58 protein-coding genes and 3 pseudogenes (1 of these 61 running past the window's edge) are annotated in these 57,671 nt (G+C 35.7%); 22 read left to right on the plus strand and 39 right to left on the minus strand.

Annotation, left to right across the window (positions count from 1 at the left end):
• Nucleotides 1-44 precede the first annotated feature (44 nt).
• The 14 genes from BBG48_RS11260 to BBG48_RS05520 all read right to left on the minus strand — a co-directional run bounded on the left by BBG48_RS11260 (nt 45) and on the right by BBG48_RS05520 (nt 12,498).
• Nucleotides 45-644, minus strand: a complete 600-nt coding sequence (locus BBG48_RS11260) for a DUF4268 domain-containing protein (RefSeq protein ID WP_243446745.1) — start codon at nt 642-644, stop codon at nt 45-47.
• Nucleotides 645-668: 24 nt separating this feature from the next.
• Nucleotides 669-998: a hypothetical protein gene (locus tag BBG48_RS11265; RefSeq protein ID WP_243446746.1), complete on the minus strand. Its 330-nt coding sequence runs from the start codon at nt 996-998 to the stop codon at nt 669-671.
• Nucleotides 999-1,386: 388 nt separating this feature from the next.
• Nucleotides 1,387-2,034, minus strand: coding sequence for a hypothetical protein (locus tag BBG48_RS05465; protein WP_199560384.1), 648 nt, complete (start codon nt 2,032-2,034; stop codon nt 1,387-1,389).
• A 24-nt stretch (nt 2,035-2,058) separates the two neighbouring features.
• Nucleotides 2,059-2,985: a recombinase family protein gene (locus BBG48_RS05470; RefSeq protein ID WP_068912701.1), complete on the minus strand. Its 927-nt coding sequence runs from the start codon at nt 2,983-2,985 to the stop codon at nt 2,059-2,061.
• Between the two features lie 328 nt (nt 2,986-3,313).
• Entirely contained in the window at nt 3,314-6,139 is a 2,826-nt protein-coding gene (locus BBG48_RS11270; protein WP_243446747.1) for an ATP-dependent DNA helicase, read from the minus strand.
• A gap of 39 nt (nt 6,140-6,178) precedes the next feature.
• Nucleotides 6,179-6,424 carry a 23S rRNA methyltransferase gene (locus tag BBG48_RS05480; RefSeq protein ID WP_094754398.1) on the minus strand — a complete coding sequence of 82 codons (246 nt, stop codon included), beginning with the start codon at nt 6,422-6,424 and terminating at the stop codon, nt 6,179-6,181.
• Nucleotides 6,425-6,660: 236 nt separating this feature from the next.
• Entirely contained in the window at nt 6,661-7,350 is a 690-nt protein-coding gene (locus BBG48_RS05485; RefSeq protein WP_068912706.1) for a hypothetical protein, read from the minus strand.
• Nucleotides 7,351-7,359: 9 nt separating this feature from the next.
• Nucleotides 7,360-7,836, minus strand: a complete 477-nt coding sequence (locus tag BBG48_RS05490; protein WP_068912707.1) for a hypothetical protein — start codon at nt 7,834-7,836, stop codon at nt 7,360-7,362.
• A 44-nt stretch (nt 7,837-7,880) separates the two neighbouring features.
• On the minus strand, nt 7,881-8,441 hold the full coding sequence (locus tag BBG48_RS05495) for a hypothetical protein (RefSeq protein ID WP_068912709.1): 561 nt from the start codon (nt 8,439-8,441) through the stop codon (nt 7,881-7,883).
• 16 nt (nt 8,442-8,457) lie between these two features.
• Nucleotides 8,458-8,871 (minus strand): hypothetical protein, encoded by a 414-nt coding sequence (locus BBG48_RS05500; RefSeq protein ID WP_068912710.1) that lies wholly within the window; start codon nt 8,869-8,871, stop codon nt 8,458-8,460.
• Between the two features lie 82 nt (nt 8,872-8,953).
• A complete protein-coding gene (locus BBG48_RS05505; protein WP_068912711.1) occupies nt 8,954-9,706 on the minus strand; it encodes a hypothetical protein in 753 nt (250 codons plus the stop codon).
• Between the two features lie 202 nt (nt 9,707-9,908).
• Nucleotides 9,909-10,751 carry a sensor histidine kinase gene (locus tag BBG48_RS05510; RefSeq protein ID WP_243446748.1) on the minus strand — a complete coding sequence of 281 codons (843 nt, stop codon included), beginning with the start codon at nt 10,749-10,751 and terminating at the stop codon, nt 9,909-9,911.
• Between the two features lie 452 nt (nt 10,752-11,203).
• On the minus strand, nt 11,204-11,920 hold the full coding sequence (locus BBG48_RS05515; RefSeq protein WP_068912716.1) for a LytR/AlgR family response regulator transcription factor: 717 nt from the start codon (nt 11,918-11,920) through the stop codon (nt 11,204-11,206).
• Between the two features lie 170 nt (nt 11,921-12,090).
• Entirely contained in the window at nt 12,091-12,498 is a 408-nt protein-coding gene (locus BBG48_RS05520) for a hypothetical protein (protein ID WP_147292832.1), read from the minus strand.
• A gap of 80 nt (nt 12,499-12,578) precedes the next feature.
• On the opposite strand from BBG48_RS05520, the gene BBG48_RS11275 reads away from it, so the two are divergent.
• Nucleotides 12,579-12,764 (plus strand): IS3 family transposase, encoded by a 186-nt coding sequence (locus BBG48_RS11275; RefSeq protein ID WP_068912719.1) that lies wholly within the window; start codon nt 12,579-12,581, stop codon nt 12,762-12,764.
• A 50-nt stretch (nt 12,765-12,814) separates the two neighbouring features.
• Nucleotides 12,815-13,720, plus strand: a complete 906-nt coding sequence (locus BBG48_RS05525; RefSeq protein ID WP_330410304.1) for an IS3 family transposase — start codon at nt 12,815-12,817, stop codon at nt 13,718-13,720.
• A gap of 512 nt (nt 13,721-14,232) precedes the next feature.
• Here the strand turns inward: BBG48_RS05525 and BBG48_RS05530 are convergent.
• The 16 genes and pseudogenes from BBG48_RS05530 to BBG48_RS05605 all read right to left on the minus strand — a co-directional run bounded on the left by BBG48_RS05530 (nt 14,233) and on the right by BBG48_RS05605 (nt 34,224).
• Nucleotides 14,233-14,424, minus strand: coding sequence for a hypothetical protein (locus tag BBG48_RS05530; RefSeq protein WP_068912721.1), 192 nt, complete (start codon nt 14,422-14,424; stop codon nt 14,233-14,235).
• Between the two features lie 67 nt (nt 14,425-14,491).
• Complete coding sequence (locus BBG48_RS05535; RefSeq protein WP_068912722.1) at nt 14,492-15,502, minus strand: DUF6076 domain-containing protein; 1,011 nt, start codon at nt 15,500-15,502, stop codon at nt 14,492-14,494.
• 240 nt (nt 15,503-15,742) lie between these two features.
• Nucleotides 15,743-16,156: pseudogene (locus BBG48_RS05540) on the minus strand (sigma factor-like helix-turn-helix DNA-binding protein).
• A 320-nt stretch (nt 16,157-16,476) separates the two neighbouring features.
• Complete coding sequence (locus tag BBG48_RS05545) at nt 16,477-17,823, minus strand: MATE family efflux transporter (protein WP_068912724.1); 1,347 nt, start codon at nt 17,821-17,823, stop codon at nt 16,477-16,479.
• A gap of 26 nt (nt 17,824-17,849) precedes the next feature.
• Nucleotides 17,850-19,325: an ABC transporter ATP-binding protein gene (locus BBG48_RS05550; protein WP_068912725.1), complete on the minus strand. Its 1,476-nt coding sequence runs from the start codon at nt 19,323-19,325 to the stop codon at nt 17,850-17,852.
• Nucleotides 19,326-19,327: 2 nt separating this feature from the next.
• On the minus strand, nt 19,328-20,062 hold the full coding sequence (locus BBG48_RS05555) for an energy-coupling factor transporter transmembrane component T (RefSeq protein WP_065359337.1): 735 nt from the start codon (nt 20,060-20,062) through the stop codon (nt 19,328-19,330).
• Nucleotides 20,062-20,643: an MptD family putative ECF transporter S component gene (locus BBG48_RS05560; protein WP_068912727.1), complete on the minus strand. Its 582-nt coding sequence runs from the start codon at nt 20,641-20,643 to the stop codon at nt 20,062-20,064. Before BBG48_RS05560 ends, BBG48_RS05555 begins: the two co-directional genes overlap by 1 nt.
• An 84-nt stretch (nt 20,644-20,727) precedes the next feature.
• On the minus strand, nt 20,728-22,461 hold the full coding sequence (locus tag BBG48_RS05565) for an ABC transporter ATP-binding protein (protein ID WP_068912728.1): 1,734 nt from the start codon (nt 22,459-22,461) through the stop codon (nt 20,728-20,730).
• Nucleotides 22,455-24,200, minus strand: coding sequence for an ABC transporter ATP-binding protein (locus BBG48_RS05570; protein ID WP_060383944.1), 1,746 nt, complete (start codon nt 24,198-24,200; stop codon nt 22,455-22,457). The genes BBG48_RS05565 and BBG48_RS05570 overlap by 7 nt, the downstream gene beginning before the upstream one ends.
• Before the next feature lie 94 nt (nt 24,201-24,294).
• Entirely contained in the window at nt 24,295-24,918 is a 624-nt protein-coding gene (locus BBG48_RS05575) for a TetR/AcrR family transcriptional regulator (RefSeq protein ID WP_068912730.1), read from the minus strand.
• Between the two features lie 679 nt (nt 24,919-25,597).
• Nucleotides 25,598-26,353, minus strand: a complete 756-nt coding sequence (locus tag BBG48_RS05580) for a hypothetical protein (RefSeq protein ID WP_068912731.1) — start codon at nt 26,351-26,353, stop codon at nt 25,598-25,600.
• Between the two features lie 504 nt (nt 26,354-26,857).
• On the minus strand, nt 26,858-27,070 hold the full coding sequence (locus BBG48_RS05585) for a hypothetical protein (RefSeq protein WP_068912732.1): 213 nt from the start codon (nt 27,068-27,070) through the stop codon (nt 26,858-26,860).
• Nucleotides 27,057-28,190, minus strand: coding sequence for a zinc ribbon domain-containing protein (locus BBG48_RS05590; RefSeq protein ID WP_068912734.1), 1,134 nt, complete (start codon nt 28,188-28,190; stop codon nt 27,057-27,059). Before BBG48_RS05590 ends, BBG48_RS05585 begins: the two co-directional genes overlap by 14 nt.
• A gap of 364 nt (nt 28,191-28,554) precedes the next feature.
• Nucleotides 28,555-28,965, minus strand: coding sequence for a hypothetical protein (locus BBG48_RS05595; RefSeq protein WP_068912735.1), 411 nt, complete (start codon nt 28,963-28,965; stop codon nt 28,555-28,557).
• 14 nt (nt 28,966-28,979) lie between these two features.
• On the minus strand, nt 28,980-31,049 hold the full coding sequence (locus BBG48_RS05600) for a DUF262 and DUF1524 domain-containing protein (RefSeq protein WP_068912737.1): 2,070 nt from the start codon (nt 31,047-31,049) through the stop codon (nt 28,980-28,982).
• Between the two features lie 4 nt (nt 31,050-31,053).
• Nucleotides 31,054-34,224: a type I restriction endonuclease subunit R gene (locus BBG48_RS05605; RefSeq protein ID WP_068912738.1), complete on the minus strand. Its 3,171-nt coding sequence runs from the start codon at nt 34,222-34,224 to the stop codon at nt 31,054-31,056.
• Between the two features lie 552 nt (nt 34,225-34,776).
• Between BBG48_RS05605 and BBG48_RS10895 the strand changes: the two genes are divergently transcribed.
• Entirely contained in the window at nt 34,777-34,977 is a 201-nt protein-coding gene (locus BBG48_RS10895; RefSeq protein ID WP_147292833.1) for a restriction endonuclease subunit S domain-containing protein, read from the plus strand.
• Here BBG48_RS10895 and BBG48_RS05615 read toward each other — a convergent pair.
• From BBG48_RS05615 to BBG48_RS05655, 9 genes are all read right to left on the minus strand, one after another.
• Complete coding sequence (locus tag BBG48_RS05615) at nt 34,974-35,471, minus strand: restriction endonuclease subunit S (protein WP_068912741.1); 498 nt, start codon at nt 35,469-35,471, stop codon at nt 34,974-34,976. The two genes, BBG48_RS10895 and BBG48_RS05615, sit on opposite strands and share 4 nt — an antisense overlap.
• A 17-nt stretch (nt 35,472-35,488) precedes the next feature.
• Nucleotides 35,489-36,475 carry a site-specific tyrosine recombinase/integron integrase gene (gene xerA / locus BBG48_RS05620; RefSeq protein WP_068912743.1) on the minus strand — a complete coding sequence of 329 codons (987 nt, stop codon included), beginning with the start codon at nt 36,473-36,475 and terminating at the stop codon, nt 35,489-35,491.
• 110 nt (nt 36,476-36,585) lie between these two features.
• On the minus strand, nt 36,586-37,851 hold the full coding sequence (locus BBG48_RS05625) for a restriction endonuclease subunit S (RefSeq protein ID WP_199560385.1): 1,266 nt from the start codon (nt 37,849-37,851) through the stop codon (nt 36,586-36,588).
• A complete protein-coding gene (locus BBG48_RS05630) occupies nt 37,841-39,346 on the minus strand; it encodes a type I restriction-modification system subunit M (RefSeq protein ID WP_068912745.1) in 1,506 nt (501 codons plus the stop codon). Before BBG48_RS05630 ends, BBG48_RS05625 begins: the two co-directional genes overlap by 11 nt.
• 34 nt (nt 39,347-39,380) lie before the next feature.
• Nucleotides 39,381-39,590, minus strand: coding sequence for a helix-turn-helix domain-containing protein (locus tag BBG48_RS05635; protein ID WP_068912746.1), 210 nt, complete (start codon nt 39,588-39,590; stop codon nt 39,381-39,383).
• A 27-nt stretch (nt 39,591-39,617) separates the two neighbouring features.
• Entirely contained in the window at nt 39,618-41,270 is a 1,653-nt protein-coding gene (locus BBG48_RS05640; protein ID WP_068912748.1) for a DUF2326 domain-containing protein, read from the minus strand.
• A complete protein-coding gene (locus BBG48_RS11420) occupies nt 41,260-41,499 on the minus strand; it encodes an ABC-three component system middle component 7 (RefSeq protein WP_319946252.1) in 240 nt (79 codons plus the stop codon). The genes BBG48_RS05640 and BBG48_RS11420 overlap by 11 nt, the downstream gene beginning before the upstream one ends.
• On the minus strand, nt 41,471-41,857 hold the full coding sequence (locus BBG48_RS05650; protein ID WP_319946253.1) for an ABC-three component system protein: 387 nt from the start codon (nt 41,855-41,857) through the stop codon (nt 41,471-41,473). Before BBG48_RS05650 ends, BBG48_RS11420 begins: the two co-directional genes overlap by 29 nt.
• On the minus strand, nt 41,751-42,683 hold the full coding sequence (locus BBG48_RS05655; RefSeq protein WP_068912752.1) for a hypothetical protein: 933 nt from the start codon (nt 42,681-42,683) through the stop codon (nt 41,751-41,753). Before BBG48_RS05655 ends, BBG48_RS05650 begins: the two co-directional genes overlap by 107 nt.
• A 364-nt stretch (nt 42,684-43,047) precedes the next feature.
• Between BBG48_RS05655 and BBG48_RS05660 the strand changes: the two genes are divergently transcribed.
• From BBG48_RS05660 to BBG48_RS05750, 19 genes and pseudogenes are all read left to right on the plus strand, one after another.
• Nucleotides 43,048-43,560 carry a sigma-70 family RNA polymerase sigma factor gene (locus BBG48_RS05660; protein WP_068912753.1) on the plus strand — a complete coding sequence of 171 codons (513 nt, stop codon included), beginning with the start codon at nt 43,048-43,050 and terminating at the stop codon, nt 43,558-43,560.
• A 287-nt stretch (nt 43,561-43,847) separates the two neighbouring features.
• Nucleotides 43,848-44,174, plus strand: a complete 327-nt coding sequence (locus tag BBG48_RS05665) for a DNA ligase (RefSeq protein WP_068912755.1) — start codon at nt 43,848-43,850, stop codon at nt 44,172-44,174.
• Nucleotides 44,164-45,276: pseudogene (locus BBG48_RS05670) on the plus strand (DUF2800 domain-containing protein). Before BBG48_RS05665 ends, BBG48_RS05670 begins: the two are co-directional and overlap by 11 nt.
• On the plus strand, nt 45,269-45,595 hold the full coding sequence (locus BBG48_RS05675; RefSeq protein WP_456297789.1) for an ssDNA-binding protein: 327 nt from the start codon (nt 45,269-45,271) through the stop codon (nt 45,593-45,595). Before BBG48_RS05670 ends, BBG48_RS05675 begins: the two are co-directional and overlap by 8 nt.
• 99 nt (nt 45,596-45,694) lie before the next feature.
• On the plus strand, nt 45,695-45,901 hold the full coding sequence (locus BBG48_RS05680; RefSeq protein WP_068912757.1) for a helix-turn-helix domain-containing protein: 207 nt from the start codon (nt 45,695-45,697) through the stop codon (nt 45,899-45,901).
• A 72-nt stretch (nt 45,902-45,973) separates the two neighbouring features.
• Nucleotides 45,974-46,278 (plus strand): annotated as a pseudogene (locus BBG48_RS05685) (DUF3847 domain-containing protein).
• A 105-nt stretch (nt 46,279-46,383) separates the two neighbouring features.
• Nucleotides 46,384-46,614, plus strand: a complete 231-nt coding sequence (locus tag BBG48_RS05690) for a helix-turn-helix transcriptional regulator (RefSeq protein WP_068912759.1) — start codon at nt 46,384-46,386, stop codon at nt 46,612-46,614.
• 152 nt (nt 46,615-46,766) lie between these two features.
• A complete protein-coding gene (locus BBG48_RS05695) occupies nt 46,767-47,327 on the plus strand; it encodes a C39 family peptidase (RefSeq protein ID WP_068912761.1) in 561 nt (186 codons plus the stop codon).
• A gap of 45 nt (nt 47,328-47,372) precedes the next feature.
• A complete protein-coding gene (locus tag BBG48_RS05700; RefSeq protein ID WP_068912763.1) occupies nt 47,373-48,221 on the plus strand; it encodes a hypothetical protein in 849 nt (282 codons plus the stop codon).
• Nucleotides 48,222-48,245: 24 nt separating this feature from the next.
• Entirely contained in the window at nt 48,246-48,830 is a 585-nt protein-coding gene (locus BBG48_RS05705; protein ID WP_068912764.1) for a hypothetical protein, read from the plus strand.
• Nucleotides 48,831-48,856: 26 nt separating this feature from the next.
• Nucleotides 48,857-49,393 carry a hypothetical protein gene (locus tag BBG48_RS05710; protein WP_147292834.1) on the plus strand — a complete coding sequence of 179 codons (537 nt, stop codon included), beginning with the start codon at nt 48,857-48,859 and terminating at the stop codon, nt 49,391-49,393.
• Nucleotides 49,394-49,653: 260 nt separating this feature from the next.
• Nucleotides 49,654-49,944, plus strand: coding sequence for a DUF3847 domain-containing protein (locus BBG48_RS05715; RefSeq protein WP_068912768.1), 291 nt, complete (start codon nt 49,654-49,656; stop codon nt 49,942-49,944).
• 334 nt (nt 49,945-50,278) lie between these two features.
• A complete protein-coding gene (mobQ, locus tag BBG48_RS05720; protein ID WP_116170941.1) occupies nt 50,279-51,913 on the plus strand; it encodes a MobQ family relaxase in 1,635 nt (544 codons plus the stop codon).
• Between the two features lie 73 nt (nt 51,914-51,986).
• A complete protein-coding gene (locus tag BBG48_RS11125; RefSeq protein WP_199560386.1) occupies nt 51,987-52,160 on the plus strand; it encodes a hypothetical protein in 174 nt (57 codons plus the stop codon).
• 183 nt (nt 52,161-52,343) lie between these two features.
• Complete coding sequence (locus BBG48_RS05725; protein WP_068912771.1) at nt 52,344-52,898, plus strand: PcfB family protein; 555 nt, start codon at nt 52,344-52,346, stop codon at nt 52,896-52,898.
• A 412-nt stretch (nt 52,899-53,310) separates the two neighbouring features.
• Entirely contained in the window at nt 53,311-54,381 is a 1,071-nt protein-coding gene (locus BBG48_RS05735; protein WP_068912773.1) for a PDDEXK nuclease domain-containing protein, read from the plus strand.
• 81 nt (nt 54,382-54,462) lie between these two features.
• On the plus strand, nt 54,463-55,164 hold the full coding sequence (locus BBG48_RS05740; RefSeq protein ID WP_068912774.1) for a replisome organizer: 702 nt from the start codon (nt 54,463-54,465) through the stop codon (nt 55,162-55,164).
• 684 nt (nt 55,165-55,848) lie between these two features.
• Entirely contained in the window at nt 55,849-56,010 is a 162-nt protein-coding gene (locus BBG48_RS05745; protein ID WP_000368174.1) for a hypothetical protein, read from the plus strand.
• Between the two features lie 97 nt (nt 56,011-56,107).
• Nucleotides 56,108-57,671, plus strand: partial view of a recombinase family protein gene (locus tag BBG48_RS05750; RefSeq protein WP_068912776.1) — the 5' portion only. Its footprint extends 113 nt past the window's final position; only the first 1,564 of its 1,677 coding nucleotides appear in the window; its start codon is at nt 56,108-56,110; its stop codon lies off the right edge, out of view.

Genomic DNA, 57,671 nt, shown 5'->3' on the forward strand with positions numbered 1-57,671 from the left:
TGTTATTTGTATTTTATTCATAGTCCACCTCAAGATATATTATACTACTTAATTTCTATCTTGAGAATAGTATTATATGTATTTTTGAACGCCTTCTTCATTTTGATTGCCATATCTATCATCCAATCAAACTGTTCAGACCAAGTATCCTTATTATCAAAATCAACCGTCTTATACACCAGGATACGGCTTGCTTTTTTCTCCGGGAGTTCATTCCACTCAAGTTGCACACCCATCTCCTGTTCAATGGCAGCCTTGTTGGAATAGAATTTGTGATACAGTTCTTTATCATCGGAAATATACCATTCCACAAGAGCGTGGTTGTATTTTCTTATCTGCGACATACTGATGTGGCAAGCAGAGGAGCCGACACTGAATGTCATCCAATGGTCAGTACTTGCTTTCCTTTTATTGAATTGCTTTGCAAATGCGTTGTTTTGGAATGCATAGTCGTTAAAGGCAACCCAATAATCGTATCTTGCTTGCAATGTAGGGGAATTACTGGTGTTACGCTTGATTTCCTTTGCCCAGTCATTCGGCTTTTCTACAACCTCGAACTTAACGGCAATATCAGAACTGCCGATTTGATACAGCTTAATTTCTACAAGGAAGAACGCAATATTCTCATCGGTGTGATTATTCAACCATTCGATAGCCGAGCGATGTTCTTATCTTGCTCTCTTTACAACCCAAATTACAATGTCAGCAGATTTCCCGGACGCATATGTAATCAACTTACCCAGGTGGTCATGGTTCGTATCCTCAAGCTGATTCTCGATGATAATTTTTCTGTCCGTTCCGGTTTCAGTTGCGTAGATGTCTACATTGAAGTCACCAACACTAGACTCCGTCTCATCAACGGTAATCTCCAATCCAACGGCATCTGCCAACAGAGTAAGATTATCCTCTTCCGCAAGCCAAGGAGTAAAGTCCAATGCTTCATGCGGCCAGACCTTTCGTAAGTCTTTTATTTCTTTTAATTTCCCTAAATTTATCATGGTACTATTCCTCCTTGTCGCAAGATAATCGTCTTATCCACTCGACCTATTACAAAATCATCTTATCAACTCAACCTTGCCCATTTTCAACCTGTCAACTCAACCCTTGTTTTCATAGTACAGCAAGGTGCATTTGTTATCCAAAAGAGCCTATGAAAAATGCACTCCTGACTCTCGGAAATGCCTTGTTTTCAAGCCTTTTTCGGTATTTACTTCTGTACTTTTGACATCAAGACTACGCACTCGACATGTGATAGTTAGGCTTTTTAGGAAACTTATCAATATATGCTAAAAAGCCACATTTCTTGCGGTTTTGACAGCTATATTGTCTTATCGACATTGTGTTTGTGATTGGGCTATTTCCTTGAATAATAAAAATATTACTCCATTAATATGTTCCAATGTCACCTCTAATACTATTAATGAGTTTTCTACGAATTATTTCAATTCTGTTATTTAGTGGATCGTCAGCGTTTCCTACGTTACGACCAGATATAAAAGCATTATGTACTTCTACTTCAAACTCCACAAGACAGTTTCGTACATCTTGACTAGCATAAAGTTCAAATATCACCTTATCCGATTCACAAAAATGTTTATAATTTTCTTTAGCCATATAATACTTATCCCGAATCTCTGATATCTTTTGTTTTGAGTATTCTCTGTTTGAAATTTGTATTTCAATATCATTTCTTCGTTCATAATTGACATTTGCGTTTTCCAGCTGATTTTTATAGTCCTCAATTTGATAATCCAAACTCTTTAAAACAGCATCAAACGATTCCATTGAATAGTTTGGAGCATATTTAACATACTGCAAAGCATCGTTTGGTGATGAGTTTGGATACTGATTAACAATATCAACTAACTTTGCATATATGTCATTTAATTTCTCCATTTTTACTTCATACTTTTTTTGTTGAATTTTCAGTTGACTCTTATGTGTCTCAATCAGTGAGTTTATAAATAAAGTGGCTATTGTTGTAATTAAAGTCACTCCCGAACCAATAAGCGTTGCTATAATTGTTTCTGACATTGATATTCCTCCATTGCACTTTTATTAATCTTTTTTCTTTGAACTATATTTCTCACTTTTCCTCTTACTACCATTCTCATCCTTCACCACATTACTTCTCCAACCTTTCTCAATCTGTACAGCCTCAAAAGTTTCCGTTGAAATTATTGCGGGATTATTTTCTGATGCCAGATAATGAACATCGCTTTTGCCTGATTTCAAAAGCTTAACATCTCCAGTATATTTTTCATAACTTAACATAACATCAATCGTCCTCTTACACCATTTTTCTTTGCCGGTCGGATAGAGAATTTCTCGTTTTTGAAGTTCTTTAATGATACCTAAAACACTTTTTCCACTAAGGTATAAATCAAATATCAGCCTAACATTTTCTGCCTGCTCCTTATCGATAACCCGTTTTCCGTCCGAATTATGCTTATATCCATAACACTTTCTGTCATAAAGTTTTGAAGTTCCAAGTGCGGCACGTTGCTTAATACCCCATTTTATATTTTCACTTCTTGACTCGTTTTCAGCTTGTGCAAGTGCTTCGATAATTGCTATCATCAAATCACTGTCAGTGTTTGCAGTATCCAATTCTTCCTGCTCAAATACTACACGAATACCCAGAGTTTTTAATTGATTAAGAGCATCTAAAATTTCAACTGTATCTCTGCCGAACCTGCTGATATTTTTCGTTATAACCATATCCAACTTTCTAGAGCGGCAATCGTCAAGCATACGATTGAACTCTTTTCTTGATGAACTCGTTTTACTTGTAGAAATATCTATATAGGCATCAGACAAAACCCATTGCAGCATTGAAGCAGTCAATCTTGTTAAATGTGGTATTTGAGCAGTCAAACTTTGAAGCTGATCCATGCTATTTGTACTTACACGACAGTAAATTCCGACACGTTTTTCTCTTGTTGGTTTCGGAGGAATGTAATAAACATTTGGTTTGTTTGGCATATTTTCTCACCTACCCACGCTTGGCTAATTATCATATTCGTATTATTCATCAATGATGATTAGCCTATTTAACAATCCTATCAACTCAACCTTGGAATAATAATTTCGTCAACCCAACCTACCCAATATCTATTTTGTCAACTCTACTATTATAGATTGATATGTTCCCAAAGTCTTGATTTTATGGCATTTGACAGGATTGTTGACATCATCAAACAGAATTTAAAATTCCACAAACGCCTTAAAATCAAGGGACTTTCGCACTTTTATTTCTTCACTCTTGACATCAACACTACCGTATAGACTTGCTTATCATTGTCCAAACCTTTCATAAAATATTTTTTATCTCATTTTTTAGTAAAGCTTTATCCTGATGGTTATTTTTAGGTTTTATTCTTCCAAGAACCTTTTTTTCCACTGTTTGTGTCCAGTATATCTTTAATCTTTTTCTTGCACGAGTAATTGCTGTGTAAAAAATACTATGAGTTATTAACTCATCAATCTCATCAGTTATAACTATTTTTACTGAATCATATTCTAAGCCTTGTGCCTTATGTATTGATACAGCATATGCAACCTGAAACGGAACAATAGTTTGAGATATCCTATCGTAATCCTCATCTGTACTCTTGTTTTTATAAACATCAAAACGAATAATAGAATTTCCAGTTGCTCCATTTCCGATAATTTCAAACTTTAAATCATCCACATTAAGTTCAATTAACGGCTTATCTATCTCTACATCAAATTGAATTCTCTCGGTAACTTTTCCTTCATCATATACACGAAAATCCACAATCCTGGCCTTCATATTATTATGAATTACTGGTAGCTGTTCTTTACTTGCACTAAAAAACTGATCAGCAGAATCATTAAATAGAATTGGATCCCCTACTCTATATCGTTGTACACCTCTCCATATTTCTTTGCCACTATTGTTCTGCTGCATAAAGTGATTAATATTATTTATACCGTAGAACCCGCCATAATTTAGACAAAGAATTATTTCATTTTCCTCTGCTTTATTAAATATTGAGGTATCAAGAGTTGCAGAAAATTCTCCAGCTTGTAATCTATCATAAACATCATCTTCCATCTTACGAACATTATTCCATAGTTCGAGCAATTGTCTACTTTCGCTTCTATATGGTGTTGTTAACTCATAAACCGCTGTTTTCGGCAAAAAGCTACGAACAGCATCAAACCAATTTCCGAATTCAATTGCCTCAATCTGATATGTATCACCAACCAAAACAAGCAACTTAAAATTAACAAGTTCCAACAATTTTTTCATATTTTTGTTGCTAACTGTACTACACTCATCCACAATTAAAATATCATAATCCATTTTAATGTTTTTTGCATATTTATTATTGAACTTGGTAATTGTCATAAACTCACAATCCATGGATGCAACAACTTTTCTTTTAAGATTATTCACAGCTGGATTTGTATGAGCTAAATAGAGCTTTGAATAATTATTGAAAAAATGTGAAATATGATTAATTAAAGTTGATTTTCCAGTTCCTGCGGATCCATATATTAATGCGATATGTGAATTAGCAAACATATTAATTAATGCTGTTTTTTTTTCGACTGAATCAATCTGATAATCTGTGGTTTGAAGCCAGTGATTTACGGTATGGGTATAGTTTTCTACTCCACTTTCTGCTAAACTTTTAATTTTTTGTATTACAGTTACTGTATCTTGTTTGTAACTATCGATATAGATATAATTATTTTTAACAACTAATTTACGCGATTGCTGCCTTTCATTTGTATATAGGAGTTTATTGTATTTTCCAACAAGTAAATCAACATCTTTAAAATCTCCTAATTCATGCTTGCCATTCTCTTCACATTTTTGTAATGGTGTAAAAAGTATACCCTTTTGTTCTGTATTGTTTTTTACAATCCACGCTAATATCTCGTGTTCTCGCCCATCCACATCAAGTGAATCAAATAAATCCGACAAAGCAGGAACATGATGTTTTAAGGCAGAACAAAATGGCATAGTATCAAAAGGAATGCACTCATAAGCCAAGTACAAATTTGAAAGCTTAAAATTTCCACCTACATATTCGTGCTGATATTCACGATTATTAAATCGCCAATGTTCTTTATATTGTTCTTTCAGAATTCTATTTGTCATATGATGAAGTAAATATCTAATAACATTGCACCCTGGTCTATCATTTTCAATATAATATCTGCAGTTATTTAAAATATCAAAAAAATGTTTTGATTCTGTTTGGGGAACTATGCTGTCATATACCTTCTGAAATGCTTCATCCGAAAACATTACAATTTCTGATAAACTATATCCTGTTGCTGTTAAATATCGTGTTATATTACGCTGCTCTGCTATTCCAGGAATAAACCCATTATTATTAATTAGTTTAGTAAAATTAGAAAACTCACATGGACGAATACTAACTTCCCAGTCAACAATAATGCGTATTGGCATTTGTTTTTCAAACAAGTTTATATTATTATCTGCTATTGCGAATTTTACTGCATAATAATCTGTAATCTCAATATCTGTAAAAGCAATAATACGGTCTGTTTTGCTTGCCCTGTCATTCGCAGGTATAAATGCAACTTCATAATATATTTTGTTGCCAAAAAAGAAGGGCTTTATTCTTTGTACATAAAATCGATCAAATCTAAACCCATTATGTATAGGAGTGCTATACTGATCCACTTTTTCTGCAATTTTCTCATAATATTCTTTTAAACCATCATCTGTTTCTATTGGGAATTGTTCAAGATTTTCTAATACATTAAAATTATAATTTTCTTGTAAATAATTTTTAATTCTTAAAAGATATTCATAATATTTCAGCATCAAACGCTCTGAATTTTCTTCTTCTAAAGTACGATGTGAAACCGAAACTTGCAAAAAATGATGAAATCTTGATAAGTGTCGCAATGAACTTTCATTCTTTGCATATTTTACTGCTTTTTTTACGTTCTCCTGAGTATCTTCTATGTCACCTCCATTTGCATATATTTTGAGCATAATATGTTCAACAAAATGACGAAGCTGAGAAAGAATATCTTGAGATATCTCACCTCTGGTCGTATTATTAATAGCATTTATATGGCGACATATGACTCTATTACTTTTCAAAATTTGTTCATCTATTTTCAACACTTAAAATCCCCCTTTTCAAATCAAAACTTGAATATTTTATATCATCTTATAATACTTCAACACATCTAAAATAGCTTCTTCTTTTTCAATTGGACACTGTGGAACTTTATGGTTCTCGTTCTTTGAAATATTATAGTGTTCCCTAACTTCTATACCATGCTTTTTCTTAACTTGTGCAATGTACAAAGTAGATACTTTAAACCCGAACTTTTCCAAAACATAGTTTTGAATTTGCTTATAGGTAGCTTTACTCTCGGCACTTGTTAAGTCCATATCATCCATCGGAAGTTCTACACTAATATATTTCTTTGAATCTAGTTTGGAAAGCAGCGTGATTGCTTCCACATGGCTTGAGTGGTCTGAATTGATAACAAATGAATTTTTTAGATTTTTACGTTCTCGGAAACATATCGTTATATTTACAAATATAATTATACATGAAAAAAAGCAACAAAGACGATATTTTTTTCTAATCCTCCTTGTTGCTTTTTTATAATTGTATATTGTTACCCTGCTACTTATATGATATTTTGATTATTTTCCTTAATATCTTTCCAGAATGATTTTATCTGTTCCTTTGAATCGGTATCTTTTTTAGAGACGATGTCAAAAAGTGAATCATATAGCTTTTCTGCAAAAAGTGAGGCATCAATATTGTGTAGTTCCAATCTTTCATCTAAAAGTTCAATGCTTATTTTTCTTTTTTGCGTGTCTTTTGTTAAAATGCTTCCATCAGGTAACTTCATATTTCTTGATATATCACTTTTGAATACCATTTCATCCCAGTTAAATGGATTGTCTTCGAGATTAGCACTCTTCAATTTAGATGCAATTCTTTGCTCAAATAAATCTTTTTGGTCTTGTGGTATATAGGTTTCTCTGCCTATGAAATAATATTTGATACCAGTAAAACTGTCTGTTTCTGGGGTCAAGTTTTTTATATACTCTTCGCAAGCAATACCGTTATAAGACTCATAATATTTGCCAGTGGCCTCATTGAAGCATAAATCTATTCCATCTTTTTTTCTAGATTGTAAAAGCACAGTACTACTAGGTTTATTATAGACATTTGCTGTTTCACATACCGGTGACTTATCATAATAATCGCAGGAGTTTTTATTATCAGATGATTTTTTTAACTTGTCTGTATTATTTAAAACTCTCACACCTATAGGTTTAGTAATGCTTTGAATATTTCTTATATACAAGTTTATCACCTATTTCATTAAATGTTCTACATCAATCTTAAATTGTACATTGCCAGTCTCGCGTCCGATTTTCCCCATAGTGTAAGAAAAATAATATCTTGAATTTGGTGTTAATTCTTTCCAAGTTATTTTTGCAAATTCGGATGACATATTTGCAATCCCAACTGTTTTTAAAAGTCTACCATTGTTATAAATCTTTATATCCCCTTGCATCCATGATTTCCCACCATTATTCGGGAAATTTATATACATATCAAGCTCACCATTTGAATCTGCTGGCAGACTGTAACGTCCCCAAACAGGCTCTGTTATTCTACTCATAGATTCAAATTGCGCATCTAGAGCATAATACCTAGGTGGGTCATTTGGACCCATATCAATTTGATAACTAACCGCATTAACATCGATAGAATTAGCAAAAGTCACTATTAAAAAAGCTACCGAAAAGACAAGTATTCTTTTTAAAAACTTATTTATATTAATCATACAAACATCCCTAGATTAATTAAAAAAAATGTTTTATCTGTAAATTATTTTTTAGACTGCATTAAAAATTCGTTTTCCATATATTCCTTATACTTAGTAAATAACTTTTTAAAGTATAGGGCTTTATCGAATATACCTGCATTTGTATAGTTGGTAGTTTCTTTTTCTAACAGCGAAATAAAGTCGTGCTTTTTGTCAGAATTATAAAACATTATCCCACCGGTTGTTGGAAATTCAAAACCACTTATTTTTCCTTCTTTATATGCTCTCACGCAGTTATATTCATCCATCGTTGCATTTGTTAAATCTACCTGTTTTGGATATACGTATTTTACTTTTGTTTCTTTATCATTATTATAATGATACTCTATTTTTATTTTTGGATTTTCCTCTGTAGAATCCTCAGCATACGAACCCCTGTAATAATACATATTACCGTCACCTATATTTCTAGATGCTGTGAATAAAGTATCTTCTTCACGTGTATACATCCAACCTGATGTAGTATTTACAGAAAAACTTTCTGCATTTGATGAACTAACCCCAGTGATTTGATTTTTTCTGACTTTATCATAATTTATGTTACCTACATTTTGTATTTTCATATATTATATCCTCTAATTAATAGGTTTCACTATGACTAAATGACATAGAATTATATGGATGATTCAAAGATTCAAATCTACCCTCCAATGTATATGTTTTCCCTTTTATTGCTGTTCCACAATCAAAATGATATACGAATCCATCTGCACCAGTGCAAGACAATACTATGAATTCGGTTCTTGATGTATCCGGTCTTACTCTATCCCCGTTAATGAATACATAATCTGTTCCATAACCCATAACTCCAACAGCCATGTAGATATGATTATCTTCTTCATCTACATAGCCACCTAAATATGTTACATTACTAACTGGTTTTGCAGGACCATCTCCAGGGCAAGCCGCACTTGAAATACTACTAAATCCAATTCCTATAAAAAGCACAAATAATAAACTAAAGACCATCATTATTTTCTTGTTAGTTCTCATAATAACCCCCCATGTTTAATATTTTTGTTTTATACTTAAAATCCACCTTAATAGAATACTTTTACATTATCTGCGTCTACGATTATACATTCTTAAATTTTATTTTGATTTTTCCATCTGCAGAATCTTCATAGTCAAACTTAAATTCTCCAGATTTACTATCGTACTCAAATTTCTTGCCATTTACATAAAATGCTTCATTTGTATTTATTCCCATAGCATTTAGCACTTTTTTTATTCTGCTCGTTTCTTCTTTAGTTATTCCTAATGGTCTTCCTATTCCATAAGTTTCTCTGTTTGCTACTCTTGTGAATTGTCTCATCGAAGAAGCCAGACTGCTTGCAAAGCTAGTAGCGTACGACCTTTGATTGATATCAATCCAATCAGGTATACTAAATTGTACTCCATTATTTGTCCATTTTAGTGTTGTGCCATCTAATAACGTTACAGTCTCCCCTGGAACTAATGCAATACTGTTTTTCATTTTAGAGTATCCATTGTCATCTTGTATGGCAAATTCGGTTTTAGCACCTTTATTACTTAGATAATTTTTTATAAATGATGGTGGATATCCAAGACACTTTCCATCACTATCAAAGTGCACCTCATCGTTATCGAAATCATTAGCTAATTCTAGCCATCTGCCATCAGGTGTTTTCCCTATAAGAAAGCCACGCTCACCGACTTTAAAATCTGTAAATATAGTGTCTTTTACACCTGCAATCCCTTGATGCTGAAAACTATCTTTAAAACTTTTTTCATTATTTGTTGATTTGGCATTCTGATTTTTGACTTGAACATTTCCTCTGTTATTTATTACATTTGTTATTTGCATTTTATATCCTCTTTTCTCTAATTTTTAAAATAATTACTCCATTTTCCTTTTGGTCTGATTATCGAACAAATTTTTTAAAAATCAACCCAGTTGACACAATTAACCAATTTTTTGACACAATTTGCATAAAAAAAGACTAATCGATAATTTTTATCACGTAGTCTTTTAGAATTTACTATTAAAATTTGTATGATATTTATGATTATTTTTCATTCATGATAATCATCACGTAGACTGAAAACTTTTCTTCATCAAAATTAATCTTAAAAACCCCATTATATTTTTCTAATATTTCTTTCACGTTTTTTATTCCTATACCATGATTTTGTGAATCTTCTTTTGTTGTAATAAAAGCTTTATCATCTTGTTTTATTTTTCCGTTATAGCTGTTGTCGAGTTTTATTATAAATTTATTTTTCTCGTCTATTATTTTTATATCAATATTTCTTTTTTCTTCATCTATTTTCATTTGTGCCTCTATTGCATTGTCAATTAAATTTCCTAAAATTATTGATAGATGATAATCACTCAACGGAATTGTTTCTCTGATTCTTATGTCTGTATTTATTTTTATTTTATTGTCTTTCATTTTTTTGATTTTATAGTTTAATATGCTATTTAGAACCTCATTTTTTGTTTTTATATAATTATCTTCAGAGGTGTAAAAATCTAATAGGCTATCTATGTATTCAAGAGCTTTTTCATCACTTTTTTCTTGTATTAAGCCTCTTATAGACAAAAAATGATTTTTTTCATCGTGTTTATACTTTCTTAATAAGCTTATCTGCTCGTTCATATATTTTAGTTCTTTTTCATAGGACTTTGTCTTTTCTTTGAATGTCTCTATTTTAAATTGCTTATTCAATGAGTTAGTAAGTTTTTCATAACCCCACATCGAAAATAAATTTATGAATATGAATGTTATAGAAATGATTGTAAAAGTTTCGGTATCTATAGTCGATTTTAAAGCTAATAAAAATGTTGTTATTATTGTGACTGAAGATATCACCACATTTAAAATAGGAGTATTAGCTGTTATTTCCATATACTTTTTTGTTTTAAAAAAGTATTTTATCAGTATTGCAGTTAACAAAAGTAGTATATTCCCTAAGAAAATAATTGAAATCTCTAAATGGTGTACGCTTTTAAAAATACTTTTTATATGTGAATCAAATACATACGAAACACTAATTTCCTCTATAGCTAAAATAGCGTATGTAATAATAGCAATTTGCATATTATTTAAGACATTTTCATTGTATAAAAAACATAACAAAAAAAGACATAACAAATTTGCCAACATTGTTACGATTGGGATATTTATAAATGAAAATACTGTTGTTACAATTATATAAAAAAGAAAGTATGCTAAAATTTTTATCTTTTTGGGATAGACAAATTCTTCTTTTTGAAATGTACTCATCAGTAAGTAAATTGTATATGTATAAATCAAATTTGTAGCATAGTGAAGTATGTTAAAATTTCCCATTTTTCTCCTTACATATGTATCATATCGTATTTAGCAACTTGTTCAAAAAAATCTTTACTTTTTCCTCTGCTTATTTTTATAACTACATCATTTGACATTTTCACTTTGTCTTTATTAAATTCTACAATATGCTCTATGTTTACAATATATGATGAATGGCATATTGCAAAGCCAAAATTTTCAAGTTCTTTATATACATTTGCTATAGTAGAGTAAAATTCAAATTTGCCATCATTTGTAACTATCTTCACTTTGTGCCTTGAAGATTCAAAATATATAATATCTGTGATTTTCTTTTTTATATCTTTTCCTTTTACATTAAATGTAAATGTTTTTGCCTTGTTATCTAAAAGTCTTAAAGCTTCTTTCAATGTTTCGTAGACTTCTTCTTTTGAAAAGGGTTTAATCAAAAAATTATTTGGTCTTATTTTAAATAGCTCCATAGCATAGTCTTTTATAGCTGATATATAAACTATTTGTATGTCGTCATTCGACAATTCTTTTCTTATTTTATGTCCAACTTCTATGCCTGTAATGTTATCCATTTGTATGTCCAAATATAGTATGTCAATGTGATTTTCGCTTAAATAATCTACTAGCGCTTGTCCATTCAAAAAAGCATAAACATCAACTTTTGTATTCAAAGCAACTGCATATTCTGTCAATATTTTTCGTAATTCGGCAATTATATTTTTATCATCATCACAAATTGCTATATTTATCATAGTAGCTTCCTTTATCATAAGCAATTGATTTCTATCACAAATGGTATTTACACAAAACTACTAATTTACCTAAACTGTCAAACTAATATTTTAAACGTCCCTAGTATTATACCATTATAAGTAAAATAATTCACACCAAAAAGTCAAAAAAGAGCCTCCCGACTTTTTTATTATACCTCTATACCTGATTTAAAAACAATCTTTATTTCATCATCGTAAACCACAACCTTATCAATTAACTTTCTCACCAGTTCCTCATCATAATTAGTGATGGATAAGTTTTGACTATCAAGAAAACCTCTCATTTCTTTAATCCTCTTATTTATCCCTTCTTTTTCAGCTAAATCAGCGTAGACTTTTCTTTTTTGTTCCCTTAAATCTTCTATAGCTTGTGTCAAGTCATCATAGTTTTCTCTTGCATTTGCTTTTTTGATTAGCTCTTTTTGAAGGTTTAACATCTCTGCTTCTATTTTTGAAACTTTGCTGTCTGCATTATCTAACAGCACATCTTGTATATTTGTCTTTAAGGTTTCTCTTATACTTTCCTTGTTTTCAATTATGGTGTTTATTGCCCTCACACCTGGTGCTACACTATAAAAGTAGACAAATAATAAGACAAGATGTATCATAAAAATAAACACAAAAACAAGGATGTTTTATGCCAAACAAAGGAATAAGATATGACGAGGAATTTAAAAAATCTATTGTAGAATTATACAATAATGGAAGAACACAAGCTTCTTTAATAAAAGAATATGATATATCTCAGTCTGCCATCTCTAAGTGGATTAAACAATATTCATCTGTAGAACTTGGTGATGGCGAAATCTTTACAGCTAAATAAATTAAGCAGCTTCAACAAAACAACGCTAAATTAGAAGAAGAAAACTTAATATTAAAAAAAGCGATTGCCATATTCACGCCACACTCAGGCAGAGACTAACTGCTGTCTACAAACTTAGAAAAGAAAATAATATCAATACTCTTTGCAGAATTTTGAATGTGAATAGAAGCACATATTACAAACATTTTTTTTCAAAGCCTTCGAATAGAGAACTTGTAAATACTGAAATTAAGAGTAAAATTTTAAAGATTTATGTTGATTTTAGAAATTCTATTGGTGGCTACAAAATTAAAAAAGTTCTCCTGCGTGATTATGGTATAAATATAAGTGCTGGCAGAGTGTACAGACTTATGAATTCAATGAACCTTCCTAAAGCTAGAAAGACAAAACCAAAATGCAAGTCTTCTCCAGCTGAAAATAAAGTCTGCAAAAACCATCTAAAACATCAATTTAACCAAGCTGCTCCTAACATTGTATGGGCAAGTGATTTTACTTACGTAAAAGTAAACGGTAATTGGTATTATTTGTGTGTTGTTATGGACTTGTTTTCAAGGAAAATAATAAGTTGGAATTTATCTTCAAAACACTATGTAGATCTTGTAAAAACAGCATTTGAAAAAGCATACGAAAAAAGAAAATATCCAAAATCGTTAATGTTTCATTCTGACAGAGGCTATAAGTACAACTCAACATCCTTTAGAAATCTGTTAGAAAGCTATGGAGTTTGCCGGTCTTTGTCTAAAAAAGGCTATCCTTATGACAATGCCTGTTTGGAGAGTTTCTTTAAGCAAATGAAATCAGAAGAAATAGAAAGCAGAACTTATAAGAACATAAAAGAGTTATATTTTTCTTGTTTCGAATACATCCAAAGGTACAACAATAAAAGACCTCACGGTTCACTTGGTTACTTAACTCCAAATGAGTACGAGAAAAAATATAAAGAAAGGAGTGTTTAATTTTTTATATTTATTAGAAAAAATATTCTAAAAATGTGTCCAATGTATTGACTGCTACGCAGCATGAATCCTCACTTCTTAACTGGCCAACCGTCCCAGTGGGTTGACTTTATATTTTCTTTTTCTTGTTTCTTAGCTCTGGGCATCGATGATCAGACGATGAACTTTGAAACAAGTTTTGAGTGTCAAATACTATTTATAAAAAATGGCGACTTACAATAATATGCATACCGTTTGGTACTCTCGGACATGTTAAGTAAACAAAAAGAACCCAAGTAGTTTTATCAATGGAATTCTCCAATCGTTAAACTACTCAGGCTCCCTCTGCTATGGCTTCCATACCACACGGTTTGCTCTTAAGTATTCGCATATATTAAATTTTCCTTTACTGATTTCCTCTGAATTACCAATATGATTATGGACTACAGCCTTGTGTTGCGGCATAGGTTTCTTCGGTGGAATAATCCGAATAGTTCCTATGGCCATATTTTAGGGATCTCTAGTATCATCTATTATCGTGCTTTCTTAAATTTACCACGATTTTTATTAGCAATTGATGGATTATATACCTGTTTTAGAAAATTAGACATTGTTAATCTTTTCCCTTTCGGACCTTCAATAACAGGATCACCATCTTCACCTTGATAGCGCATACAAAATTTAGTACCGTCGTCAGCATAAATTGGATAATCAGTCTTTGTCATCAATAACCCTCCTCTATTAAGAAGTCTAAAGTTAAATAAAATAACTTTTTATTTGGACATATTTATATTACTCTTTGAACTGCTCCAGCCATTGCAAAAAACTTTCTGTTGTGACAATTCCATTTTTCATTTTTTCCCTCCATATCTTAACTTCAGACATAAGATATGAAAGTTTTTCTTTAGCATCACGATTCTGTGGATGTCTTATTGTTATCATCTTATATTTCATATAAACTTTTCTGTATTCTTTAGTTGCAATATCATTTTTTTCCTTATTTGCTCGTGTTACCTGTGCCCCTATATCTTTGCATAACCTCTTTGGATCTTGCGGAGATGGATACCAACAATAAATTGCATCTATTCTGCCTTCAGGAACAAAGTACTTTCCACAGTTAGCGCATTTCGTAAACTTTACATTGTTGTCCATACAATGTGCTACTTCAAATAATAATAATGACATTGATGATTTGATTGTATATAGTGAATGAAACTTTCCTTCATAATTTGCTATACGAAAATCAATGTGCTGAAAATTTATATTTTCACTAAACATAGACCAAAATGCATTTACTTGATCCTCTTCATATTCATCTTCACTAGCGAGCATCAAAAAGCTGTGTTTAAATGCAACATATGACTGTGCATACCAGTAATATGCAGAAAGCAATGCCTGCTTATTCGTGGATTTTCCCAATTTACTATAGCCACTACCTTCAAATATAAACTTTCCTATAGAATCTTCTTCCTTTATTTCTATAAAAAATTCATCAAGATTTGACATTTCTTCCTTACACATATCCGAAACTAAATCCATGAATTCAAAAGTAATAATAACTGCTGAAGCTATTCCAATTTTTTCTTCTAACTTATCAACAAACCAAGGGAAAAACTCTGCTAATGTCTTCTCCGATGGCTTTTCCTCTAAACGAGAATACTCCAATATGACTTCTTTTAAGTCTGTAGGATGTAATCTAGCATACTCAGCAATCATCCCTCCTATCGGATATTCTTTTATACCACGATACATAACAACATTTTTTTCTCCATCAAAATCTACTATTAATCCATCCATCTCCATAACATTAACCTCCTGTTGTCAATTAATATTTTAATTTTCATCTCGCAACTCGTTAACAATAATTATTTTCATTTCTTATTGATAAAATTATATAATATTATCCGTAACAGTGCAACAATCAAAATATAGTTTTATTAATTGATAACAAGCTTATTGCATATAAGCCACTCCGAATCATAAGAGGACAGATCACCCTTCACTTTATAAAGGAAAATCAGCCCTCATACACAGAGTGTTTTTCTACAATAGTTTTTCTAAAATCTCTTTGAGCTTTCTTAAAATTCTATCCTTTCGCCATTGTATAGTCTGATAAGTTACACCCTTATCTTTTGCAACACTTGATAAAGTTTCATCATAGAAATACAAACGCTCAATAAGCTCCTTTTCTTCAGCATTAAGTTTTGATATGGCACTTCTGAGTGCTTCAATCATCATCTGCGCTTCTACAACTTTTTCTATATAAATGCCCTCTTCTACAATGTTATCTACAAAGTGTCCATCATGATCTAATGATGAAAAAAAGAGCAAGTGGTTTTTCTTGTCCACCTGCTCTAAATACTTTTCGTGTTCTTTTTCTCGTCAGTAGACTTCATATATCTGCTCGCTGACTTTAACCCTTTGTCCGTTGACATAAAGGTAATATTCTTTTGTCATATAGTTTCCTCCATTTCTTTTTTGTCTGCTTGTTTTCAGGCAAAAAAGGAGGACCTCTTACGCCGGGCATAAGAGGTCCTCTGAAATGAAATACGCTTGTTCTTTCTTTAAGTGTATTTAATTTTATTGGAGAGTATATGGAAGGACATACAAACAGAGAGTCTATATGAAAAAGGACTGTTTTTGTTATGATTCATCATTTCAAACGAATACATAGACTCCTGCATTATATCTCCCTCCGTTCCTTATCTCTGATAAGATTTCATACATTAAGCCTTTCTGATTTGGTGTGTTTATTCTGCTGATAAAAGGGAGAGAGCTTACGCTTTTTCTTTCCCCATTTTATTCAGTTCCCCAATCATCATGAAGATGCCAACAACAATCATGATGAAATCTACAAGTGGTTGCGTAAACCAAACAGCTTTTACTCCAAATATCATTGGCAATAAAATCATGGCAGGAACAAACAAAAACAGTTGTCTAAGCATAACAATAGTTCCGGCTTTCTTTCCGTTTCCGATTGATTGGAAGAAAGTAATCGTCATAACCATTACTCCATATAGGATAAATACGGAATAAAATAATCTAAAGTTTCCAACACCCTGTGCAATAATATTTGCTTCTACACCAAATAGGGAAAGTATTTGACTTGATAGCAGTAGAGATGGAATCCAAAAGATTCCTGCAAGAACTAAACCGCCAATAGAAAAGACCTTCATAGCGTCTCTTACTCTGTCATACTGTTTTGCCCCAAAGTTTGTTCCAACAACAGGTTGTAAGCCTTGACTCATTCCCCAAAGAGGAATAAATGAAAAGGCATATACACGAAGTGATGCCGCCATCAAAATTCCATTGGTATCTCCGCCATACTTAAATGCCATTTTATAAAGCATAGTTTGTTGTATCATAAATAAAAGCTGCATCATCATAGCAGATGAACCTACCCCAAACATTTCTTTTTTTATCTCCGGATCAGACTTTATCTTATGGATTTTAACAACTTTACTCTTTTTCAAGAAATAATGTAGTGTTGCCACTGCCTGAACAAATTGTGCTGTAATCGTTGCAAGGGCAGCACCTTCAATGGCATATTCACCCATTATTGTCATTAAGATTGGATCAAGGATAATATTTAGCAAAGCTCCAAGTCCCATAATCGTCATAGCTTTTTTCATCAATCCTTCGCCACGCATAACCATGTTTGCGGACTGTGTGAAGTTTACAAATAGAGAACCTATAAAAATCACTCTGAGGTATCTAATACCATAGGCTTTGATTTCACCCGTTGCACCGACCATATCTAAAAAATGCGGAGCAAGAAGTATTCCTCCAACCGTAATAATTACAGAGAAGAAAATCACCCAATAGATTAGGTTACCCATAATTTTATCTACAGTTTTTTGATCCCCTTTACCGATTGCTCTTGAAAGTACAGATGCAGAACCTACACCAAGTAAAGTTGAAACACCGCTGTTAAAAAAGGTAAGTGGCATTGCGACACCGCAGGCAGTCATTGCTGTCTGTCCTATAATTTTCCCTGCAAATATTCCGTCCATTAACGGATACAGACCGATAACAATCATTCCGATAACTGCCGGAATAGATAGCTGAAAGAGTAAGTCTATCGGTCTTTTTGTTAGTAACTGTTCTTTCATATCTTGTTTCATTTACATTCCTCCAAATATTGTTTATATTATAGGCAATTACTCGTTTGATTGAAAAACTCCTCGATTGCCTTTATATTTTTTTCATTCCTATTGCCATGCCATTTTAATTTTCCATTCTCCATAAACATAAAATAATCACAACAACATTCTACTAATTCCGGATCATGTGTGATAATAAAAATAGTTTTTCCGTCCTCTTTAAGCCTTATCATTTCATTAGAAACTTCTTTCATATTCTTAAAATCCAAACCACTTGTAGGTTCGTCCAAAATCAGTATTGTCCTATCAGAAGCGATAGCACTTGCAATTGCAACCCTTTGTTTTTGCCCTCCGGATAATGACATTGGATGGCAATCTATAAAATCCATTAAGTTTAATTTTTTACATATTTGATTAACTATTGTTTCTTTCCTTTCATCATTCTCTATACTCAAAAAAATTTCTTCTTTAACTGATTCGGTAAATAATTGATGATTAACATCCTGCATCACCATAAAACATTTTTTTAGCCTTTCTCTTGTAGCATAACTTTCTGTTTGTATATTTAAAGTTCCTTTTGCTTTTTCTTCAACTCCACATAAGCATTTTGAAAAAGTTGATTTTCCAGAACCATTATTTCCTAAAACAGCCACAATAGATTTTTGAGGTAATACAGCATCATTAATTTCAAAAAACGGCTCTTTTCCATAACTAAACATAAAATTCTTAATCTCTATTTGTTCCTTAGATTCTATATTTTTTATACGGCTACTGGTATCAATAGGGTGTATGCTCCTTAACCCCATATTATTTAAAATGCTGTTAGGTAATTTCTTGAACTCAACACAAGAAAATTCTTTGTTAATTTTTCCATCTTTCATATAAATAAATCTATCTGCAATATCTATTAAATATTGTAGTCTATGCTCTGCAATAACCACAGTTGACTTTTTTTCTTTCCATTTTTTTATGATATATTTTAACATTTTTATAGTTTGTATATCTAAATTAGAAGATGGCTCATCTAATACATAGATTTCAGGCTCCATAACAGCAGCAGAAGCACAAGCAATTTTTTGTTTTTCTCCTCCTGACATAGAAAACAAGCTCTTATCAAGCAAATCTTTTATATTTAATTCTTTTGTTACCTTGCCAATTCTTCTACAAATTTCTTCTCTTGAAATCCCAAAATTTTCACAGGCGAATGCAATTTCGCTTGTTGAATCTACATTGAAAAATTGAGTTCTTGGATTTTGAAATACTGATCCTACATATTGACTCAATTCATTAATAGAATTTTTAGAAATTTCATGTTCATTTACAATAACGCTACCAGTCAAATTTCCGGAATAATACCCGGGAATTAACCCATTTATCAACCTACTTATTGTAGTTTTTCCGCAACCGGACTCACCACAAAATACAACTACTTCACCAGCATTGATATTTAAATTAATATTATAAATTCCAGCATTCTTATTCCCGCTATCATAAGTAAATGACACGTCTTTAAATTCAATCAATGCTATCCCCTCCTATATAAAAATAGTCCTGTAAAGGCAATTGAAAAGAGTAAAATGAGCAAATCATATATAGTAAACTTTACTTTTACTACAGTAGTTCTCTTTTTCAAAGCTCCCAATCCTCTACTTATTGCCGCCGCCGACAATTCATCACCTATTTTTGCAATAGAAACGATTAAAGGTATTGTTACATATTCCAAGTATAAGCTTGGATTTTTCCACGCCTTTTTATTTTTAAAACTAATTCCTCTCATTTTCATAGCAGTCTTAATAGAGTTGTGTTCTTCTTTCAAAGTTGGAATAAACCTGAATGCAACTGCTGTTGGAATAATAAATGCATTGGGAATTTTCCACTTTACCATGGCTGCTATAAACTCGCTCGTTTTTGTGGACATTACAACATAATATCCCAACATAAAAATTGGAAATAGTCTTAAAATTAAGGCATTCAACAATACTGAAATTGTATTTATGAGTGTAGGCAATGTGTACATATCTTTCGTAAAGTGTGCCATAATAGCCAAGGTAAATAGCCCTCCATAAATGAAAGCTATCTTAACTTGTTTATTAGATAATAATAATGCTATTGCCACAATGGCGGATATAAGGCTAACTAAAATATCCTTATATCCGACAGACATTATGGTTGTTATAAATATCATAAATAAAATTTTAGTACGAGGATCTAAGAAAAAGCCCTTTGGTTTATTCGGTTCGTATACCTCATACTCTTCCATTAAATGATACCCGCTCTCTCAAAGTGTTTCTTAAGCATTTTCCTCCCTAAATTTGCACCAATAACTGAGCCGATAAAAATAATTCCAAATGCAGCAATCCCCATCCAAGAAGGCATATATTTTGCGAGTGCAAGTGCATATTGTTCTCCCATTTGTTGCTTAACACCTTCCATATAGGTATCTGCCATTACCCACATTGGCATTTGACAACCTATCATTCCGCAAGAAAATAGCCAAAATCCAATAACATTCTTTTTAAAACTCTTAAAACCACCTGATTTCATAACCAGATCACTGATAATTCCAAATGGAATATATCCCACTAACGCTAACCATGTATAACCCATTAAATACCAAAATATACCAATAATAATTGCCATAATAGTGACCATTCCAAACTTTTCTGTTTTTGTTAAAAACAACATGAATGGTATTCCTGTAACAATTGGAATTATCAAATATATTGCAGGATATAAGATTGGAATTGCATTCATCATTCCTACTACAAAAAATATAACTAAATAAATAGCCGTATAAATTCCTACATTGATTAAATCTTTCGCTGATAAACTTTTTTTCATTTTTAAAATCCTCATTATATTTTAGCAGTATAAAAAGCTACTCATTTTATATTTGAACCCTATGGTACAAAACATTTTTATCATTTATGACAAGTGCCAATTTACTGCAATTTTTCTTGCTTCAACAAAATTCTTATAGATACCATCCATTTGGATAAGTTCTTCATGTGTACCTCGCTGTCTTATCTTTCCATCAGCTAAAACAAGAATCTGATTTGCGTGTTTTATAGTTTTTAGTCTATGTGCAATCATAATTACAGTTTTATTTCTCGTAAGTTCCTCCATTGCAAGCTGTAATTTATCCTCATTTTCAGGATCAATATTTGCTGTAGCTTCATCAAAAATAATAATTGGTGCGTTTTTTATAATCGCTCTTGCTATTGATATTCTTTGTCTTTCACCCCCAGATAAACTTGCTCCACCCTCACCTATAACTGTTTCGTATTGTTCAGGAAGACTCATGATAAAATCATGACAGCACGCCTTTTTAGCAGCATCTACTACTTCTTCATGTGTGGCATTAGGCTTAGCAAACTTTATATTGTTTTCTATTGTATCTTGAAACAAATACACATTTTGAAAAACCATACTAATTTGCCTCATCAATGACTCTAATGAGTATTCCTTTACATCATGACCACCTATACTAATCTTTCCTTTATCTGCATCCCAGAATCTCGCAATTAAGTTGCAAAATGTTGTTTTCCCAGCTCCTGATGGTCCAACTATTGCAGTCATCTGATTCTGTGGTATCTCAATAGATATATCATCAAGAATCTTTTTGCCTGAATATGAAAACTCTACATTTTCAAATAGAATATTGAAGTTATCAGGATTTATCTCATTTCCCTCAATATCCATCTGTGGAAATTTTTCTAATTTCTTGGTCTGTTCAATAGAACCACTAACAACTCTAAGGGCAGTAGTTGCACTTCCTGCCAATTTAATTTGAGAAAAAGCAAGAAATGAAATTATAATTGTCATAACTGTATTTAGGAACGAAAGTTCTCCTCTGTGATAGAAGAAAATACCTGCACCAATTATTAAAATGCTAAACAAATCCAAAATAATATTTTGAGCAATCGTGTAAGGTGTGAACAGCTTTTCACAATCAAGATTTGTTTTTCTGGTATTTTCAATAGCACTTCTGACTTTTTCATCTCCTTTACCTGTTAAATTAAAGGATTTTATCACAGCCATTCCGCCAATCTGTTCTAAAATGGCATCAACTAATTTCGCAGACGCTACTTGTCGTTTAGGAAGAATCCCTCTTGACTTATTTTCCATTTTTGATAAAACAAGCAAATACAATAAACTTCCAAGTGTTACGATAATACCGATTCTCAACTCAAAAACTAAAATCATTAGTGTAAAGATTATTGTATTAATAAAACCAGATAAGGTATTTACCATAACCATTGCAGCAGTATTTTCTACATCCTCTAAAACAGTTGTAGAAATTCCAACGACTTCACCAATATTATTTTCATTAAAGAATCCCATAGGTATTTTTTTAAGCATTTCTCCTATAGCAATTCTTTTATTTGCTACCATAAAATAACTTGCATGGCATTGCTGTAACTGTGAATAATAATTCGCAATACTTCTCCCACCTATACTTACAACAAGAAGTATCAAAGCAATCCACGCAGGTGTCATACTCATATTTTTTTCAACAACAGCTTTCACTATAAAGTAAATGGCACTGATTTGAAGCATATGAAAAATTGCAAATAAGAAACTTACCAATATAGAATGGTATACATTTTTCTTCTCACCGCCTGAGAAATCTAAAATCTTTTTTAAAGCACTTAGCATTTTATTTCACCATCCTTTACTCCAATATGAGCTTCCCACATCTTTTGATATAACTCACAATCCTTCATCAATTCCTCGTGTCTGCCATATGAAACAAGCTCTCCATTCTCAATCAAGAAAATCTGCTCCGAATCTGTTATTGTTGACAACCTATGTGCAATAACAATAACCGTTTTATTTTGTATCAATTTAGATAGAGCTTCTTTAATAATTACTTCATTCTCCGGATCAATATATGAAGTTGCTTCATCCAATATGACTATTGGAGAATTTTTCAGCATAGCTCTTGCTATTGAGATTCGCTGTCTTTCTCCTCCGGAAACATGACTGCCACTACTTCCGACAATGGTATCGTAACCATGCTCCATCTTCATAATAAAGTCATGACAACCCGACTGCCTTGCAATATCTTCAACTTCTTTATCACTTGCACTTGGATTTCCCATTCTGATATTTTCTCTAATACTCTCATTAAAAAGAAAATTGTCCTGAGAAACAAAAGCTGTCAAACCATATAATTGTTTCAGCGGAATATCTGTAATATTATATCCACCAATTTTTATAGCTCCCTCAGTTATGTCCCAATATCCAGCTATCAATTTTGCTAAAGTTGACTTGCCACTACCACTTGGACCTACAAAAGCTACCGTTGTTCCTTCCTTTATATTCAACGATACTCCATGAAGAACTTCATTTTCTTCTTCATATCCAAACTTGACATCTTGTAACTCAATACCATATTGCTTGATATCAGCATATTTATCGGAATGCTTTTGCTCCTTGCCTTCCAAAATTAAGTTAATAGAATTTGCAATAGTTCCTATCTTTGCAAGACCATCAACGAAATTCATCGTTTCAAGTAACGGTCCTGCAATACCTAAAGATAAAATGATAACAGATATAAATACTTCTGCACTTAAACTGCCATGAATGTAGAAATACCAACCAAATGGAAGTACTGTTATCATTGTCGTTGGTGATATATTTTTAGATAAAGATACTGGTAACTGACAGCTCTTCATCCATCCATAAAAGTATTTTGCATTAGCAATAACCTTATCTTTATATTTTGCATATGATCTCTTATCCTGATTGAATGTCTTAATTACTTCTATTCCATTAACATACTCAACAATCGCAGAGTTCATATCTCGATTGACTTTTACAGAACCCTCGTACTGAACGGCATAATTTTTCATTACAAATCCCATAAAAAGCATCCCCACAGGAATGGATACTAATGATAAAAGAGCCATTCTCCAATCAAGAAATAATAAGTAAATAAATATACTCAAAGAGCCTAATAAATTTGAGGTCATTTCAGGTAAAAGGTGTGCCAGAGGCTTTTCCATACTTTCAACTTGATCAACCATAATTTGCTTAAAATTTCCACTTGGAACAGAGATTATTTCCCCTAATGGCATCTTTGGAAGTTTTTCAAGCATTTTTAAACGAACATCTTTCAGTACACTAAAAGTTGCTTTATGAGATACAGATAAAGCCATAGAGTATAAAAATGATTTTAAGATGTAGGATAATAATCCTATTCCTAACCATAAGGAATAAATTTTAACATCCTTATTTCCATTTAACAATTCAACTAAAATAAGACTTGCTGCAATATATGGAATAATCCCTGCAATAACACCGATACTCGCTATAAATACAGATGTTTTTAACTTTGAATGTTCCTTTTTTGCAAGCTCCCACAATATAGTAGCAGGACTTTTTTGATTCATAATCAACACCTCCAAATGAAATAACTTAATTAGCTAACTTAGTTATCTTTATTTTAAAAAAATATAAGGGCGTTTAATACCCTTTCCCTTATATTTAAAAACCTCGCAATTTCTCCCATCCATCATAAAAAAACTTCGAAACTATTCTTGTGTTTAACTTTACTTCTTCTTCTGTTTGAGAATGTATTATAATTTCACACAATGCATTAATATAAGCATGGTTTAACAAATGCATTGCATCTTTAGGGACTTCTGATTTTATATTCTTTTTCTTTGAAATAATATGAAACGCTTTATGTCTATTTATATCTTCTTTTTCCACAAGAAGCTCTATAAAATTATCATATTTCGTTCCATATGCTTTGTATATCAAAAGATTAAATAATTCTTTCCTACTAAACATATATAGTGTAGATTCAATTGAACCCTCAATATTAATTTCTGCTAAATCTTGTCCATAATTTTTTTCTATATCTCGAAAAGATTCCTCTTCAAACTTATCGTAAAAACCTAGAAGTTCTTTTGCCAATGGTGCAACCAAACTGACAAATAAATCTTCTTTATCATTAAAATGTCTATAAAAGGCTCCCGTAGTAACCCCTGCATCTTTACAAATTTTTCTTAAATTTGAACGCTCATAACCGTCATTCAAGAAATTAAGTTTTCCGCTCTCTATAATTTTTTTATGTGTCAAGTCAAAACCACTTGTATCTGTCATGTTCTCACCTCCTTGACTAACGATTCAATTCATTTGTTATTCCTCGGCGATAACTTAGTTATCATTTTACCTGATAACGCATTTTTTGTCAAGTTATATATAGATGAATAAATAAACTTATGATATACTGTTTTATAAATCAAATACTCGCTTAATGCTTGTTATCTAATTTGTTCTTTTGTAGAGCAAGCACAGTAAGTGTACGGACACTTACGAAAAAATTGATGAAGCAGACCTTCGGGATCTGCTTCTTTTTTTATCAATTTTTAACTTGTTATAATCAAAATGCCTACTATAAAAAAGCACCGACAATAGTTCTATAGTCACATTCCATAAAAATTGTTTTTGACAATAGTACTGTTGTTATGCCAATCAAAAAAAATTGTTCTATTACTACAGCCTATACTTTTCCAATAGTCAAGACCTATATCAGAACACAGAAAAAGGAATTTCAATAAATTATCCATTTACACGAAACCACTTTATTTCAAACCTTTTATATGGCTTTAATCATTTATTATTGACAGTCGAACAATAGTCTTAACATGAAATTTTAAGCTATTTTGAAAATTATATATTCCTAACAAAATCCATCAAATTTATAAGATTTATAACATTTCTATCGTTTCAATCAAGTTATTTTTAACTAGGATATTTATTAACATCTCTATAATTAATTTTATTTTTTTATAATAGCCACTTGTTTTTTTCCATATACTTTTGAAGTAAATTTATTATATTCGCCTGATGATCCCCATTTCCCTGCAATAACTATAATCTTATCTCTATTATTATATATTTCAGAGCGAATCTTTTTATAATTATCTTCGTCTGAAAACGATAATACAAATGCATATTTTTTACTGTTAATAGGTGATGCTAAATAAACTTCCTTCTTCTTATCATCGTATAGTTTTCCATCTACGGTCGCTTCAATTATCTTATTTCCAAAACATCCTTTTAGGTATCTGTATTCACTTCTATCATCTAATATCATTGAGCCTATTTCTTTACCTCCATATGTATTTCCAACAGGAAAACTTTTACACAAAGAATATATTTGTCTTAATGTTCTTAGTGGGTGTGCACCAGGTTCACCAGTCCCGTGTGCAGAACAAAGACTTTTTTGAGATGATTGTTTGGTGTTGCATAAAATATTATTTATTGCATCTTCATAATCGAACTTTGATTCATCAAATTTACTATTGTCAAATTCTGCAACAGCACTCCCATATGGACAGTTTTCAATATGCTTAAAATCAGACTTGGTTGCTCTAAAATAAGCATTTTTACTTCCATCAATTGCACAAATATATAATTTTGCATTACATACAGGATTAGGACAATAAAATTCCTTATTTCTATCTTCTTCTATTGCCCGATTTGCACAAATAATATCTTTTCTTTCTTTATCTCTGTACGCATATTTAGCCATACCCTTACCTCCCAGTTTATAAAAACATATTTTATGACAATAGTTCTGCTGTCTCCATACACTAAAAAGCCTCTTTGACAATAGTTCTATAGTCTCGGCACGAGAAAAAAGTAGTCCTATGGTTACACCTCTTGATTTTTCAGTGGTCAGAACTATTGTCAAACGCTCTAAAATCATAATGTAAACCCGCTGTCCAAACCTATGCATTTTTCTCTAAATGCTTTGATTTCAAGGCTTTTCTATACTTTTTCTTCTTACTTTCTTGACAGTAGAACTATAGTCTCCACATGGCTCGATTGCTCCATCTTGATGTCTGCATATCGACCAGTTACCCCTTACTACCGAAAAACGGCTCCGTTTGTAATCGGGAACTTGTCAAGGGCATTTTCGGTTCACGAGAACTTATCAACAATCCACTTTGACAGTTCACGGGAACAAGTCGAAAACTGCTCTCTTTCCTATAATATGCGATTTCACATATCTGCCCATCGCCTCAACCTTGATTCAGACTTTATTGCCACTGCCACCATGCTTACCTTTTGTTACAACGAACAGGGCAATACTGGCCAATGTTCCTCCGACGCCAAGCACTCCGTTTCTTACATTTGCGTTTCTCTCGCGTCTGCAGTTATCACATAATTTATGCTTATTTGTGCTTACAAGTTCGCATCCGCAGTTTTTACAATAACGGATTTCTTGTTCCTCATTCTTGCTCATCTGGTTCGCCTCCGTTTTCATGTTCAGCCGTCAATAAGCTGTGGACGGTATAATCGATTCTTTCAGTAGGATCAAATGCTGTAATTCTTGCAGCTATATCCGTAAATTTATCCACAACCTCAATCCTTTTCTGTGATGAATTTTCGTTAAGCAGTAACAATGTATCGCGGTCATTTAGCTTGTTCTCTAAGATAAACGACTTAAATTCCTCCAAGCACTCTTTGCATGGCTCATATTCACCCAACATTGCATAGCCTTCACATTCTGTCTGAACGGAATTTGTAATATAGACCAACGCCTGAAATGCATCTATGGCCTTCCTGTTGACGTCCTTCTCTCCCTTGAAATCCAGCATCATTTGAAAATCAGATTTCTTGGAATGCTCCGTAATATGATACATGTTTTGAGAGAAATTCCTCATCAGCACTCTTTTTGCGTCAGTTGCGCTATGAATAACGTTCAACATAGCCGCTTCTCGCAGTTTCGCGTCCTGAATTAGTCTCGCCTGCATCAACTTATCCCTTGCCCCTTCAGCCATCGCAAGTCGGTCATTCTGAAGCTCAACGTGTATTTCTCTGATGGCATCGCCAACATATTCTATCTCGTCAAGAATCTGCGCCATAACCGCGTGCGTTGACAGATTGTTTAAGGACTGCGTGAGGTTAGGCGTCAAAGTCATGTCCTCAAGTCTCACCTGTTTAACGAATCCATCTGCATCACGAATTGTTGGTAATATTTCTCCCTGCTTATCAATGGTGAATCGATAGATTCCCTTATCTATTAAATCCTTCACATAGGAATCCATCTTAGCAACCATGATGTGATCTTTGCCTGCCATGGCTCCTATTACTTCTGCAATTGCAGGAAGCTTTACCTTGATATTTTCCCACTTACCAAAATACTGAATAAGACTTCTATTATCTTCATATGAAATAATGCTTAGGTCTCCGCGATTCGGCTGCCACTCTTCAATATCATATTCGAAGATTGGAACCATCTCGTATTTGTCCTGCTCACTGATTGGCCTCTTCGGATCGGCACTTTGAAATCCACAATGCGGACACTTCGTAGCTTTATCTGATATTTTTGTCCCACACTCCGGGCATAGTATTCTGCTCATTTATTCACGACCTTTCCTTTTTATTTGATGTTTCATAAGAGGCCTTGTAATTTTTGCGAATTTATTAAACCTACTCGAATACAATCCACCGCTTCCGCAGGTCTCGTCTAACAAGACGCTATCTTTGATACAATGTGCTTCTCTCGAATATGCATCCCGATGCCTGTAGAAAGCCTTATTCTGCGGGCTTCTTCACATTTTAAAGGGCATAAACCGGCCTGTGAAATTACTCCGATATGCTGTTGCTGTCGCTGTGCTCATTCCGGCTGCGCCTCCTTTCCGAAATCCCTAAAGGGCAATCCTTAAAAAGTATGGGTATCCTTTAATTGTGTGAGGAAACCTTAAAAGGTTTAATAAGCCGCTCTCACTCAATTCGCTTTAACAGCTCCTTTGGCGACAACTTCCAAAGTCCTCTCTCTTGCCTTAGCATATCCACTGTTCCATGATCGATAATATAATCCTGAGCTTCCTGCTGTGAAAATCCCTCGGTGCTCATAAGATAGGACTCTAATTCACAGCACGGATAATTTATCGTTCTTTCAATTCTAATCTGTTCCTGAGCTTCACTTTCCCTGAGACCGTAGTACTTTTGAAGAAGACGAACTATTTCAGTGTCCTTTATTTTTGACTCATACAGCGCAGCAGCTAGAATCGATATGCCTGCTTCTCGCTCCTGTTGTGCCGTTTCGTCATCGTGACGTAGTACAGCTTCTCGTGTGGTATCAAGCAAAAAGTATCCTGCACCCGCAAGATAATCTCCAAATGTCTTAGCCATTACATCCACCACCTTTACTCGTCAGTTTGTTTGTTATACGACTGCTCGATTAATTCCATCACATCGTCGATCTCAGAGGTGTGCTCAAAGAAGACCTCGACGTCTCCGTTGCCCCATCTGCCGAGTCCGGTAATATCCCGGCAGATGCCCTTGGGATCGTGAATCTCTGAAAATTTCATATTCAAAGAGATACGAAGGCGCTGCTTCTGAACCACAATATCCACGAAGTTTGTATCCAGCTTGTAAGCAATATACAGCTTCTTGAATTCACGCTTTACATTCGGCGAAAGATTGCAGATTCTTCTGTCGATCATATCGAAAAGCGTCTTTGTAAAAGCATTGATGTCGTATGAGTCAATCGTGTACTTCTGAGCTGGTTTCTCCTCGACCTGATAAGGTGCCAGCTCGGCATCAGTAATCTCCGGGTATTCCCATATCTCTTCTGCCTTATCTGCAAGCAACTTTGCACGTTCTTTTATGTGCTGTTCATTCCATTCTGTCAGCTTTACCAGATAGGCATTAAGGCGCAGAGCACTTTCTTTGAACCCGCCTTCCATATCCATCTTTACCATAAATGGATTATCGCTCATTTCAGAGTTATATGCTGTCAGCGTCAGGTTTCCAATTGTATGTAGATAGGTTTTCTGAACCTCGCGCCAATTCGCACCGAGCATAGCTTTCCACTCATCACGCGGATTGCTATTCTGCGGCATAATGTGCTCAATCGTATAGTTCTCAATAATGATCGGAGACTTGTTTCCAAAGTTCTCAAGATGGCTGAGGATAAAGTTTCTGGAGCGCATGTTGTAAATATCGCGGGTAACAAATGCCTTCTCGAACTTCTCGTCATCTGGGAACTCCTTATAGTCATCACGCAGGACAAAGAAGGCCTTGATGGAATTGATGTAGTCATCAGATTTGATCTCATTTCGCAACGTAGCAAAAGTCTTATTCAGAGAATTTGTCGGAATATCGCAGATACTTCTACGGAAAACATAGCTGATGCACATCTTGATGATTTCAATCAAGTTCTCGTCTGTAATAATTCCTTCTGCACAATCATTATGCACTTTGAGCAGGAACGGGAACGCTACCTCCATACGAAGGTCACCGATATCTGAATACAGCGATTTCAGAGCAGAATTGCTGCTTCTGCGGAATACCATATTCGTGTAATAGGTGGCATAAGTTAGCAGGTCGGCGCATAGCTCCCGAATGGTCGCAAATTCGCAATTCAAGTGATATGCCTTGAAGCCTTCATACACATGGTCAATCTTTGGAATCCGCGTAGTTTTCATTGTCAGGTAATCACGGAAGAATCTGTCCATGACGGAGTCCTGTTTTTCATAATCGAAGAGTAATTCCATCGGTCGCCACATATGCTCATAGACATAGCACTGCTCCGCTGGCTCCAATCCCATAAGAACATAGTTCCTAATCAGATCAGATTCCGATAATTCCTTACCAGTGGAATTAAGGCTTTCAAAGATGGCCTGTGCGTCATCCACATTTCGATCCAATGTGATATTGACAATTTGGAGCTTTCCGATGGCCTCGTATACATCCTTCGGCTGCAGTTCCATGTCAGAAATTTTACCAGCAAAAAAGTTATAGTTTGAAAGAATACGCGACATACCGGGATCGCTGATAGGCTTCTTTTCAACGAGACAGATCAGCAGATCACGATCTGTCTCAGTAAGAAGCAGCTTATACCTCTCATCGCTATCCTCGTACTCATTCTTCAGAAGCATATTATCGATACGCTTGGCGTTGATGGTTCCATCTTCTGGATGTGCTTCCGCATAGTCCCGCAAAGCAATCAGAAGCAGACTCAGTGTGGTCAAACGCTGCTGGCCATCGATGATCATGTATTTTTGCACGCCCGTCGGCATTGCCTGTTCCGCGATATTCACAATGGAACCGACAAAGTGCCCGACCTTATTCTTTTTCTGCATATCAACGATGTCATTCCAAAGGCGGCTGCACTGTTCTGTCTCCCAGCTGTAGTATCTCTGATATACAGGAATCAAAAATTGCTTGTTTCCATTCAAGATGGCATAGATGTTACCTTTTGTCGCGTCCATTAGGTCAATCCTCCTTCTTTGTTCCGTATGGCGCAGGTTCTTCCGCTACCATCTGTAAATCCTGTGATCTTTTATTGAAAGCCTCCGCGTAACTTACTACCCGACGATCCATATCATTATTATCTGTCCACAGCTCACACTGAAGCATTACTGTTGCAACAGCATCATCCATGCCTTCCGGCGGATACTTATGCTTTTTCAAAAGGCGTTTAATCATCATACGCATCTTGGCTCGCGCAGAGTCTCTCTTCTGCCAATCGATAGAACGATTCTTCCGAAGGGCTTCTGTCAGTTCTTTTGTAATTGCAATGAGTTCCTCGTTTTCGTAGAAGTCCTTAATTGCCTGCGGCTTTGTAAGGGCATCATAGAATGCAAGCTCGTCTTCAGATAGGCCAAGTTCATCACCGGCGTCATGAGCCTCCAGGATCATCTGTGCCATCTTCAGGAGTTCTTCGATAACTTCCTCGTTGGTAAGCATTCCATTCAAGTACCGGTTCATCACGCCCTGAATAATCTCACTGAACTTTTCGGATTTAACTACATTCGTGCGTCTGTATATCTGTACCTGCTCAGCAATCAGCTTTTTCAATAACTCGACTGCCAGATTCTTCTCCTTCATCTTTGAGATTTCCTCAAGGAATTTAGGATCAAACAAGGAGAATTCCTCTTTAACATCAGAGAACAAATTGATAACACCATCGCTTTTGATGCTGGATTTCAGAAGTTCATTGATCCGAGCATTCATTTCTGGCAGAGATATCTTCTTTCCCTCGCCCTGATTCATTAAGCGTATAACAAGCACGCGAACAGATTCAAAGAATGCCGCCTCGACTCTCAGGTCACGTTCTACAAGCGAAGAGCAGAGAGACAAAGCCTGACGCAACAACAGCGCCTCTTTGATGAAGTCCTCGCGTTCTCTTTCCTTGTCAGCGCCCACAATGAAGTTAACCGCACCAGTGATGGCTTTCGAACGTTCAAGATCGGTGGCGTTTGTAAACTTAGAATAATCATATCCGTGGAACAGATCGCGGCAAATGGAAAGTTTCTCAAGGAATTTCGGATATGCCACTTTGGCGATATCGGTATCACCATAGTTCTTTTTATCACGAGCTGTGTAGTCATTCATGGCCTGCTTCAACGCTGACGCAATACCAACATAGTCAACGATCAAGCCGCCTTCTTTATCCTGAAAGACACGATTGACGCGGGCAATAGCTTGCATCAGGTTATAGCCATGCATTGGCTTGTAGACATACATCGTGGCAAGGGAAGGAACATCGAAGCCGGTCAGCCACATGTCAACTACAATGGCGATCTTCATTTCACTATCGTTATCTTTAAACTCCTTAGCCAGCTCATCCCGGCGATGCTTGTTTCCGATTATCGCACGCCATTCTTCTGGGTCTTTATTGCTCTCGGTCATAACGACCTTGACCTTTTCTTTCCAGCTCGGACGTAATTTCAGAATCCTGTTATAAATTTTCATAGCGATGGCACGGGAATAAGCCACGATCATCGCCTTGCCAGTCAGCAAGTCAGCACGGTAATTTTCGTAGTGGTCAAGAATATCATTAACCAGTGAATCTATTGTCGCATCATTTCCAAGAACGGCCTCCATCTGGCCGAGCTCTTTTTTGCTCTTTTCAACCACTTCAGGATCAGCATTATTTGCCATAATGTCGTATTCCTGATCGATAAGGTGAAGCGTAGCTTCATCGAATTTCAGCTTAATGACGCGGCTCTCATAGTAGACCGGTCTTGTAGCTCCATCCTCTACGGCCTGTGTCATGTCATAAATATCGATATAGTCACCGAAAACCTCACGGGTATTTCTGTCCTTGGCAGCGATAGGAGTCCCGGTAAATCCAATATAGGTAGCATTCGGAAGGCTATCACGAATGATACGTGCCGTTCCGACCTTTATCTCACCGGTCTTAGCGTCGACTTTTTCCTTCAATCCATACTGGCTACGATGTGCCTCATCAGCCATAACGATGATGTTACGGCGCTCGGAAAGAGGCTCAGATGACTCTTCAAATTTCTGCATTGTTGTAAAGATGATGCCGTTTGCCTGCCTGCCATCCAGCCAATCCTTGAGGCCGATATCATTCTTTCCAGATGTCTCTGTCAGTTTCCTACAGGTCGCATGCACCGGTTCCTGACGCAGAAAATCCTTACACTTTGCAAACTGACCATAGAGCTGATCATCAAGATCGTTGCGGTCTGTGATTACCACGATAGTTGGGCTATCCAGCGTTTCCTGCAGAAGGTGCGCATAAAAGACCATAGACAGAGATTTTCCGCTGCCCTGTGTATGCCAAAATACGCCACCTTTACCGTCGGTAACTGTAGCGTTCTTTGTGGATTCGATAGCCTTTCGGACTGCAAAATACTGGTGATAGCCAGCCAGAATCTTAAACTTCTTCAATCCCTCATTAGAGAAGCAGATGAAATTTTTGATGATGTCTAGCAGACGCTCTTTTTCAAACATTCCCTCAAAGAATGTATCAAACTGAGCATATTGCGTATTTTCATAGCTGCCGTCTTTGGTTTTCCATTCCATGAAGCGATCTTCACCGGAAGTGATGGTTCCGGCCTTGCTGGTCAGATGATCGCTGATGACGCAGATGCAGTTATAGATAAACATCGACGGGATTTCCTGCATATAGTTTCTGATTTGCAGATAGCCCTCAGACGCATCGGTCTCCTCGCGTGATGGAGACTTGAGCTCTATAAGCACCACGGGAAGCCCATTCAGGAACAGAAGCACGTCTGGGCGCTTGTTGCTGTTTTCAATAAAAGTCCACTGGTTTGCTACGACAAAGGAGTTATTATCAGGATTTTTGTAGTCTACAATATAGACGAGGCCGGAGCGCTCCTCGCCCTTAACAAAATACCGGACTTCGATCCCATGCTGAAGATAATCCATAAAGAGTTCATTCTTCTGGACAAGTTCAGCATTTTCAAAATTCTTCAATTTGAACAGCGCATCCGTAATAGCATCCTCCGGCATTTTCGGATTCAGTCTGTGCAGCGTTGCTATCAACTCTTCTTCATATAAAGGGCTATGGAAGTCACGCTCCAAATTCGGTGCGTAGACATACCTGTATCCCATGTTCTGGAATAATTCGATTATCGAATTCTCATAGTCCGCTTCAGTATAAAATCCTGACATGAATCTCACTCCTTAGTCTTATTTTCTTACATTATCCTCTTCTTAGAGGTGTTTTTCATTCATCTTTGCTCCGTTTCAAACAAGAATTTAGAGCAACAAGCTCAGGCTCTATTTAAGGCTTGGTTTGTTGATTTTGAGCTTAATTCTGGAATTATGCCTTCGCATTGGCATATCTGTCAACTTGGTTCTGTTGCAAGAATTTCAACAGAAGTGTTTTCACCATCAAAAAATCCAAATGTTGAAGTGGAACATTATAGCATTCCGTCATATGATGAGAAACGCTATCCAGTATTTGAAAGCTCGGATGATATTAAGAGCAATAAGTATCGTCTTACACATAATTCAGTAATGATTTCAAAACTAAATCCGAATACCAAAAGGATATGGCGACCATACTGCATTTCAAATACGCCTGTATGCTCAACTGAATTTATTGTTTATGAACCAGTAAAAGTTTCATATCGAGATTTTGTTTATTCGATAATTGATAGCGAGAAGTTTTCCAACTTCTTATGTGCGCACACTACTGGTTCAACAAACAGTAGGCAGCGTGTGACACCGAGCATTACTTTGAATTATGATATAGTTTTGCCTGATGATGAAACTATCTGTATGTTTTCCTCTATCGTTTCTCCAATGTATGACACAATTGAGAATAACATTAAGGAAAATCAATTATTAGCTGAAACCCGTGACAAACTGCTACCAAAACTGATGTCCGGCGAGCTTGATGTTTCAGACATCGACCTCTAAGCCGCTAAATTCTTGTTTATCTGTGTATTAAGTTCGATTTTTTCATCTATTTTTCTGAGATAATAAACGATTTTTTTTTGAATTTCCATTCGTGGTAATAACAAGGTCACAGCATTCAGATTGGCTTGACTAAGCTTTGGTTGTGCTGAACCTGTAACATGTCCTGACAAATCCATACTATTTATCAAATAGCACAAATAATGTGTATCACACAGATTATTGCCCGTTACAATGTGTGCATGATTATTTACCCAAAATTGACCGTTTACTACCTGTGCGATGTTTTGTTTCCTGGATTTTAAGTTTTCACCATCCTCAGCAATCAGTAAAAAAGTTCCATCAAAAATATAATCATCTATATAATCAATGACCCCTTGTGCGCCATAATAACGGTATTCACCTTTCCGTTTCTCCCTTTGGGTTCCAGAGAGAGGAATTCTCTTCTTATCATAATTAATGCTGATTTCATCAAAGCGGTATGCTCGAAGTTCCATATGCTCACCTTCCCTATCTAACCTATATATTTCCTATGAGCCTGCTTTACATTGCTCTGCTTGACCATTGCGTATTGCAAGGTCGTATCAATCCTCTTATGCCCCAAAAGCTGCTGTAACTGCTCAATCGGCATTCCTTTATCAATTGCCATCGTTGCAAGTGTTCGTCTGAACTTATGCGGATGGACTTTTTCTATGTCAAGTGCTTTGCCCATTTCTCTCAACCGACTCTCAATGCCACCAATTTTAATTCGCTCATGCGGAGAGCGCAGAGTGACGAACAATGCCGGATTATCATCCGTTCTGCTGTCAATGTAGTTTTGCAGATGAATCTTTGTCCGAGCATCAAAGTATACGATGCGTTCCTTATCGCCCTTACCGAAAACCACACACTCCCGCTCGTTAAAATTGATATCCGCTTTGTTCAACAGAACCATTTCACCGATACGCATTCCGGTAGAAGCCAGCATATCAATCATCGCCAAGTCCCGGAGCTCTGTGCAGTTGTCACGCATTTTCTCCAAGTCCTCATCCGTGTAGGTTTCCTTTATATTAGTTGCCGTTTTCACCTTGTGGATACGGCGGACAGGACTTTTTAGAATATAGTCCTCGTCTTCCAACCAGGAGAAAAAACTGGATAGAATCCTGCGGATATTATCAATCGTCACGCGACTGGACTGGTTCTTGCTCTGATAATCTGTCAGATAGGAACGCAAGTCCTCCGTCTGAATGTGGCGGATACCTTTGTCTATCGAAGCAACCATCGTTTCAATGGTTGTACGATAATATTTCAGCGTTTTCTCTGAACAGCCTTCAATCCGTTTTGCTGAAACAAAAGCGTCTATCAGCTTTGGGTTATCGTCTGTATCTTTTTTTTCTGTCTGTACTGTAATATCACAGCCAAACAATGTGTTTTCAAGCACACTTTGCAACTGCTGCATTTGTGCGTTGTCCAGGTGTGGCAGCATTTGCTGCACCACCTCTGAAATAATTTGTTGTTTCATAGGTCATTCTCCTTCAAATTTATTTTCCAGAGAACGACTCAACGGCAGTTCTGTTGGCTTTATCTCCCGCCGTTGGTGGGAGTATTTAGGTTAAACAAGAATTTAGCAGCTTAAAGGTCGAGGTCGGATACATCCAGCTCGCCAGACATAAGCTGAGGAAGTAATGAATCACGGAGTTTTGCCAACTTTGTTGATTCGTCAATATTATTGGCGATTTGACGATACATTGCCTCAGCAGCATTGGCAAGTGGTGCAAGCTCATCCAAGTTTGATGGAAGCGGCAATTCAAACTCAGGTAATGCCTTCTTACTAAGATGTAGAACAGTAGTGCCATTGACATATCCAAGAGCATGAGCTTTGAACCTACCACTCTGTAGCAACGCGGCAAGTAGGAATTTTGAAATACCATCCTTCGGAAGAACTTTGACAACATCCATTGAGAAAACGATATCCCTGTATCCTGACAAACTCAGAACAGGCTCTGCATTTCCGATAACCTCGGCATTTTGAGTCAGGTCGGTATGAGCTACAAGTGTATCAAACAGCTCAGCATGTTGTTCCGGCTTTAATTTGGCAGATGGTTGAATTTCCTTGTAACCATCGAGTTTAAAACCACCTTTGCGGTCAAAGTTTTTAATTGTAGCCATTGCTATGTCGGATTCGATGAGCTCGGCACCTTTATATGAGTAGCCGCTAACAAAGTCAGCTATTGATGATAAAGGAACCACAGACCATGTATCAGGTCGCTTGTATCCGAAAGGTGCGTAGTCTATTAGCCACGAACGGCAAAGAACTTGTATTTGCTCTTCTAAATTCTTGTTTATATCATTGTTCACCTCAATTTTGTCATCAATTGTCTTTACAATAGCTACGATTCCTTCCTGAACTTTCTTCTCCGGAACTACAATACTCATACGCTTTAAATCTGCAATCGTAACGTGACCGAGACCAGTCGTCTGCTTATTCGTTGCTATCTGCGTAAAATGCGGCTTCAGATACTTAAGTAAATAGAACAAAAAGTCTTTTGAAACCATAGTTTCATTTGCTGTTACCTTAAAAATATGCTGGTTCAACCAGCCATCATACAACTGGTATTTATACACATCTATGGATGTCTGCGGGTTTCCCGACCACGAAAAGAGTAGATCCCCTCGGTGCAACCGTACCTCTTCACCATAATCACCCTTCGTAAAAGAGGTGTTTGAGCTTATCCCATTATTAAGCTCTGCAATTTTAATTACAGGTACTCCTTCTTCTGAAAAGTTGATCTTTTTGAAAGCAAGGCCATTTTTCCAAATAGCCAAATCGAACAGAGGTCTTCTCATGCCGGGAAGTGAAGTTTTTATGTTATACAACGTATTTTCATCAAAGTTCATAACCAATTGCCCCCAGCTTTCTACGAATTTCGTCCTCAAGTTCATGAGAGCGTTCAAACATATTGGAAAGCTCCGATGTCAATCTGGTCATTTTCTCTTCGAATGGTTCGCCGTCATCTTCCTGCTCCTCGATACCAACATAGCGTCCCGGAGTCAGAACATAGTCCTGCTTTGCGATATCCTGTATGGTAGCTACAGAGCAGAAGCCCTTTTCATCCTCAAGGGTGCCGTTCTGGAATGCCTCGAAAGTATCTGCGAGTTTTTGAATATCTTCCTCAGTAAAATCACGATGCTTACGGTCTACCATGTGTCCCATCTTGCGGGCATCAATAAAGACCGTCTTGCCTTTCTGTTTTTTCCCTTTTGAAATGAACCAGAGCGTCGCAGGGATAGTTACGCTATAGAAAAGCTGCGGAGGCATTGCGATGATACCTTCAATCAGGTCATACTCGATAATTTTCTTTCTGATTTCACCCTCGCCACCACTCTGGGAAGAAAGCGCACCATTTGCGAGAACAAGGCCGATCTTACCATTCGGTGCAAGATGATGGATCATGTGCTGAATCCATGCAAAGTTGGCATTACTTGCAGGAGGAATTCCGTATTTCCAGCGAACATCGTCCATCAGCTTATCCTGTCCCCACGGATTGTAGTTGAAGGGAGGATTGGCCAGAATAAAGTCTGCCTTCAATGTCGGATGAAGGTCATTCGTAAAGGTGTCTGCATGATACGAGCCAAGGTCGGCATCAAGCCCACGAATCGTAAGATTCATGATGGCCATCTTCCATGTGTCCGGATTGGCCTCCTGACCATAGATTGAAATCGATCCTCTGTTGCCGGAGTGTGCCTGAATAAACTTTGCGCTCTGTACAAACATGCCCCCACTGCCACAACAGCAATCGTATACGCGGCAGTTGGTATAAGGCTTCAGGATAGACACAAGCGTATTTACAATACTTGACGGCGTATAGAATTCACCACCGCCTTTGCCTTCCTTTTCAGCGAACTGAGCAATGCAGTATTCATAAGTTCTGCCGAGGACATCTCGGTTACCTTCGGTCTCTCCCATATCCATATTGGTGAAAAGGTCAACCACGTCTCCGAGGACTCTCTTATCAAGATCAGGGCTTGCATAGTTCTTCGGAAGCACATTCTTCAGTTTTTTATTGTCGGCCTCGATAGCACGCATAGCGTTATCAATAACCATTCCGATCTCCGGCTTATGCGCTGCGGCAGCAATTTTGTTCCAGCGGGCATCCTCCGGCACAAAGAAAACATTGTCCTCCAGATATGCATCCGGATCATCCTCGAATCCATCTCCTTCGGCCACCAGTTGCTGATATTTCTTGTCAAATGCCGTGGAAATGTACTTCAGGAAGATAAGCCCGATGATCACGTTTCTATATTCTGATGCGGGGATATGCCCCCACAGCACGCAGGCCGCATCCCAGATTTGTTTCTCAAAGCCAATATTGGCAGTATTCTTGTCAGCCATTTTTATTTACCTCTTTTCATTCTTTGTCAGTTTCTTAGGAGTCGTCACGCACAAATTCCATAATGTCGCCGACATCGCAATTCAGCGCATTACAAATTTTCAGCAAGACCTCGGAATTGACGTTACCCCCATGACCGAGTTTTGCTATCGATGTAGTGCTTATCTCAGCCATCTCGCAGAGTTCTTTTTTCTTTATACCCTTATCGATCAGCAACTTAAAAAGTTTATTGTAACTAAAACGCATAACTGCCTCCTGTGTCGTCTTCATCAGTTATTGATCTACCTCCACATCATTCCAAGTGCGTCCAAACAGTGCTCCCTCGCCGGGACTCAGCTGCAGAACTTTGCTTGCTTCCATAATTTCCTGCGATTTCTTTGTGTACGATCCTTCTTTATCCATAGCAATAAAAACCTGCTTAGATGTCCCTGCATACAGCTCCATGATCTTCTCTATGGCATCATCCTCGATATGCTTCAGCATTACAGAATCGTGAGCGATGGCCGGTAACCTTGTAATCGCCAACATAGCCAAATCAAAAACTACCAATCCCTTATACTGTGCCCCAGTGCCTCCGTCTCTCGGCGTAAAGAACGTATAGTGAGAAGCGTCTGTTATTGTGAGGTTAGGCGCTGTCTTTCTCCCGGAATAAATCGTATTGTTTATATCAAACATCTTAGAGTTTATTTCCTGCTGCATAATAGCTATCTGCTCTACGACCAGCCTATCCAATTCAGCTTCATATGCCTTTGCTATATTAGAAAGCTCTGTAGTTTTTATAAAATTCTCATTTGCAGCTCGGAGCATCTTCAGTTCCTTGTCTATCGCAGCGTATTGCTCTAGTACCACTTTTGATAAATCCGTCGTCTTAGCCATCTGAGAGATTTCGGCTTCAATCTGCTTCATTTCCTTTTCGATCAGATCGAGTGCAGTCTGCATGTTTTCTTCTGTCTCAGAAAACTCTTTCTTTAAGATACCGGCCAGTTGTTTATGGAACCCTTCAATAGCTTCAATCCGCTGAAGATCGACTTCTGGGAAAAAGCGAAGAAGGTCATCATAGTTCCGTTTAAAACTCTTCTTGCCGAGATCTCTGTCAACGCGGATTGCTCTAAGCTGAGACAACAAGCGCGATCTTTGCCTCTTAAAATTAGATAATTTTCCTTGTAAAACTGAAAGCTGCTCTGCCTGCATGGAATCCAAATCCAAGAGCCCGCCTGAGCTCTTTCGTGCGAGTTCCTCAGCCTGCTCCGTTAATTCGGCGATCCGAGTCTCATTTTTATCATAATCAGGCTGCTTTGTAACAAACGGGATATATTGATACTTCTGAGCCTTTTTAAATGTCGTGTACTTATCCTTCGCTTCTGTTGTGATCTTGGACTGCGCCTCAATTCCAGAGTGAAGATCGGTCAATTTCAGCAAGCCCTCTATTGCAGACTTTGCCGTCTCCTGCTTTGCCTGATGCAGCGGATGTTCTTCATCGAGCGTTTCTCTTTTATACACACGCATGGATCTGCCGATAGCATTTCTGAAAGTTAAACCAGCCAGATTCATATCATAATGAGTCTGTAAAAATGACAAGTATTGATTCAATGAAATTAGGCCATCTTCTATCGGTTGATAATCCTTGTCACACTTCTGGACATTTTTGTAATCCACATTAGAACGATAAAAATAATGTTTACCATCAGCAAATTCGAATGCAAAGCAAATCCGGTGTTCTCCGACTTCGGTCTGTACATCGGTCAATTTTTCCACATAGTCGTCTCCACCAAAAATGAAGTCGATAATCATAAGGAATGTGGACTTGCCTATAGAGTTCGAGCCGGAGGCACTTCCCATTACCGTATTTAATCCCGGCTTAAGAGATATGCGACCACGCGGTCTTCCGTGATCTTTGAATTTATCACACATTACTTCAACCAACATAGTGCAGCATACCCCCTTCCTCAAATAGTTCAATCTTTCCCAAAGCGTATAGGCAGTCCAGAATCTCTAAGAACTCGCCAACATCTGTAACCTTGGATTTCACCTTTTTATACAGATCGTCTGGTCTCAAATCCTCATTCTCCAAGCAGCTTAGAACTGCCGGAAACTTTGCTAATATACTCGCCTGATAAGGCGTCACCTTACTTGGAAATTTCACGGAACACCTCACAGTTCTGTATAAAATATGCGACTACGATATGGCACGCTCGCATATTTCTACCACCCACACCCGATTTGTTTTTGATCCACTCAGCCAGCGCGTTTACGATTTCGTCTTGAGAAAGCTGACCGTTATCCAGCTTCTTATAGGCTGTTTCAACTTCAGAGGCAATAAGGTCAAAGTCACCTGTTCCATCTCTGTCCATAGCAGAGAACAGCTCATCGATATAATTGTAATAGCGAAGGACACGAGTCATCTCGTCATTCTTCAACAAGTGGTTCTCCGGAAGAATTTTCTGGTCTAACCGCAATGCATCCAGCGGAAGCTCCTCCAGTTTCGTATCGTCGGTTATTCCTGCTAAGCCCATACAGCACACTTTGAATTTCGTCTTCAAGGGCAGCGTCGTTAATATCGACTCGCAAAGAGTATGCAGCCGACAAGCGATCCTTCATTTCTCGGAGCTGGACATAATCCTCCGCTGTTGGCTCAATTTCATATTCTTCAGCATGATCCCGGCACAAGGCGATCCTATTGGCTGGAGCATCCACGCGCTTTGGTCTTGGTATCAGTGCAAACTCCGATGCGCACCCGGAAATGTCGCTGGGGAATATGTTTACGACCTCATATTTTTTCACTGGCGTATTCTTCACGTATTCCACAAGTGGAGCATGACATATCGGGCACTCATAATCGGCTTCAGCAAGTAAAGGTATGTCCTCACTTACGACCGGTGTATTCGATATTCTATTTTCTCTATTTATAACGTAAATCAGCAACTGACCAAGGAACTCGGCCTCCTTCTCGTTTTCGAGAAGTATGGCCAGTTCCTTTTTCTTTTTAGCTGCAATTATTTCATCGTCCTCAACAGCTCTGCCCATAGCTTCAAACATATCGTCGCTTACCACAGGATTCAGGAAAGGGATCACCATATCTGAGCAATGCTTCTTTGCCTCATTAATCATTTTTCGAGTCGTACAGGCGTTTTTTATTGCCTTCGGGACATCTACTTTTCGTTTTAGAAGATCACTGATCAATGACGGTGCCAGATGAATCGGATTGCCTTTTTTGTCCACCACGCTTGGCATATCCGTAATCCAGCCCAATAAAAGCTCAACAACATCCTTGTCGTCATTGGGCGGCTGCATAGCGCTTTGTAAGTATTTTGCAAATTCAGCGAAACAAAGCTCTGTCACTGTGATCTCTCCTTTCCAATTCGAAATCCACTCGAATTTGACTCGAATTCCACATTAAATACTTCTCGACTCGTTTCCCTTAGACTTTTAGATGTAGCGAGGCCGAGAAGGCACTAAAAAAGTAGCTATAGGCGGACACTACATATTATATCACAGAGTTTCGCAAAAATAAATATTATTTGGCGTTCGCAAAAGTAAATTTTCTGTGGCGTTGAAATCTTGGCGAAAGCGGCGTGATATAAGCTCGTCAAATACTGCATCGACTGATCACCGATGGCTCAACGGTAAGCGACGGTACAACTGAACACAGACAGCTGCCTACGAGGTTTCCTCCATTCCATGCAAATCGAATGGAGGAAATCTCATGAAATCCAATGACAAAAGACGTTACTATCCACTTCGTGACCCGGAGAACCCCTTCAAGGTCACACTCACCCCTATCACCGAGGAGCAGTACCGCTCTCTCTACCCGGAGATCTGGCGCATCCGCAACCGTGAACAGAATCACGGCAGGTGCATGTGCCCGAAGCATTACCTTTGGAAATGCGATGTGCAGTGTGATCTGTGCGAGTACCATGCTCCCGACACCATATCCCTTGACGATCCGCTTCCTGACGGCGATGGCACTCTTGGCGATTATGTTCCGGACAGCAGACCTTCTATAGAAGACATCTATGCTGACCGCGATCTGCTGAAGCGCCTCATCGACCGTTTCCGCGAGCTTGATCTCGATGCCGACCGTATCATCCAGATGCGCCTCGACAATCCGAAGATTTCAGACCGCAAGATCGCAGAGGCGCTCGGTCGTAAGCAGCGTACCTTTGCCGACCAGATGAAGCGTGTTTGCACAGAGCTTCATAGGATCGAGAACAAGTAAACACCACACCCTTTCCGGTCACTGTCCACTCTTGGATGATTGCCGGAAAACTTTTTTATAAAATTCTCCGCTCAAAATGACTGCTCATCTCCAGTGGAAGGTGAAGACAAGAGAAAACCGGCCTTCAGAAAGCGAGGTGAACAGCATGTACCGCAGTTACGCAGACACCGGCGGCAACGTCAACGAGGAGATCAAGCTTCTGGACTCCATCAGCTACGTATCCGCCCGATTGGCAAGGAACCTCTCACTCCTTGCCGCAAGCCAATCCGAGGAAGGAGGAAAAGAGAATGTCAAAGATGGCAGGAATGCAAGAGACCATCGAAGAGCTCCGCACAGCTGCTGCTTCTATTAATGCCGCAGCCGACTGGCTCTACCAGCAGTTTTCCGGAGACGACGAGGCACAGGCCACTGAGGCACCCGCCAAGGAAGAACCGAAGCCGGAGCTGAAGCTGGAGGACGTAAGAGCCGTCCTTGCCGAGAAGTCCCGTGCCGGTCATACCGCAGAGGTACGCGCCCTGCTTAAGAAGTACGGTGCCGCAAAGCTCTCAAAGATTGATCCGGCAAACTATGAAGCCCTGCTTAAGGACGCGGAGGTAATCGGCAATGGCAGCTAAACAGCACGCGATCCTCTCTGCATCCAGCTCCGACAGGTGGCTGCACTGCCCGCCTTCGGCGAGACTCTGTGAAACCTATGAGGACAAAGGAAGCGACTACGCTGCGGAAGGCACCGACGCCCATGCGCTTGGCGAGTACAAGCTCAAATCCGCACTGGGAATTCCTGCAGAAGACCCAACCGAGAACCTCACATGATATTCTGAGGAGATGGAGGACTGCACCACCGGCTATGCCGAATATGTGCTGGAGCAGGTCGAGGCAGCCAAGGAAACCTGCAGCGACCCGGTCGTCCTGATTGAGCAGCGTGTGGACTTCTCTCGCTGGGTAGAACAGGGCTTCGGAACAGCCGACTGCATCATCATAGCGGACGGCACGCTCCGGGTAATTGACTACAAGCACGGCCTTGGCGTCTTAGTCTCCGCAGAGGAAAATCCGCAGATGCAGTGTTACGCCCTCGACGCTTTGGAGCTTTTCGATTATATTTACGACATCGATCAGGTTTCCATGACGATCTACCAGCCGATACGCCAGAACGTCAGTACCTACGAGATCCGCAAGGATGATCTGTACAGCTGGGCGGACGAGGTCTTAAAGCCCACCGCAGAGCTGGCCTTTGCCGGTGACGGGAACTTCCTGTGTGGCGAGTGGTACGGTTTCTGCAAGGCTAAGAATGAGTGCCGTGCCAGAGCAGAAGCAAACCTGAAGCTCGCGCAGCATGATTTCAAGCTGCAGCCACTGCTGACGGACACAGAGATTGAGGTCATTCTCGGCAAGGTAGACGAGCTGGTCAGCTGGGCTTCCGACATCAAGGAATACGCTCTGCAGCAGGCCATCAGCGGTAAGGAATGGGCTGGCTGGAAGCTGGTCGAAGGTAGATCAAACCGCAAGTATGCCAATGAGGAGGCAGTCATCCAAACAGTTACAGATGCTGGGTTTGATCCATATGAAAAGAAGCTCCTCGGCAAGTCTCGCGTTGATGAACTCCTGACAGCTTACATCGAAAAGCCGCAGGGCAAACCTACACTTGTGCCGGATAGCGACAAGCGCCCGGCCATGAATACAGCAAAAAATGATTTTATGGAGGAAAAAGACTATGAATAAAAATGTAAAATTCAGCAATCCCTTGAAGGTTATTACCGGTGTTGACACCCGCTGGAGCTACTGCAACGTGTGGGAGCCGAAGTCCATCAACGGAGGCGCTCCCAAGTACAGCGTGAGCCTCATCATCCCGAAGTCCGACACCAAGACCATCGCCAAGATCAATGCTGCCATCGAGGCTGCTTACAAGGAAGGCGAGGCCAAGCTCAAGGGCAACGGAAAGTCCGTACCTGCGCTCTCTGTTTTGAAAACACCTCTGCGCGATGGTGATTTGGAGCAGTTCCAAGTGGGACATATAAAAAAACAAGGACTATCTCAATAAATACTAACGTAAGCACAAGTATAAAATAGGCTAAAGTGACTTATCAGCCTATTTATGATATAATATATCTTAACAATAAAACGGATAAGGGGTAATAATATGGCAATTTCTTATAAACCATTATGGCACTTATTGGTAGAAAAAGAAATGAACAAAGAAGACTTAAAAAGAGCTGCAAACATAACAAGCAACATAGTTTCTAGAATGAGCAAAAACTCTTATGTGAACTTAGAGTCACTAGAAAAGATTTGCTTAGCATTGGATTGCAGAATTGAAGATGTTATCGAGATTGTAAGAGGTAATTAAAATCTAACAATATACAGAAACGGCTAAGTGTAAAAATTTAGTCGTTTTTTTATTTTAATAAAGGAGATTAATATGAAAAAATTAGAACAACTAAGACAAGAGTCAAAAGAAATAAAAAATAATATTGATAATACAGAAGATAGACTAAGGCAACTAAAAAATCAAGAAAAGAAAATATTAAAACAAGACATAGTAAAAAGAAGAAAAGAAAGAACTCATAGACTAATAACAAGAAGACCAATCTTAGAAAGCATTATAGAAAATGCAGAAGAACTAACAGATGAAGAAATAAAAATCCTATTAGAAGAAGCAACAAGACAAAAGAATTTAAAGAAGCACTAAAAATAATGAGAAAAAATGTAAAAATATTATCATAGATATTATGTAATAAGAAATTAGGAAAAGGTAATCAAAAAACATGAAAAGTATTGACATTAGAACAAAATTATGTTAACTATAGTTAACCAAAGAAAGGTGAAATTATGAATAATAGAATCGAGAAATACCGTAAACCTTTAGGGTTATCGCAACATAGACTTGGGAAAAAAGTAGGGATATCAAGGACAAGTATTAATAAAATAGAAACTGGGAAAACAATTCCGAGTCTTAAAACTGCTAACGATATAGCAAATGCTTTAGGAGTTTGTATGTATAAGATTTTTGATTTAGATGGAAAAGAAACATATAAATGTCATAGTCGTAATTGTTGTTAGGAATTATATGACTATATTTAGTAAAATGGAGGTGTTGTTAATGAATTACAAAAATCCTCAAAGGTATAAGAATGGAGATAAATCATTTTGGAGTTTTACTAAACATTTATAGTATTTAATTATCGGATATAAGTTTATAAGGAGGGTTATTTATGAAACGAAGAGTATCGATATTTATTATGGCTGTCTTATTGATTATTTCTTTTGTGGTTCCCGTTTTTGCTGCTTCTAGAACTCTAGGTGTCTCAGAGATTGATCAAAATAAAACAAAATGGTGTTGGGCAGCGTGTTCAGAGATGATAGGCAAATATTATAATAGTGCTAGCAATCGTGATCAATATGATATTGTTAGGAAAATTAAGGGGAACACAAATAATCAAGGAGGAAACATTTCCAATGTTTGTGATGCAATAAAATACGCATCTGTTGACAGCGTAACTTTCAAAAGTAAAGATAATGCACTTTCCTTTAATTCTTGTAAAACGGAAATTGATAATAGTAACCCTTTTGTTATTTGGCTACAAGGTCAAAATGGTTCAATAAGTCATGTCATTGTTGCTAGTGGGTATAAGACGGGTTCCACGAACTACATTTATATCTTAGATCCATCGCCTAATATTGACGAACAATATTTCTCATATACTGGTTTGGTAAATGGTACAACTGGAACACTTGGAACACGTTGTTACGAAAGAACTGTTTTAAGAAAATAGTTAATAAAAAGCTTAGTAATCAATATGAGATAGGAGGTAGTAAACATGAAAAGAATGTTTGTTTTTTTATCAACTTTATTGATTGTGTTTGCATTTTCCATCAGTGCATTTGCATCGGATTTATCCAGTAATGTGGAAAATGAAGTTATGGATATTTCAGATGAAATTGTTACGGTTGTGAATGAAATATATGAAAATAGAGATATAAAGGTTACAGCGGAAGACATTGATTATAGTAAAGCATATAAAGTGTACGTGGATACAAATATATTTAGATTATCCACAAATAAAGCAGATAAAATCAAGGAAACTCTTGAAACTGAAAATTATATTTATTTGTTGCCAATTGATGTATCTGATGGCACTATAGTGGTCAACCTTCAAAAAGGTTTACCTTTAAGTGAAAACTCTAAAAAGGTTCTTTCTTTAGAAGAACAGCAAGAGGTTTTAGATAATGTTGGAAAATGGATTGTTTCCAGTGTTTATTTTTATGAAAACGGAAATTTGAATTTTGACTATGAAAGGAAACTAAAAAGTTTGATTGGAGTAATTCCAGAAGGCACAATGTTAGTTGGTAGCTTACCAATTTTTGAAGATGTTGTCGCACTTATTCCTAACGAGGATGGAATAATAGAAAGTATTGTTCCTCTTTCTACATTAACTAAGGAGAAGGATTTAATCAATTATAGTACAAAAAACAATTCTTATATTTATAGTTATAAACAAATAAAAGAAATTGCTAATGATTTACCAGATGAAGATCCGAATATAGCTGGAGAAGCTGCAAATATAGAAACAGATATAAACTATATTATGATAGCATTTAGTGTAGTTTTGACGTTAGTGATTGTAGCTTATATGTTTTATTTAAAAAAGAAAAAAATAAATGAGTAAAACTTAGAAAGGGGAATATATCATATGAAGAAGATTTTATCAATCTTAACAGCTTTAACATTGCTGCTTACATTTTCTACAACTTCATTTGCGTCAGAATTAAATACCGAACTGCAAAGCTCATCATTTCAGATATCTCTTGAAGAGGTACTTCAGATGGCTGATCCGGATGATATAATTTGTCAAAATGGAGTTACAACAATTCCTATTAAAGTAGATATAAATAAAGAAGTTTATACGGAAATTGTAATTAAAATTAATGGTTTAAATCGTGCGAGTGCAAAAAGTTTTTCTATGGAAGGCTGGTTTCGCTTGACTTCTAACAAAGAAATTATATCGGTGTATGGGTTAGATGGAACTTTTGAATACAATGGAAAAACATCCACACCTACAGGTTCAAGCGGATATCATAATTCAGCGCATTCTGGATGGAGCGGAAGATATAGCTTGAATAATCAAGAAAATGACAATGGAAGTGCTGTTATAACAGGGGACTACAATCTTTATAAAAATGGGAAATATAATAACAGTGCGAGTTGCAGTGCAAAATGCACTAAAAATGGACAAATTAGTTTTTCTGGAAATTATGATGAATCAAGCATAATTTAATGTTTTTTGGAGGTGAAATTAGTCATATGTATACGAAATTCAAGAGATATATTATTTCAGCGTCGGTAATACTTATCTTAACTATGTTGTCAACAAATGTATTTGCAGATGATACTTATTCAATAAAACTTACACAGAGAGACTCGATACTATTAGATACAAACAATCCTAAAGTGGGCATAGAAATTTATAAAGACCAACCAATAACTATTTTTAGTTATAAAAATGCATCTGCATCAAAATCTGGACGATTTTATTTAAAATCAAACAATTTAACACTTGGAGAGTTTAAGACTACTGGAAAATTCACATATGATGGAACCATTTGTAATGTAATAAGTTGTAAGAATAGTATCTGGAATGTTGCCGATGGTTGGCGTGTAAAAGGTGCAAGATCTCAAGAGCAAGTTTCTCCTACGTTAGCAAAAGTGGTAGGAACTTTTGAGCTTTATAAAGAAGGGATTAGGGGTGATACTCTTTCTTCATCTGCTACAATTACTGTAAGTTGCAATCATAAAGGGAAAACAAATTGTGAGTTTAATGGTGATGAAAGTGCTAATTAAAAAACTTTTAAACAATACTAGATAATCACAAATCTGGAGAAAAACGATTAAGATTAAAAAACTTAGTCGTTCTTCTTTTTTTAAATAATTTGATAGCTTATTAAAAATTAGAAAAGTAAGATGAATTTGAAAAAATAATAAATAGAAAATCACTATAGAAATATAGATGATATTTCAAAAGACTTAAAATTTTAATAATGAAACTTTGAGAGAGATAGCAGAAATGTTATCTCTTTTTTATTTTAAGAAAGGAGTTATATATGAAAAAACTAGAACAAATAAGACAAGAGTCAAAAGAAATAAAAGATAAAATTGACGATACAGAAGAAAGATTAAGGCAACTAAAAAATCAAGAAAAAAAGATATTAAAACAAGACATAGTAAAAAGAAGAAAAGAAAGAACTCATAGGCTCATAACAAGAGGAGCAATCTTAGAAAGCCTTATAGAAAACGCAGAAGAACTAACAGATGAAGAAATGAAAATCCTACTAGAAGAAGCAACAAAGACAAAAGAATTTAAAGAAACACTAAAAATAATGAGAGAAAATTAAGAAAAATTAAATAACCAAATCTCCCTTAGATTTTCTAAGGGCGCAATTATACACCCTAAAGGGTGCTTGCGTCCTGCGGAGCCAAACCCTTGCAGGGAGCAACAACCATTCGCTTTTTAAAAGTCAAGGGTAAATAAACTCGCTAACGCTCGCCCTTGACTTTTAAAATTTGAAATGAACAAAACAATTAAGCCGACATACTGAAACAACAAAAATTAATTCAGTAGTCGGCTTTTTCTATTCTATCATTTCAAAACGCTCATTCAGAAAGTGGATATAGAAAATCTATTAAGCCTCCACCTAAAACAACAAAAAAAGAAAGGAAGTGATAAAAATGGCAGACAGTTTTCATTTTTCAGTAAACATAATATCAAGAGGAAAAGGAAAAAGTGCAGTAGCAAGTGCAGCATATATAAGTGGAGAAAAAATAAAAAATGAATGGGACGGAGTAACCCATGACTACACCAAAAAACAAGGAGTAATTAGCAAAGAAATATTTTTGCCAGATCACGCACCAGAAGAATATAAAGACCGAAAAACCTTGTGGAACTCGGTAGAACTATTTGAGAAAAACTCTAATGCCCAACTTGCAAGGAACTTTATCATATCTCTACCAAAAGAGTTAAGCATAGAAGAAAATAAAAAGATGATAGAAGAATATGTTCAAAACAATTTTGTAAAAGAGGGAATGATAGTAGACCTAGCAATTCATGATGAAAGTAGAGAAGGAAATCAAAATATCCATGCTCATATAATGACCATAGTAAGACCAATAAATGAAGATGGAACATGGGGGCAAAAAAGTAAAAAAGAATATATCCTAGATGAAAAAGGAGAAAAAGTTTTAAACAAAAATGGAAAACCTAAGACAAGAAAAGTAGAACTAACAACCTGGAATGATAAGGGCAATGTAGAAAAATGGAGAGAAAATTTTTCAGACATTTGCAATGAATACCTAGCAAAAAACAAGATAGAAAAAAGAGTAGACCATAGGAGTTTTAAAAGGCAAGGCATAAAACAAATACCAACAATACATCTAGGAGCAAGTGCTAGTGCAATGGAAAGAAAAGGAATAAGAACAGAAAAAGGAGATATAAATCGTGAAATAAAAAAACAAAATGAACTATTAAAAAACATAGGCAATGAAATAAAGAAAATAACATCATGGTTAGCAGGCTTTAAAGATAAGCTAAAAGAATCATATAGGGAATATAAAGACCAAAGTAAAAAGCAAATAGAAAATGAATCAGGACTCTTTAACCTCTATGAATATTTAAGCTTCTATCAAGAAATGCAAGAAAATAATAGAGCTGAATTATTATTTTATGGTAAAAGAAACAAAGCAATCTATGATCTAAAAAGATATGCAAGTGGAATAAATTATCTAAGAGAAAACAAAATAAAAACCATATCAGACCTGCAAGGACATATAAATACCCTAAGAAGTAAAAACTCTGAAATATATAAGACCATAAAAGAAAACAGTCAAAAGATAGAAGACCTTAATAAGTGCTTAGCCTATGCAAAGACTGTAAGAAAAACAAAAGCAACCTATCAAGAATATGAAAGCAAGAAAATATTCAAAGAAAGCTTCTATAAGAATAATCAAAAGGAAATAGACCAATATATAAGGGCAAGAACCTTAATTGAAAAAATAAGTGGAAAGAAAAATTTAAGAGAAAAAGAATGGTTAGGAGAAATTAAAAACTTAGAAGATGAAATCAGTAAATTAAATACAGAGTCAGAAAAGATAAGGGAAAGATACAAGGAAATAAATCATATTAAATATGCAGTAGAAGTAGTGAATAAAGAATATGGTATCGACCTATCCATAGAAATTGACAAGGCAATCAAGAGAGGAGAAAAAGAAAGTATCATAGAAAAGATAAAAGAATACAAGCAAGACAGTGATAAGTTTAATGAAAAAAGGCAGACAATTAAAGACTATTACAAAAATCAAGAAAGATAAGACCTGGTAAAAATATCTTATCCAAGCTATAATATGACCAAGAAAATAAAGGCAGATCTAGGAGGTAATAGAGATGAATAAAAGGCAAGAGCTAATAAATGAACTTATAAAAGCAGATCAAGATGGAACATACAAAACATATAAAAGCACAGAAGAAATAAAATCAATGAACAATGAAGAAGTGCAGATATTATATTCCAACATGAAAAACTATCTATCAGATAAAAGAACACACACAAACTACTAAAGGTGGAAAGGTATTGTAAGATATTTTAAAGTATAAAAGGTACAAATACCTAAGTAAGCTATAAAAACATCAAAATAAAGCATTCCACCACCAACAACAATAAAATAAAAATAATCAAAGGGAAGTATAGAAAAATTAAAGCCTATACTTCCCTTTTTTTAATTCAAACAAAGGAGAGAAAACATGATAAACGAAGAAATAAGCAAAGAAGCAGGTCAAGCAGCACAAACCATAATAACATACACAATAAAGGCAGCAAAAGAATCAATCAACTTAGACAAAGAAATAAGAAAAAAGATGAATGATACTTTAGAAAAAGCAAATGGCAACCTAAAAAGTCTTATGGGAGATGAAATGAAACTAAAAGACCTCTACAAGAAAGGACAACTAGAAAATATAAGCATAGATCAAAGCGGCCTCAAAGACTTAAAAAAAGAACTAAACAAACTTGGAGTAAGTTTCTCAGTAATGAAAAACAAAGAAAGCAAAAACTATGAAATATTCTTCCAAGCCAAAGACATAAAAGTAATGGAATATGCCTTTAAGCAAGTCATAGCCAAGGAAAATAAAAAAGAAAAAGAAAGTATCCTAAAACAAATAAAGAAATACAAAGACCTATCCAATAACAAGGATAAGACAAAAGAAAAAGTAAAAAGGAAAGTAAAAGAAAAAGTAAAACCAAACAAAAAAGATATGACCAGAGAAATCCAAGGGAGTAACGAAAAGTTACACCCTTAAATAACCATAATAACAAGACTTCCGAAAAGCAGAAGTCCAGAATTCCGAAAATCGGAAATCAAGAATTTCGATTATCGAAAATCAAGAAAGGAGCAGATATGGCAACAAACAAAAGATATTATTGGATAAAATTAAAAGAGGAATTTTTCACAGACAAAATAAACATAGGATATTGTCCTTAATGAGTCCAACCCATGTCCGACAAGAGATAGAGAAAGATATAGAGATAGATAAAGAGATAGAGGGAGAGATAGAAAAGATTTAACATTTTTGGTATAATCACATTAATTAAACTAAATGTGTAATGATAAAATGAGCTTGTTAACTGTAAGCTGATTATAATAAAAAATTAAAACTCCCACCATTGGTGTAAGAAACAGAATAAAATGAAAATCAGATTGGAGTGATTAGAATGGATAAAAAAGATGTAGCTATTATAGGAGATAGTGAATATATAAAAATGCTTGAGAAAATAAAAAAATCATATACAAGCAGGCAACTTAAAGCAGCAGTTTCGGTTAATTCTGAAATGCTAAAGTTTTACTATAGTTTAGGAGAAGAAATTATTAGCTTAAAGGCAGAAAGCAGATGGGGAAGCGGATTCTATAAAAAATTAAGTTCGGATTTAAAAAATGAAATTCCAAATGTTAAAGGATTTTCTGTTACTAATTTAAAATATATGAAAAAATTTTATGAAATGTATTCGCCATTAAATCGTCCACAAGCTGTGGACGAATTACAAATATCTAAAGTCGGCGGAGATTTTAATATGATTTTTAGTATCCCATGGGGACATCAAAGATATATTATGGATAGATGTGAGGGAAATTTAAATAAAGCATTTTTCTTTATATCTAAGACATTAGAAAATAGCTGGAGTAGAGCTGTGCTTTTAAATTTCTTGGATACAGATCTATTTGAGAGACAAGGAAAAGCAATAACAAATTTCACAAATAATTTGCCTGCGACCCAAAGTGATTTAGCCAATGAAATGACAAGAGATCCGTATAATTTTGACTTTATAGCTATAAGGCAAAATTATGACGAAAAAGAATTGAAAGACGCTTTGATGGATAATATTCAAAAATTCTTATTGGAGCTAGGGACAGGTTTTTCGTTCGTGGGCAGAGAATATAGACTTGTAGTTGGAAATTCAGAAGAATTTATTGATATGTTATTCTACAACATTAAGCTACATTGCTATGTAGTTGTGGAGGTTAAAATTTCCGCATTTAAACCTGCGGATATAGGACAACTTGGAACCTATGTAACATCTGTAAACCATATATTAAAGGGAGATGGGGATAATCAAACAATAGGTCTTTTAATCTGTAAGACAAAGGATAATGTATTGGCAAAATATGCTTCTGAAAGCTCCAGAGAGCCTATTGGAATTTCAGAATATCAACTACAAAACTTAATTCCTGAAAGGTTAAAGGGAGCATTACCAACCATAGAAGAAATTGAAAACGAACTAAAATAAATTTGAAAACATAATAAATGTACGCAAGGCGGTAGAAGTAAAAACTATCGTCTTTTTTTATTTGAAGAAAGGGAGGAGAGCATGGCAGATAAAAGAATGTTTTCACTAAAGATAGTGGATAGCGACTTATTTTTGGATATGCCACTAAGTAGTCAATGCCTGTATTTTCATCTATCAATGCGAGCAGATGATGACGGGTTTGTAAATAATCCTAAGAAAATCATCAAAATCATAGGAGCAAATGAAGATGACCTAAAAATACTTATTGCCAAAGGCTTTTTGATAGTTTTTGATCAGGGAATTATAGTCATTACTCATTGGAAGATAAATAACTTTATCAGAAAAGACAGATATAAGCCAACAATGTATATAGAGCAGAAACAGCAGCTTTATCAAACGGAAAATGGAGCATATATTTCAGAAGAAAAAGTTGGTTGTCATCTGGTTAACCAAAGGTTGTCAAGTGGTCAACCCAGTATAGGTAAGGGTAGATTAGATAAGGTTAGTATAGATAAGGGGAGAGAAGAACAGTCCACCCCCATCTTTTATGGACAATACAAAAATGTAAGGTTAAGCAAAGAAGAATATAAAAATCTTAAAGAAAAATTAAACTCACACACAGAAATAATGATAAATAAACTATCCAGATACATGGAAAGCAGTGGCAAGACCTATAAAAACCACTATGCGACAATCTTAAAATGGTATGAAGAAGATAAAGAAAAACTAAGACAGAAAGGTTTAAATAAAAAAATGAACTATGATGTAGGCGAATCTTTATAGATAAAAATAGGTGGAAAGCCACTATTAAAGACTTTAAGTCTAAAAAGGTATCAAAGTATGCCAGAGATAATAAAAATATAAATATGACACTTAAAAGGCGATTAGAAAATTAAAGAAATGCTAGAAGACTTCTAGATGACAATTACCAAGAGGGTCTAATTTTCACTGCTACTTATGCAGTGGGAATTGGACCTTTTTATATAAGCAAATTCTATTTCAAAATTGGTTACCAAGAAAGACTTCTTTTCACTGTTAAGTATAAGAGAGTAATTTATAGAATTTTGTTTCGTCAAGATAAATATTTTCTGAGGATCAAATTTTAAAAAGACTAATAGCTCTCGATAAATTTTGAACCTTAACAATTGAATAGACCAAGACAAGACGTTAATTATTTTTGGAGCGTAATAACCTATCCGCCAAGATCTTTCGGCTGAATAATTCGGCAAAAAAAGTTCTGCTAAGCAAAAAGAAAGAGAGCGATAAGTAAGAGTTTGAATATAGGGAGGGATACCCTATCCGCTATGAAGAAAATGAGGATAATGATACTTCTAAGGTTGAAGCCGGCTCATCCGGAATAGAGGCGGAGGTGAGATTCCTATGTTGCTAATCCAAAGCACTTGTCAATGTCGTAAAACTTAATTAAACAAATAATTATTAGATATAAAACTTTAGAGGAGGTATATATTGGACAATGACTGGAATGGATTGGCTGATTTAATAGCAAATCTGATTGCAAAATATGCTGGTGCTTTAGATTTAGATAATCTGCCCGATCCAACGCCAGCAAAAAATCAAGAGATGAAAAATAGTTTTGACATGGCAAAAACACAAATTGAGACGGATTAATAAAAGTGTTATAATATACTTGAAATGATAGTCCAAACTTAAATTCAAAAATCAAAGTTTATATATGATATAGAAAAGTTATATTGAGGTTAATGCTATGTTAAAAGAAAAAATAAAAGTATACCTCTATACACGAGTATCTACGTCAATACAGATAGAGGGGTATTCGTTAGAGGCACAAAAATCACGAATGAAAGCTTTTGCTATTTACAACGATTACGAAATTGTCGTAGAGTATGAAGATGCCGGAAAGTCTGGCAAGTCTATTGAAGGTAGAAAACAGTTCAATCGAATGATGGAAGATATAAAATCTGGAAAAGATGGAGTATCTTTTGTTCTTGTGTTTAAGTTATCAAGATTTGCAAGAAATGCAGCTGATGTTCTTTCTACACTTCAGATAATGCAGGATTATGGAGTTAATCTTATCTGTGTTGAAGATGGCATTGATTCATCTAAAGATGCTGGGAAACTAATGATTTCTGTTTTATCAGCTGTGGCTGAAATAGAAAGAGAAAACATTCGTATTCAAACAATGGAAGGTCGAATTAAAAAAGCAAGGGAAGGAAAATGGAATGGTGGCTTTGCTCCGTATGGATATAAACTTGAAGATGGCAAGCTGTTTATAAATGAGGAAGAGGCAGTTGCCATAAGAACGATTTTCGACCAGTATGTAAATACTACGATAGGAGCCAATGGGCTATCTAAATACTTAGAGAATCATGGAATTAGAAAAATTCCAAGACAGAATGGTAAGAATCCTTTGTTTGATGCAGGTCTTATAAGAAAGATATTAAAGAATCCTGTATATAATGGGAAAATAGCATTTGGAAGAAGAACTTTAGAAAAAGTTCATGGTACAAGAAATGAATATAAGCAGGTTGAACAAGATGAATATCTAATATCAGAAGGGATACATGAAGCTATAGTTTCCGACGAAGTTTGGCAAGCTGCTCAAGTTAAGTTAAAATCTCAAGCAAAGAAATATGAGCATGTGAATAAAGGAAAAGATACACGCACACACTTGCTTTCTGGGATTGTAAAATGCCCGATATGTGGAGTGGGAATGTTTGGAAACAAGTGTACCAAGAAAAAGAAAGATGGCACAAAATATAAAGATTTTTATTACTATGGTTGTAAACATAGGCAGATGATAAGAGGTCATAAGTGTACATTCAGTAAGCAAATTAGAGAAGAATTGTTAGATGATGCTGTTGCAGAGGTGATTGTCAAGATAGTAAGTAATCCGAAATTTGCTTCTATGATGCAAGAAAAAATCAACATGAAGGTGGATACCTCTGAAATAGAAAAAGAAATAGATAATTACCAAAAGGAATTGAGGAAGAGTCATTCTACAAAGTTTAAGCTAATTGAGGAAATAGATAATTTAGATGTTGAAGATAAGCATTATAAGAGAAGGAAACAGGATTTAGATGATAGACTATATCGTATGTATGACAAAATAGATGAATTAGAATCATCACTAATTGATGCGAAAGCAAAGAAACAGACTATTGAAGCTGAAAAACTCACAGGAGATAACATATATAAGATTCTGATCTATTTTGATAAACTCTATAAAGTTATGAATGATGTAGAGCGTAGGCAGTTAATTACAGCTTTGATTTCTGAAATTCAAATTTATGAAGAAAAACAACCTAACG

Source organism: Criibacterium bergeronii (assembly GCF_001693775.2).
Classification (GTDB): Bacteria; Bacillota; Clostridia; order Peptostreptococcales; family Filifactoraceae; genus Peptoanaerobacter; species Peptoanaerobacter bergeronii.

What these genes read in the sequence shown, in the direction of transcription:
- BBG48_RS05555 (WP_065359337.1), bottom strand. Translation starts at nt 20,062, where the DNA reads ATGGAAGAGTATGAGGTATACGAACCGAATAAACCAAAGGGCTTTTTC.
- BBG48_RS05490 (WP_068912707.1), bottom strand. Translation starts at nt 7,836, where the DNA reads ATGATTAATATAAATAAGTTTTTAAAAAGAATACTTGTCTTTTCGGTA.
- BBG48_RS11265 (WP_243446746.1), bottom strand. Translation starts at nt 998, where the DNA reads ATGATAAATTTAGGGAAATTAAAAGAAATAAAAGACTTACGAAAGGTC.
- BBG48_RS05695 (WP_068912761.1), top strand. Translation starts at nt 46,767, where the DNA reads ATGAAACGAAGAGTATCGATATTTATTATGGCTGTCTTATTGATTATT.
- BBG48_RS05680 (WP_068912757.1), top strand. Translation starts at nt 45,695, where the DNA reads ATGGCAATTTCTTATAAACCATTATGGCACTTATTGGTAGAAAAAGAA.
- BBG48_RS05705 (WP_068912764.1), top strand. Translation starts at nt 48,246, where the DNA reads ATGAAGAAGATTTTATCAATCTTAACAGCTTTAACATTGCTGCTTACA.
- BBG48_RS05740 (WP_068912774.1), top strand. Translation starts at nt 54,463, where the DNA reads ATGGCAGATAAAAGAATGTTTTCACTAAAGATAGTGGATAGCGACTTA.
- BBG48_RS05495 (WP_068912709.1), bottom strand. Translation starts at nt 8,441, where the DNA reads ATGAAAATACAAAATGTAGGTAACATAAATTATGATAAAGTCAGAAAA.
- BBG48_RS05650 (WP_319946253.1), bottom strand. Translation starts at nt 41,857, where the DNA reads ATGGGCTTAGCAGGAATAACCGACGATACGAAACTGGAGGAGCTTCCG.
- mobQ (WP_116170941.1), top strand. Translation starts at nt 50,279, where the DNA reads ATGGCAGACAGTTTTCATTTTTCAGTAAACATAATATCAAGAGGAAAA.
- BBG48_RS05560 (WP_068912727.1), bottom strand. Translation starts at nt 20,643, where the DNA reads ATGAAAAAAAGTTTATCAGCGAAAGATTTAATCAATGTAGGAATTTAT.
- BBG48_RS05570 (WP_060383944.1), bottom strand. Translation starts at nt 24,200, where the DNA reads ATGAATCAAAAAAGTCCTGCTACTATATTGTGGGAGCTTGCAAAAAAG.
- BBG48_RS05515 (WP_068912716.1), bottom strand. Translation starts at nt 11,920, where the DNA reads ATGATAAATATAGCAATTTGTGATGATGATAAAAATATAATTGCCGAA.
- BBG48_RS05675 (WP_456297789.1), top strand. Translation starts at nt 45,269, where the DNA reads ATGAATAAAAATGTAAAATTCAGCAATCCCTTGAAGGTTATTACCGGT.
- BBG48_RS05465 (WP_199560384.1), bottom strand. Translation starts at nt 2,034, where the DNA reads ATGTCAGAAACAATTATAGCAACGCTTATTGGTTCGGGAGTGACTTTA.
- BBG48_RS05565 (WP_068912728.1), bottom strand. Translation starts at nt 22,461, where the DNA reads ATGCTAAGTGCTTTAAAAAAGATTTTAGATTTCTCAGGCGGTGAGAAG.
- BBG48_RS05715 (WP_068912768.1), top strand. Translation starts at nt 49,654, where the DNA reads ATGAAAAAACTAGAACAAATAAGACAAGAGTCAAAAGAAATAAAAGAT.
- BBG48_RS05500 (WP_068912710.1), bottom strand. Translation starts at nt 8,871, where the DNA reads ATGAGAACTAACAAGAAAATAATGATGGTCTTTAGTTTATTATTTGTG.
- xerA (WP_068912743.1), bottom strand. Translation starts at nt 36,475, where the DNA reads ATGAAACAACAAATTATTTCAGAGGTGGTGCAGCAAATGCTGCCACAC.
- BBG48_RS05735 (WP_068912773.1), top strand. Translation starts at nt 53,311, where the DNA reads ATGGATAAAAAAGATGTAGCTATTATAGGAGATAGTGAATATATAAAA.
- BBG48_RS05710 (WP_147292834.1), top strand. Translation starts at nt 48,857, where the DNA reads ATGTATACGAAATTCAAGAGATATATTATTTCAGCGTCGGTAATACTT.
- BBG48_RS05660 (WP_068912753.1), top strand. Translation starts at nt 43,048, where the DNA reads ATGAAATCCAATGACAAAAGACGTTACTATCCACTTCGTGACCCGGAG.
- BBG48_RS05700 (WP_068912763.1), top strand. Translation starts at nt 47,373, where the DNA reads ATGAAAAGAATGTTTGTTTTTTTATCAACTTTATTGATTGTGTTTGCA.
- BBG48_RS05665 (WP_068912755.1), top strand. Translation starts at nt 43,848, where the DNA reads ATGTCAAAGATGGCAGGAATGCAAGAGACCATCGAAGAGCTCCGCACA.
- BBG48_RS05590 (WP_068912734.1), bottom strand. Translation starts at nt 28,190, where the DNA reads ATGAGCAGAATACTATGCCCGGAGTGTGGGACAAAAATATCAGATAAA.
- BBG48_RS05690 (WP_068912759.1), top strand. Translation starts at nt 46,384, where the DNA reads ATGAATAATAGAATCGAGAAATACCGTAAACCTTTAGGGTTATCGCAA.
- BBG48_RS05635 (WP_068912746.1), bottom strand. Translation starts at nt 39,590, where the DNA reads ATGCGTTTTAGTTACAATAAACTTTTTAAGTTGCTGATCGATAAGGGT.
- BBG48_RS05575 (WP_068912730.1), bottom strand. Translation starts at nt 24,918, where the DNA reads ATGACAGATACAAGTGGTTTTGACTTGACACATAAAAAAATTATAGAG.
- BBG48_RS05630 (WP_068912745.1), bottom strand. Translation starts at nt 39,346, where the DNA reads ATGGCTGACAAGAATACTGCCAATATTGGCTTTGAGAAACAAATCTGG.
- BBG48_RS05585 (WP_068912732.1), bottom strand. Translation starts at nt 27,070, where the DNA reads ATGAGCAAGAATGAGGAACAAGAAATCCGTTATTGTAAAAACTGCGGA.
- BBG48_RS05615 (WP_068912741.1), bottom strand. Translation starts at nt 35,471, where the DNA reads ATGGAACTTCGAGCATACCGCTTTGATGAAATCAGCATTAATTATGAT.
- BBG48_RS05605 (WP_068912738.1), bottom strand. Translation starts at nt 34,224, where the DNA reads ATGTCAGGATTTTATACTGAAGCGGACTATGAGAATTCGATAATCGAA.
- BBG48_RS05505 (WP_068912711.1), bottom strand. Translation starts at nt 9,706, where the DNA reads ATGCAAATAACAAATGTAATAAATAACAGAGGAAATGTTCAAGTCAAA.
- BBG48_RS05480 (WP_094754398.1), bottom strand. Translation starts at nt 6,424, where the DNA reads ATGGATGATATGGACTTAACAAGTGCCGAGAGTAAAGCTACCTATAAG.
- BBG48_RS05625 (WP_199560385.1), bottom strand. Translation starts at nt 37,851, where the DNA reads ATGAACTTTGATGAAAATACGTTGTATAACATAAAAACTTCACTTCCC.
- BBG48_RS05510 (WP_243446748.1), bottom strand. Translation starts at nt 10,751, where the DNA reads ATGGAAATAACAGCTAATACTCCTATTTTAAATGTGGTGATATCTTCA.
- BBG48_RS05595 (WP_068912735.1), bottom strand. Translation starts at nt 28,965, where the DNA reads ATGGCTAAGACATTTGGAGATTATCTTGCGGGTGCAGGATACTTTTTG.
- BBG48_RS11275 (WP_068912719.1), top strand. Translation starts at nt 12,579, where the DNA reads ATGCCAAACAAAGGAATAAGATATGACGAGGAATTTAAAAAATCTATT.
- BBG48_RS11125 (WP_199560386.1), top strand. Translation starts at nt 51,987, where the DNA reads ATGAATAAAAGGCAAGAGCTAATAAATGAACTTATAAAAGCAGATCAA.
- BBG48_RS05725 (WP_068912771.1), top strand. Translation starts at nt 52,344, where the DNA reads ATGATAAACGAAGAAATAAGCAAAGAAGCAGGTCAAGCAGCACAAACC.
- BBG48_RS05530 (WP_068912721.1), bottom strand. Translation starts at nt 14,424, where the DNA reads ATGACAAAGACTGATTATCCAATTTATGCTGACGACGGTACTAAATTT.
- BBG48_RS05640 (WP_068912748.1), bottom strand. Translation starts at nt 41,270, where the DNA reads ATGTTGGTTGAAGTAATGTGTGATAAATTCAAAGATCACGGAAGACCG.
- BBG48_RS05545 (WP_068912724.1), bottom strand. Translation starts at nt 17,823, where the DNA reads ATGAAACAAGATATGAAAGAACAGTTACTAACAAAAAGACCGATAGAC.
- BBG48_RS05600 (WP_068912737.1), bottom strand. Translation starts at nt 31,049, where the DNA reads ATGGACGCGACAAAAGGTAACATCTATGCCATCTTGAATGGAAACAAG.
- BBG48_RS05535 (WP_068912722.1), bottom strand. Translation starts at nt 15,502, where the DNA reads ATGGAGATGGATGGATTAATAGTAGATTTTGATGGAGAAAAAAATGTT.
- BBG48_RS05470 (WP_068912701.1), bottom strand. Translation starts at nt 2,985, where the DNA reads ATGCCAAACAAACCAAATGTTTATTACATTCCTCCGAAACCAACAAGA.
- BBG48_RS05580 (WP_068912731.1), bottom strand. Translation starts at nt 26,353, where the DNA reads ATGGCTAAATATGCGTACAGAGATAAAGAAAGAAAAGATATTATTTGT.